The organism is Rhodococcus sp. LMD, assembly GCF_056108245.1.
Genome location: NZ_CM148557.1, coordinates 857,507 through 915,177, shown reverse-complemented (window position 1 = coordinate 915,177; position 57,671 = coordinate 857,507). Strand labels below are relative to the sequence as shown.

Here is a 57,671-nt window from a genome sequence, read left to right as displayed (position 1 = left end):
AAGCCGGCCTGCTCCGCCATCTGCACGTCGCGGACGAGGTGGTCGGGCCGGGACTGTTCGCAGAGCATGGTGTAGCCGAAGTCGGTCACTGTTCGCTTCCTCCCATGGTCGGTGTCGGGCGCCGCGCCGGGGCCGGCGATCCGTCCCTGTCGAATACCCACCGGTCGTCTCGGTACACGACAGTCGGGCAGGAGCCGTGGCCGCGGCTCCACCGTCCCCCGATGAGTTCGTCCCGTCCGCGGAGTCTCAACTCTCGCATCACCGTCATCGCCGGCGCGGGTGCTTCGACTGCGGAAGGTTCGGAATATCGATGACACGCGCCCGCCGAGGCGCTCGTCCGAGCCCCGCGCCGGCTTCCTCGTCTCGCGTTGCGAGCTCGAGGATCACCTTGCCCACCGCGTGAAAGGGACCTGCTGTGAACGTGCAATCCGGGGTCGCGCCGACCTACGACGGCCTGGCCGACCTGCTCGCCTCCGTCCCCGCGGAGACCTGGGACGCGCCCTCGCTCTGCGAGAAATGGCAGGTGCGCCACGTGGTCGCGCACGCAACGATGCCGGCGCGGCTCACACCCGAACAGTTCGGAGCCGAGATGGCGGCGGCGGGCGGCGACTTCACCGTGCTGTCCGACACCGTGGCCGCCCGCGACGCGTTCCTTCCGGTCTCCGAACACCTGGCCCATCTCCGGTCGCCGCTGCTGCACGCGTGGCAGCCGCCGGGTGGCGGCGCGGCCGGCGCGCTCAGCCATGCAGTGATCCACTCCCTCGACGTCACGGTCGCGCTCGAGCGGCCGACGGTTGCCCCGGCCGAGGCCGTGGTAGCCGTCCTCGACCAGCTCACCGCCGCGAACGGCGCAGTGTTCGGGGTCGACCTGACCGAGGTCCGGCTCGAAGCCGACGACGCCGACTGGAGCTGGGGCAGCGGCGAGGTGGTGCGGGCCGACAGCGGCCGCCTGGTGGCACTGCTGAGCGGCCGCACCCTGCCCGACGGCCGCACCCTGCGCCGTGACTGACCGACGGGCCGACTCGAAGGCACCCGGGTCGCCGTCTCCTACAGCAGGGTGACGGAGCATCGGCCCCGGGTCGGATTTCGGGTTCGCCTCCGCCCGATCCGCGCCGCGGGCACACTCACTGCATGGACCGTTCGGCCACCCGACGAGGAACGACGCCGACCGGATGCGGATCGCCGCACCGGAGACGACCTCGACCCGGGGATCCCCGTTGACCGGAGCGTCACCCGCGCCGGAAGCCCGGCAACCCGGATTCGACGACCTCGAGATCGGTGATCTCGTCCGCCGCACCGGCGTCAAGTGGGCACGCGCCGTCCGCGCCGGGGCCCTGCCGGCCTGGGTCGCCGACATGGACTTCCCGATCGCCCCCTCGATCCGGGACGCGCTGTGCGACGCGGCCCGGTCGGGAGAGCTCGGCTACCCCGACTGGGCCGGCGGCACCCCGCTGCGCGCGGAGTTCGCCCGGCGGATGCAGTCCCGGTACGGATGGACGATCGACCCCGCCGACGTGCGGGAGCAGACCGATCTCATCCAGGCGCTGCAGCTGATCCTGCATGTGCACACCGAGCGCGGCGACGGTGTCGTCATCCAGACCCCGAACTACCCGCCGTTCCTGGCCACGATCGCGACCATGGGCCGCAGGACCGTCGAATTCCCGTTCGTCGACACCCCGGAGGGGTGGCGGCTCGACTTCGACGCGCTCCGGGCCTCGCTCGTCGCCGAACGCCCGAAAGTGCTCGTCCTGGTCGACCCGCACAACCCGACGGGACGGGTCCACACCCGTCCCGAACTCACCCGCATCGCCGAACTTGCCGCCGAGTTCGACCTGCTCGTCGTCAGCGACGAGATCCATGCGGAGCTGATCTACGCGCCCCACCGGCACATCCCGTTCGCGTCGATCGGTGCGGACGCGGCGGCGCGGACGATCACCCTCACCTCGGCCGGCAAGGCATTCAACATCGCCGGCCTGCGCTGTGCCGTCGCGCACTACGGGTCGAAGCAGTTGCTTGCCGTGCGGGACCGAGAACCGCCCGACCTGTACGGCACCGTCTCGACCCCTGCCGTGCTCGGCACCCTGGCCGCATGGCGACACGGCCAGGACTGGCAGGAGGCCCTGCTCCGCGTGCTCGACCGCAACCGCCGGCGGGTCGACACGGTCCTGCGTGAGCACCTGCCGGAAGCCCGCCACCATCGCCCGGAGGGCACCTACCTCAGCTGGGTCGATGTCTCGGCTCTGGCCGTCGACGATCCGGTCCGCCGGATCCGGGACCTCGGCCGGGTGCTGGTCGACGGCGGCCGACCCTTCGGACGTTCGGCAGAAGCGTTCGTGCGCATCAACTTCGCCACGTCGGGGGCCGTCCTCGAGCACATCCTCGACGGTGTCTCGGCGGCGCTGCGCGGCCGGCGAGCCGACTCACCGCTGACCGATCTCCTCGGCACCTGAGCAGTCCCGGTCGCGCGGCACCTCCCGCTCGAGTTCGTCGAGCCAGATGCGCGCGGACGCATCCGAGGGCGCGCGCCAGTCCCCGCGCGGTGAGAGCGAGCCACCGGCAGCCACTTTCGGACCGTTCGGCATCGCGGACCGCTTGAACTGACTGAAGGCGAAGAACCGCTGGACGAACACGCCCAGCCACCGCCGGATCTCGGGCAGGTCGTACGCGCGGCGGGCATGCTCGGGATGGCCGGCCGGCCAGTCCCCGGCACCGGTCTCGTGCCAGGCCTGCCACGCCAGGTAGGCGATCTTCGACGGCCGGAACCCGAAGCGCAGCACCTGGAACAGGAAGAAGTCGTGCAGGTCGTACGGACCGATCGCGGCCTGGGTGCTCTGCGGTGTCTCCCCCTCCCCGACCGGGACCAGCTCGGGACTGATCTCGGTACCCAGGACGGCCTCGAGAACGGTGCCGACCTCGGCGTGGAACTGCCCGGACGAGACGACCCAGCGGATCAGATGCTGGATCAACGTCTTCGGCACCCCGGCGTTGACGTTGTAGTGCGACATCTGGTCCCCGACGCCGTACGTCGACCAGCCCAGTGCGATCTCCGACAGGTCCCCCGTCCCGAGCACCAGCCCACCGCGCTGGTTCGCGGCCCGGAACAGGTAGTCGGTGCGCAGCCCGGCCTGGATGTTCTCGAACGTGATGTCGTAGACCCGCTCCCCGCGCGCGAACGGGTGACCCAGGTCCTCGAGCATCACGCGGGCGGCACGGGTGATGTCGATTTCCTCGAGCGTCACCCCGAGCGCGCGGCACAGCCGGCGGGCGTTCTCCCGGGTCCGGTCGCTCGTCGCGAACCCCGGGAGGGTGAAGGCGAGCACGTCCTCACGCGGACGGCCGAGCCGGTCCATCGCCTTGACCGCCACGATGAGCGCGTGGGTGGAATCGAGTCCGCCCGACACCCCGATGACGACCTTCGGCCCGCCCGCCGTCGGACCACTCAGCGCACGCAGGCGCTGTTCGAGCCCCGCGACCTGGATGTTGTAGGCCTCGTAACAGTCGTGCTCGAGGCGGGCCGGGTCGGCGGGCACGAAGGGGTAGCGCTCGACCCGGCGTCGCAGGCCGATGTCGGTGAGCGGGGGTGCGAGGGTGAACGTGATGCGGCGGAACGCGTCGAGACGGGCGGCGTGACGACGCCGGTTGTCGTCGAAGGTGCCCATGCGGGTGCGCTCGTTGCGCAGCAGCTCGAGGTCGACGTCGGCCACCGCGTGCTGTTCGCCGCGCGGGAACCGCTCGGTCTCGGCGAGCAGCATCCCGTTCTCGTACACCATTGCCTGCCCGTCCCAGGACAGATCGGTGGTGGACTCCCCCGCTCCCGCCGCGCAGTACACGTAGGCGGCCAGGCACCGCGACGACGCCGAACGAGCCAGCAGATGCCGGTCCTCGGCGCGGCCGACGGTGATCGGACTGCCGGACAGGTTCGCCAGCACCGTGGCGCCGGCCAGAGCGGCCTCCGCGCTGGGTGGGATCGGCACCCACATGTCCTCGCAGATCTCCACGTGCAGCACCAGACCGGGAACATCCGTGGCCTCGAACAGCAGGTCGGGACCGAACGGAACCTCGTGACCGGCGAGGCGAACCGTGCCGCGCACGTCGTCGCCCGGTGCGAGCTGCCGGCGCTCGTAGAACTCCCGATACGTCGGCAGATACGACTTGGGTGCGACCCCCAGGATCCGCCCGCGGTGCACGACCGCCACCACGTTGTAGATCCGGTGCCGGTGCCGCAACGGCAGCCCCACCAGCAGGACGGGCAGGAGGCCCGCCGAGCCGGCGACGACCTCCGCCAGTGCCCGCTCGGCCGCCTCCAGCACCGTGTCCTGCATCGACAGGTCCTCGATCGAGTACCCGGTCAGCGTCAGCTCGGGAAACACCGCGAGCCCGACCCCGTCGTCGTGGCAGACCCGTGCGGCCCGCAGCACCGTCGCCGCGTTGGCCGCCGGGTCGACGATCGCCGTCGGCGTCGCGCAGGCCGCGACCCGCAGGAAGCCGTGGCGGTAGCTGGACCGGAACTCGGCTCTCGCCTCGGTGTCGGGGACGTCCCGAGGGCCGGCTTCCTCGTTCATCGCACAGCCTCCTTGCTCGCGCCCGCGGCGCCCGGATCGCGTGATCGAATCCTAGGGATCCGGCCGCTCGGCGCCACCCGGGGCCGTGGAGCGGTCCGGATCCGGACTTTCGCGGCATCATCTCGGCGTTTCGGGGAACACTTGCAGTACGGAAGAATCGGGATACGTCCTGGCGGCCCAGGGGGTGGTGATGGCCTACCGGCACGAGGAGTTCGTCGCTGCGCTGTCGAAGTTCGCGCAGCGCCTGCTGACCCCGTACGAGGTCGACGCCGCTCTCGACGCAGTCGTGGGCAAGGTGACCTCCGTGCTCGAACTGACAGGAGCGGGAGTGACTCTGCACGTCGACGGCCGGCTCCGGTTCGTCACCGCCGCCGGCGAACAGGTCGACGCGATGGAGCGGTGCCAGGAACGATTCGACGCCGGACCGTGCGCGCACGCCTTCACCCACGGCGAGACCATCGCCGTCGCCGATGTCCGCGGCCGCGACGACCTGTGGCCGGAGTTCGCCGCCGAGGCGCGGCGGCTCGGGATCGCCGCCGTCGCCGGTGTCCCGATGCAACTCGGCGAGGTCAAGGTCGGCGCCCTGGACCTCTACTGCCGCGAACCCCGGGAATGGGCCGACGACGAGCTCGCCGCCGCGCAGGTGTTCGCCGACATGGCCACCGGCTACATCGTCAACTCCGACAAGATGCGCCAGCAGGAACAACTCTCGGCGCAGCTGCAGACCGCGCTCGCCACCCGCATCGTCGTCGAGCAGGCCAAGGGCATCACCGCGCAGGCCCGCGGCGTCACCCCGGCTGCGGCATTCGAGCTGATCCGCTCCTACGCGCGCCGCCGTCAGGCGCCGGTGCGCGCCGTCGCCCAGGCGATCGTCGAGGTCGGTCTGCGCGTCTGAGCGCGTCAGAGCTCCGCATCGATCTCCCGCACGAGGGCGACCAGATTCCGGTGGTGCGAGCCCGCCCAGTAGATCCGGCCGCAGTCCGTGCAGCGGGAGAATTCGTCGTAGAAGCGGCGGGTGAGCGGCTCGAGCTGATCGAGCACCTCCTCCTTGGACACGGCGACGAGCCTGCCGTTGCAGCGCAGGCATCGGGTGAACGGAGTGAACCGTGCCCCGAGATCGAGCCGGCGCACGACCTCGACGATCTGTTCGAGCGGACGGTCGGCGTGCACGAACAGCCCGTGGGTGATCTCCCGGCGCTCGAGCAGTCCCCGGTCGCGGGTCAGCAGGATCCGCTGATGGGCACTCCCGATCCGCGCCAGTTCCGCGTCGTCCATGTCCGACGTCCAGATCACGTCGAACCCGAGCAGCCGGAGCAGGCGTGCGAGCCGGCCCAGGTTCACGTCGACCACGAACCGGGGCTCCCGCAGCGGAACCGGGCGCAGCCGGGTGATCGGTTCGATGTCGAGCGCCTCGAACAACGGATAGACCGCGATGCGGGCACCCGGCCGCGGGCGGTACGCGAAGTCCACCGGCTCCCCGTCGACCACGATCAGGTCGATCTCCGTGTGCGGGATGCCCATCGCCTCGACGACGTCCTTGACCGTCTGGTGGCTCCGGAACGGCCGTCGCACCGTGACGCCCCGCGACTCGGGCGCGACGAAGTCGTTCAACTCGGCGTACGCCCGGACCTCGACATGGCCAGTCATCGAACGATGGTCGCGCGGAGCGGGCATCGGCACAACCTCCCGGAGGCGCGCGGTCAACGCGGAACGTGGCCCCGCGTCGCAGGCATGCGCCGGACGACGTGGATCGAAGTCGAGCAGGGCTGAATACACTGACCGGAGATCGGTTCACTGCGCTGCCGGACAGAGAACCGGAGAGGGGTTCGGATCGCCCACCCTTCGGCGGGGCGATCCTGGCACTGCGGGCCGCCCGGGCTCGCGACCGGCTCGCGGCGTGGCAGCACGCCACCCGGCTCCGCCTGCCTGACGATCACCACCGCAGGAGTACCCGATGACCTCTCGCACCGGACCGCACCGGATCGCCCCCGGCGTCCACCTCCTCCGGGCCGGGCGGACTGCCGCCGCCCCCAACGTCTACCTGCTCGGGTCGGCAGCGAGGTGGGTGCTGGTGGACGCGGCCTGGTCCGGCAGCGCCGAGATCGTCACCGCGGCAGCAGAGTCGTTGTTCGGCCGGGGCACGAAACCGGCGGCGATCGTGCTGACCCACATCCATCCGGACCACTGCGGGGCGGCCGGGGCGCTGGCCCGGACCTGGCGGGTGCCGGTGTACGTGCACCCCGCCGAGCTGCCGATGGCGGCGGGCCGCTACCTGCCGGAGTTCACGATGCCGCTGGACCGGTGGGTGGTGGCCCCACTGATGCGACTGCTGCCCCGGCGAACTCGGGCACGGATCGAGCACGCAGGCGACATCACCGACGTCGTGCGCCCGCTGGAGCCGGGCGGCGCGGTGCCGGGGCTGCCGGACTGGCAATGGGTGCACACCCCCGGGCACACCCCTGGGCACGTGGCCTACCTGCGGCGCAGCGACGGCGTGCTGATCACCGGGGACGCCACCGTGACCGTGGACCTGAACTCGGTCACCGGGGTGCTGACGGGCCGGCAGCGGCTGGCCGGGCCACCCCGGTACACCACCTGGAGCCGGCCGGCGGCAGTGCGGTCCGTCGCTGCCCTGGCGGCGCTGCAGCCGCAGATGCTCGCCCCCGGGCACGGGCTGCCGCTGACGACCGGGACGGCCGGGGCGCTGCACCACCTGGCCCGGCAACTCGACCGCCCCCGGACCGGTCGGTTGCGCAGGCTCCGGAGCGCCGTGGCCGCGCCCCGTTACGGCGGAGCGGGCCGGTATCGGCCCCCACCGCCGGTGTACGCGCGGCTGCAGTGGCTCGGCCACGCACTGACCCGGCTGCGGCTCAGCCCGCGGAATGTCGTGACGCTGGAGGTCCCCGGCCGTCGCTCCGGTGTCGTGCGCCGGACCAATCTGCTGCTGCTGGACCACGACGGCGAGCAGTACCTGCTGTCGCTGGCCGGCCAGTCCCAGTGGGCCCGCAACGTGCGGGCTGCCGCCGGGCGCGCACTGCTGGTCCGCGGTCGCCGACGTCGGGCGGTCACCCTGGTCGAGGTACCGGTCCCCGGCCGCGCCGACATCCTCCGCGCCTACCTGCTGCGGGGCGGACGGGAACCCGGCCACCGGAAGATCGCTCGGGAGGCGGACATGTACTTCGGCCTGGCCGGTGCACCCACCCGGGCGGAACTCGCGGCCGTGGCCTCGCGCTACCCGGTGTTCCGCGTCACCGACACCGCCTCGCAGCAGTCGTGATATCGGTCACGTCTCGACGCGCGTGCCCCTGCGCCTGGACGGCGGTTCGGTCGCCCAACTGGGGTTTCGCCGCGCCGATCGGATCGATAGATGCAGACTATCAATCGAATGCAGTCGATCGATTGGCCCTGCCTATCGAAACTCGTTAGTGTTTGAAAGGTCAGAATCCCTATCGACCGAACAGAGGTTCAACGTGGCCCTGATCAACAAGCAGATCAAGCCCTTCTCCGCGACCGCCTACCAGGAGGGTGGTTTCATCTCCGTCTCCGACGAGGACATCAAGGGCAAGTGGGCGATCTTCTTCTTCTACCCGGCCGACTTCACCTTCGTCTGCCCGACGGAGCTCGGTGACCTTGCCGACCACTACGAGGAGCTGCAGAAGCTCGGCGTCGAGGTCTTCTCGGTCTCCACCGACACCCACTTCACGCACAAGGCGTGGCACGACTCCTCCGAGACCATCGGCAAGATCAAGTACGCCATGATCGGCGACCCGACCCTGCAAATCAGCACCGACTTCGAGGTGCTGCGCGAGAACGAGGGCCTGGCCGACCGCGGCACCTTCCTCGTCGACCCCGACGGCATCGTCCAGTTCATGGAGGTCACCGCCGAGGGCATCGGCCGCAACGCCGCCGAGCTCGTCCGCAAGGTCAAGGCCGCTCAGTACGTCCGGTCGCACCCGGGCGAGGTCTGCCCGGCCAAGTGGGAAGAGGGCGCCGAGACCCTCGCCCCGTCGCTGGACCTCGTCGGCAAGATCTGACACCTCCGGATCCGACCTTCCTGCGGCGCGGGGCCCGGCCCACATCGGGCCCCGCGCTCCCGGAGCGCCGAGCCACCCGGCGCCGTGCCGAATTCCGATCACCGTTCCCCACCCGTCGATGGAGTAGATACCCATGCTCGAAGCCTCGCTCGCCGGCCAACTGAAGTCCCTCCTCGAGCGGCTGACCCTGCCGATCGAGCTCGTGTCCTCCCTCGACGACGGACCCAAGTCCGCCGAACTCGCCGCCCTTCTCGACGAGATCGCGGCGATGTCGGACAAGATCACCCACGAGCGCCGCGACGACGACGCACGACGCCCCTCGTTCGCCATCCACCGGGTCGGCACCGATATCGAGGTCCGCTTCGCCGGCATCCCGCTCGGTCACGAGTTCACCTCCCTCGCACTCGCTCTCCTCCAGGTCGGCGGTTACCCGTCGAAGGAGCCGGAGGAACTGCAGCAGCAGGTCCGCGACCTGGACGGCGAACTGCACTTCGAGACCTACTTCTCGCTCTCCTGCCAGAACTGCCCGGACGTCGTGCAGGCCCTGAACCTGATGTGCGTGCTCAATCCGCGCATCACGCACGTCGCCATCGACGGCGCCCTGTTCCAGGACGAGGTCGACGGACGCCAGGTGATGGCCGTACCGACGGTGTATCTCAACGGGGAACTGTTCGACTCGGGCCGCATGAGCCTCGAGCAGATCGTCGGCAAGCTCGACACCGGCGCCGCAGACCGCGCGGCCGCCGCGATCGCCGAGAAGGACCCGTTCGACGTACTCGTCGTCGGCGGCGGACCGGCCGGCGCCGCAGCCTCGATCTACGCCGCCCGCAAGGGAATTCGCACCGGACTCGCTGCCGAGCGCTTCGGCGGCCAGGTGCTCGACACGATGGCGATCGAGAACTTCGTCTCCGTGCCCTACACCGAAGGTCCCCAGCTCGGCGCCGCGCTCGAGAATCACGTCCGTCAGTACGACGTCGACGTCATGAACCTGCAGCGGGCCGCGAAGCTCGTGCCGGCGACCGTCGAGGGTGGCCTCGTCGAGGTCGAACTGGACAGCGGCGCCTCCCTCCTCGCCCGTACCGTGATCCTGTCCACCGGCGCGCGGTGGCGCTCGATGAACGTGCCCGGCGAGACCGAGTACCGCAACAAGGGCGTGACCTACTGCCCGCACTGCGACGGACCGCTGTTCAAGGGCAAGCGCGTCGCCGTGATCGGCGGCGGCAACTCCGGTGTGGAGGCCGCCATCGACCTCGCCGGCGTCGTCGCGCACGTCACGCTCATCGAATTCGACTCGGTGCTGCGCGCCGACGAGGTGCTGCAGCGCAAGCTGCGCAGCCTGCCGAACGTGGACATCGTCGTCAGCGCACTGACCACCGAGGTCCTCGGCGACGGCACCAAGGTCACCGGCCTGACCTATCAGGACCGCACCACCGAGACGTCGCACACGCTCGAGCTCGAGGGCGTCTTCGTCCAGATCGGTCTGCTGCCCAACACCGAGTGGCTCGCCGGGACGGTCGAGCTGTCGCCGCGCGGCGAGATCGTGATCGACGACCGTGGCCAGACCTCGGTGCCGGGTGTGTTCGCGGCCGGTGACTGCACCACGGTGCCGTACAAGCAGATCGTCATCGCCGCCGGTGCCGGCGCGACCGCGGCGCTCGGCGCGTTCGACCACCTCATCCGCACCAGCGCCCCGGCCGAGGACTCGGTCGCCGCGACCGTCCGGTAGTTCGTCCGTCGTGAACCTGCGTGATCTCGAGTACCTGGCCGCGGTGGCGCACCATCGCCACTTCGGCCGGGCGGCGGAGGCCTGCTTCGTCAGTCAGCCCACGCTGTCGACCCAGCTCCGCAAGCTCGAACAGGAACTCGGCGTCGAACTCGTCGAGCGGAGCCCGCGTCAGATCACCCTGACCGGCGCGGGCACGCAGATCGTGGAGCGGGCCCGGATCATTCTGAGCGAGACCGCGAACATCCGCGAGATCGCCCGGCAGTTCTCCGACCCGGAGTCGGGCACGCTCCGCATCGGCCTGTTCCCGACCCTCGCCCCGTACCTGCTCCCGCACGTCGTGCCGTCGGTACGGGCGAGGTTTCCCGATCTCGAACTGCTGTTGATCGAGGAGAAGACCGAGGACCTGCTCGAACGGCTCCGCCGCGGCGACCTCGACGTCTGCGTGCTCGCACTGCCGATCGACGACGACCACCTGCACCAGGAGTACCTGTTCTCCGAGGACTTCGTGCTCGCCGTCCCGGCCTCCCATCCGCTGGCCGGCACACCCGAACCTGCCCCCGTGTCGGTGATCGCGGACGAGAGCCTGCTGCTGCTCGAGGACGGTCACTGCCTGCGGGACCAGGCCCTCGAGGTGTGCCGACTGACCGGAGCCGCCGAACGCAACGGCTTCCGGGCGACGAGCCTCGAGACCCTGCGGCAGATGGTGATCGCCGGGGTGGGGGTGACCCTGCTGCCGCGCCTGGCCGTCACCACCCCGGTCGCCCAGCCCCCGGAGATCCGGCTGCTGCGGTTCGCCGAGCCCGTCCCGCGTCGCCACATCGGCATGTTCTGGCGCAAGACCAGCGGCTTCCGCGACTTCCTGCCGCAGCTTGCCGAGATGTTCCGCCGGCTCCCCGAGGGTCTGGTCGACCCGACACCACCCTCCTGAGCGGGAGTCCGCGGCACCGGCCGTGCCGGGCCGCGGGCACGTGCTGCAGGATGGGCGGGTGCCCGAACCCATCCGCCTCGTCGCCGACGTCGACACCGGCATCGACGATGCTCTCGCCCTGCTCTACCTGCTGGCGAGTCCGGAAGCGGAGATCGCCGCGGTGCTCTCCACCGCCGGGAACGTGCCCGTCCCGCAGGTGACCGCGAACAACCTGGCGTGGCTGCAGGTGTGCGGCAGACCGGACATCGAGGTCGCCGTCGGATCGGAGGCCCCACTCGTCGCGCCGCTGATGACCACCGAGGACACGCACGGCCCACTCGGCGTCGGTTACGCCGACCTGCCCGCCCCCGGTCACGGCCCGTCGGGCCGCAGCGCCGCCGAGGCGTGGGTGGAGCTGACCCGCGCCCACCCCGGCGAACTCGTCGGCCTCGTCACCGGTCCGCTCACCAACCTGGCGCTGGCCGTCCGGCTCGATCCGCAACTCCCCCACCGGCTGCGCCGCCTGGTCGTGATGGGCGGGGCGTTCAACTATCCGGGCAACACCACACCCACCTCGGAATGGAACGTCGCGGTGGATCCGGAGGCCGCGAAGGCGGTGTTCGACGCATTCTCCGCCGTGGCACCCGGCCGCCGGCCGATCGTGTGCTCCCTCGATACCACCGAGTCGATCGCGATGCGGCCCGATCACCTGCGACGTCTGGCCGAGGCCGCGGGAAGCGTCCCGGCCGAGCTCCTCTCGCCGGACGATCCGCGCGGTCTGCGCTCGCGGGCGTCCAACCCGATCGTGCGGCACCTGGCCGATGCGCTGCGCTTCTACATGGAGTTCCACCGCGACCAGGGTCAGGGCTTCCTGGCCCACGTCCACGATCCGTTCGCGGCGGCGGTCGCCCTCGGAACGGTGCCTTTCACCACCCGCCCGGCGACCGTCGACGTCGAACTCGACGGCCGGCTCACCCGCGGCACCACCGTCGCCGACTGGTCCGGCATGTGGGGCCGGCCGCCGAACGCCGAGATCGTCGTCGCCACGGACCCGCAGGTCTTCTTCGATCACCTCGTCGAACGGGTCGGCGCCCACGTCGCGGCCCGGTTCCGTCCGGCCTGACCCGCACTCGCGCGTGCGTGTGGCCGAATGTCACACCGGTTCGATCTGATCGACCCGGTGTGACATTCGGCCACAGTGGATTCCGCGAGCGGTACCGCGTCAGGCGCGCGCCAGGACCTTCGCCTCCTCGACCACGACGGCAGGTTTCGCGTCGGCCGGGCCGTGGCCGTCGTCGACCATCGTCTCCTCGTCGAACGGGATACGGCCGGCGAGGACGTCGCGGACGCGACCGCGGTCGACGGTTCCGGTCCACGTTCCCACCAGCAGGGTGGCGACGGCGTTGCCGGAGAAGTTGGTGACCGCGCGCGCCTCGGACATGAACCGGTCGATGCCGACGATGAGGCCGACGCCGTCGAGCAGCTCCGGACGGTGGCTCTGCAGGCCGCCGGCGAGCGTGGCCAGGCCCGCCCCGCTCACCCCGGCCGCGCCCTTCGACGCGACGATCATGAACACCAGCAGGGAGAGCTGCTCGGCCAGCGACAGCGGCGAACCGAGCGCGTCGGCGATGAACAGCGAGGCCATCGTCAGGTAGATGGCGGTGCCGTCCAGGTTGAACGAGTAGCCGGTGGGCACGACGACACCGACGGTCGTGCGCTCGACCCCGACATGCTCCATCTTCGCGATGAGCCGCGGCAGCGCGGACTCGGACGAGGACGTCGCGAAGATCAGCAGGTACTCGCGGGCCAGGTACTTGACCAGCTTGAAGATCGACACCCCGGCCACCATCCGCAGCAGGGAGCCGAGCACACCGAACACGAACAGCACGCACGTGAGGTAGAACCCGATCATCAGGGTGCCGAGCTGGACGACCGCGCCGAGACCGGTCTGCCCGACCACGTTGGCGATGGCGCCGAAGGCACCGATCGGAGCGAGCCACAGGATCATCGACAGGATCTTGAACACGAGCTTCTGCACGTAGCCGATGCCGCGCAGGACCGGCTCGCCGGACTTGCCGAGTGCCTGCAGCGCGAAGCCGACCAGCAGCGCGACGAACAGGGTCTGCAGCACACTACCCTCGGTCAGCGCCGACAGCAGCGACGTGGGGATGATCGACGCGACGAAGTCCATGGTCCCGCCCGCGGCATGGGCTTTGTCGGCCAGCGCGGCGCCGGCGCCGGCGGCCTCCGGGGACAGGTTGAGGCCGCTGCCCGGATCGAGCAGGTTGCCCACCCCCAGGCCGATGCCCAGCGCGACGGTGGACATGCCGAGGAAGTACACCATCGCCAGGCCGCCGACCTTGCCGACGCTGGCAGCGGCCCGCACCGAGCCGATGCCGAGGACGATCGTGCAGAAGATGACCGGGCTGATCATCATCTTGATGAGGTCGACGAACATCGTGCCGAGGACGCCGAACGACTTGCCGACGTCCGGGGCGAGCCAGCCGACGAGGACGCCGGCCACCACTGCCACGATGACACCGACGTAGAGCCAGTGCGTGCGGTCTCTGCGCTGGGCCGGTGGCGTGGCGCCGGGTGCCCGGGAGTCTGGTGACGTGCTCATGGCGGATCCTCTCGGATGGGCGGTTCGGGGGCTTCGTGATCGCGGTCACGTTCCTGATAGAAATGGTGGTGTCGCAGCCTCACCCGGTGAAGGTTGCGTTCATTTCGTTCAGGTGATGTCGCGCTCACGAGGCGGACCCACCGGCATCCGGAAGGAGTACGCCCGTGCCGCCGACCGCGCACCGGCCGTCGATGAGCGTGGCGCGTCAGCTGCTGGTGCTGCAGCTGGCGGTGCTCGCCCTGGTCATCGCCGCAGGCACCGTCCTCGTCGGGATCGACGAACGCCGCGACAGCGACGACGCCACCCGCCGCACCGTCCTCGGCATCGCCGAGGCTCTCGCGGGCTCCGATTCGACGGCCGCGGCGTTGCGGACGCCGGATCCGACGGCGGTGCTGCAGCCGCGCACCGAACGGATCCGCGAGGCGACCGGTACCGATTTCATCGTCGTGATGGCGCCGGACCGCACCCGGTACACCCACACCGATCCCGCCATGATCGGTCTGCCGTTCAGCGGCAACATCGACGCTGCGCTCGACGGCACGGCGTTCACCGAGACCTACGCCGGTTCGCTCGGCCCGTCCATCCGGGCCGTGGCGCCGATCCTCGACGGCGGGCAGGTCGTCGGTCTCGTCTCCGTCGGCGTCACCCGCGCGCGGGTCGCCGACCAGTTCGCCCGCGGGCTGCCCGCCCTACTCGGTCTGTCGGCCGCGGCCCTGGCCGTCGCCGCGGCCGGCGCCGTGCTCGTCAGCCGGCGCCTGCGCCGCCAGACCCTCGGACTCGCGCCGGACGAACTGCGCCGGCTCTACGAGCACCACGACGCGGTCCTCCACGCGATCGGGGAGGGCCTGATCGTGATCGGCACCGACGACCCCGCCCGCGTGGAGGTCGTCAACGACGAGGCGCGGCGCCTCCTCGGTCTCGGCGACGGCCCGGTCACGACGGACGATCTGCCCGAGGCGCTGCGGGTGGCCGGCCCGGACGCGGACGCCCGCGGTGACGTACTTCTCACCGAGGACCGCGTCCTGGTCGTCGACCGCAGCCCGGTGCAGTGGGAGGGCCGGCGGATCGCCACGGTGACGACGTTGCGGGATCGCACCGAGCTACGTACGGTGCTGGGCGAACTGGACTCGGTCCGCGGTTTCGCCGACGCGCTGCGCGCACAGGCACACGAGTCGGCGAACCGGCTGCACACCATCGTCACGATGGTCGAACTGGGACGTCCCGAGGAGGCGGTCGCGTTCGCGACGGAGGAACTGCGCCTGTCGCAGCAGCTCATCGACCGGCTCACCGCGTCGGTGCAGGAACCCGCACTCGTCGCCCTGCTGCTGGGGAAGATCAACGACGCCGCCGAACGCGGCGTCGAACTGACCGTCACCGACGACACCGCGCTGGGCCCGACCCCCCTCGGCACCCGCGACCTGGTGACACTCGTCGGCAATCTGGTGGACAACGCCATCGACGCCGCCCGGGCCGTCGACGAACCGTGGGTGGAAGTGACGATACGACAGGATGATTCGAACATGATCGTCGAAGTGGCGGACAGCGGACCGGGGATGTCGCCGGAAACCCTCGCCCGCGCCATGACGCGGGGCTACTCCACGAAGGCAGACCACCACGGCCTGGGGCTGGCCCTCGTCGCGCAGGTGGTGACGCGGCACCGCGGCACCCTGCGTACCGAGCCGTCGCTGGGGTCGATGGTCGTCGCCGAGATCCCCCTGCAGGCCGAGCACGCAGGCGGCGCACCGTGATTCGCGTCCTCGTCGTGGAGGACGAGCCTCGCATCGCCGACGCCCACCGCGCGTACGTCGATCGACTGCCGCAGTTCACGGTCGTCGCCGTCGCCGGCACCGGCCGGAACGCGCTGCGTGCCGTCGCGGAGGCCGCGAAGGCCGGTGAGCCGGTGGATCTGGTGCTGCTGGACATCGGGCTGCCCGACATGAGCGGCCTCGACGTCGCGGCGGCGCTGAGCGGGATCCGGCCGAGCCCGGACATCATCGCCGTGACCTCCGCGCGCGACCTCGAGGTCGTTCGCACCGCCGTCGCCCGGGGTATCGTGCTCTACCTGCTCAAGCCCTTCACCTTCGCCGCCCTGAGCGACAAGCTCGACCACTACCTGGCCTACCGCGAGGCGCTCGGCGCGTCCGGCGCGGCCGCCGGCCAGCACGACATCGACCGGGCGATGGCGGCGCTGCGGACCTCCGATCCGCGTGCGTCGTCCCCGAAGGGCGTCGCGCCCCACACTCTCGATGCGGTCGCCCGGTGTCTGCGGGAGGCGTCGGGCCCGCTGACGGCCGCCGAGGTGGGCAGCGCAGTGGGCGTGTCGCGGGTGACGGCGTGGCGGTACCTCGAACGCCTGGCCGACGACGGCGTCGCCGCCCGGCACACCGAGTACGGTCGCGCCGGCCGTCCGCAGATCCGCTACGCCCCGCGCTGAACGAGGGGCCGCCCCGGGGAGCCGCCCGTGGACCGAATGTCACATTGCGTCGATGACATCGACGCAATGTGACATTCGGCCACCAGGCATTCGGCCACCAGGGCGTTGGGCCACCAGGGCGTTGGGCCACAACAACGTTCAGGGACGATATGCGCCCGACGTCTCGAGGACCCACGCGAACTCGAAGGCGACCTCGCGCCACTTCTCGTACCGGCCGGACACGCCCCCGTGGCCGGCGCTCATCTCCGTCTTGAGCAGCAGCGGCGCGTCGCCGGTCTTCGTCGCGCGCAGCTTGGCCACCCACTTGGCCGGTTCGACGTAGAGCACCCGCGTGTCGTTGAGGCTGGTGATCGCGAGGATCGCCGGGTAGTCCTTCGCCTCGACGTTCTCGTACGGGCTGTACGAGCGCATGTACTCGTACACCTCGGGGTTGTCGAGGGGGTTGCCCCACTCGTCCCACTCGATCACCGTGAGCGGCAGCGACGGGTCCAGGATCGAGGTGAGCGGGTCGACGAACGGCACGTTCGCGAGGATCCCGGCGAACAACTCCGGCGCGAGGTTCGCCACCGCACCCATGAGCAGTCCGCCCGCACTGCCGCCGTCGGCGACGAGGCGGTCGGGCCGGGTGACGCCGGTGTCGATCAGATGCCGGGCGCAGGCGACGAAATCGGTGAAGGTGTTCTTCTTCGCCAGCGTCTTGCCGTTCTCGTACCAGTGCCGGCCCATCTCGCCGCCGCCCCGCACGTGGGCCACCGCGAAGACCATCCCCCGGTCGAGGAGCGACAGCCGCGCCACCGAGAAGCCGGGGTCGATGCTGGCCTCGTACGACCCGTACCCGTAGAGCAGCACCGGCGCATTCGCGGGCGCACCCTTGCGGGCCACGATCGACAGCGGGATGCGCGTGCCGTCCTCTGCCACCGCCCAGTCCCGGCGCTGCTCGTAGTCCGACGGATCGAAGTCACCGAGCACCGGCTGGGCCTTGCGCAGCAACAGTTCTCCGGAGTCGACGACGTAGTCGTAGACGCGGCTGGGGGTGATGAACGACGTGAACCCGAGCCGCAGCATCGGCTGGTGCCATTCCGGGTTCGCACCCGGACCGACGGCGAACAGTTCCTCGTCGAACTCGAGTTCGGTCAGCTCGCCGTAGCCGTCGGCGGTCAGCGGCCACACCGCGAGCCGGGTCAGCGCCTCCCGCCGGTAACCGAGCACGAGATGCCCGGCGAACGCGTCGACGTCCTCGAGGCGCACGTCGTGCCGGTGCCCGATCAGAGTGCGCAGAGCAGACGGATCGTCCACGGGTGCCTCGGCGAGAACGAAGTTCTCCGCCTTCTCGCGCGTGATCTCACCCGTCGCGTCGTCCACCACCTCGACGACGTCGTTGTGCATGACCAGGAACCGGTCCTCGCCGCCGACGACGGCATGCTCGGCGCCGTACTCGACCCCCTCGCGCCGCGGCAGCAGCACCCGGAACTCGCCGGTGGGGTCGGCGGATTCGAGGACCCACCCCTCGGTCGTGATCTTGGATCCCACCCAGATCATCAGGTACTTCTCGCTGCGGGTGGTGCCCACGGACACCCAGAACCGCTCGTCGGGCTCGTGGAAGACCCGGACGTCCTCGGTGTGGGACGTACCCAGACGGTGGCGCCACACGGTGTCCGGTCGCCAGGACTCGTCCACGGTGAGATAGAAGATGTGGCTGTGGTCGATCGCCCACGTCGCGCCGGGTGCGGTCCCGGGGATTTCGTCGGCGAGCAGCTCACCGGTGCCGAGGTTCTTGAACCGCAGCGTGTAGCGCTCGTCGCCGACGACGTCGACCGAGTAGGCGAGCAGCGTCCCGTCGTGGCTGATCGAGAACGCACCGAGGGAGAAGAACTCGTGCCCGGCGGCCTCGACGTTGCCGTCGAGCAGCACCTGCTCCCCGGGCAGTTCCACACCCGGTGCCAGCTCCGGCGGATTCCAGTCGTCGGGGTCGGAGATCGGGCAGCGGCACTGGATGCTGTACTGCTTGCCCTCGGCGGTCCGGGCGTAGTACCACCAGTCCCCCATGCGGGTGGGCACCGACATGTCGGTTTCCTGCGTGCGGGACTTGATCTCCTCGAAGATCTTCTCCCGCAAGGGCGCCAGGTGCGCGGTCTGCTTCTCGGTCCACGCGTTCTCGGCCTCGAGGTGGGCGATGACCTCGGGGTTCTCCTTGTCGCGGAGCCACTCGTACTCGTCGACGAACGTGTGCCCGTGATGCACCCGCTCGGACGGCACCCGCTTGGCGATCGGCGCGGTCATGCGCTCGGCTCCAGCCAGTCGGAGAACGACAGACCCGAGATCCGTTCGTAGGCTTCGATATACCTCTCACGGGTGGCGTCGACGATGTGCTGCGGCAGGGGCGGCGGCGGGGTGTCGGAGGTGCGGTCCCATCCGGACTCGGGACTCGTCAGCCAATCGCGCACGAACTGCTTGTCGAAGCTGGGCTGCACCTTGCCCGGCTCGTACCCCTCGGCGGGCCAGTAGCGCGACGAATCCGGGGTGAGCACCTCGTCGGCGAGGACGAGGTGCCCGGCGCCGTCGAGTCCGAACTCGAACTTCGTGTCGGCCAGCAGGATGCCCTTGTCCGCCGCGTACATCGCGGCGCGGCCGTAGATGTCGAGGGTGTCCTCGCGCAGCTTCACGGCGAGATCCTGGCCGACCTTGTCGACGACCTCGTCGAAGGTGATGTTCTCGTCGTGGTCGCCGAGTTCGGCCTTGCTCGCGGGAGTGAAGATCGGATCGGGCAGCCGGCTGGCCTCCACGAGGCCGTCGGGCAACGGGACGCCGCACACCCCACCGGTCCTCCGGTAGTCGATCAGGCCCGATCCGGTGAGGTAGCCGCGGGCGACGCACTCGATCGGCACCATCTTCAGCCGTTTGACGACGAGGGCGCGGCCGAGGACCTCGGCGGGGATGCGGTCGTCGTCGGGCTCACCGGCGAGGTGATGGTTCACCTCGAGCAGGTTGAAGAAGAACACGCTCATCGCGGTGAGCACCCGGCCCTTGTCGGGAATCGGGGTGTCGAGCACGTGATCGTATGCCGAGATCCGGTCGCTGGCCACGAGGAGCAGGTGCTCGTCGTCTATGACATACAGGTCCCGGACCTTGCCGCCGGCGAGGTGGGGGTAGGACTCGAGTGATGGACGCACGGTGCCACCCTAGTGCGCCGCCCGGACCTGCACGGCACCCCCGCCCGATCCCGGGATCGTTCACGACGACAATGATCGTGACCGGAACCCCACCCCGAACAGGAGCGTGATGTCGGCGGCACCCCGGATCGACGTGGGTCTGCGCTCGGAACGCGGACCGATTCTCGCGGCCCTGATGCTCGCCACCGCGCTCGTCGCACTCGAGAGCACCGTCCTGGCCACCGCCGTTCCGACCGTCGTCGCGGACCTCGGTGGCTTCACGCAGTTCCCGTGGCTGTTCTCGAGTTACCTGCTCACCCAGGCCGTGCTCGTGCCGGTGTACGGCAAGTTGTCGGACGTGTACGGGCGCAGACCCGTGCTGGTGTTCGGGATCGCGCTGTTCGCCCTGGGCTCGGCGCTGTGCGCGCTGGCATGGAGCATGCCGGCCCTGATCGCGTTCCGCGCGGTACAGGGACTGGGCGCGGGGGCCGTGCTGCCGATGGCGCAGACCATCGCCGGCGACATCTACACCGTCGCCGAACGCGCGAAGGCCCAGGGCTACCTCGCGAGCGTGTGGGGCATGTCGGCGATCGTCGGCCCCGCCGTGGGCGGGGTCTTCTCCGACTTCGTGTCGTGGCGGTGGATCTTCTGGATCAACCTGCCGCTGTGCGCGCTGGCCGTGGCGGTGCTGCTGAGGGCGTTCACCGAGTCACGGCCCTCCGGGCCGCGGCGGCCGGTGGACCGGGCCGGTGCCGCGACGCTCGCGGCGGGCTCCGGACTGCTGATCCTGGGTCTGCTCGAGGGTGGGCAGGCCTGGGCGTGGGCGTCGGCGCCGAGCGTCGGGGTGTTCGCGGCCGCCGCGACGCTGCTGCTGCTGTTCGTGTGGGTGGAGCGACGCGCGGCGGAGCCGATCCTGCCGCCGTGGGTTTTCGCCCGCCGCGTCGTGCTCACCAGCAGCGCGGTCGCTGCTCTCGTCGGCGCCGTGGTGCTGGGCCTGACCTCCTACGTGCCGGCGTTCGTGCAGGGGTCGCTGGGCACCACGGCGCTGGTGGCGGGATTCACCCTGTCGACGATGACGATCGGCTGGCCGCTCGCGGCGGCGCGCTCCGGCTGGTTCTACCTGCGGATCGGGTTCCGCAACACCGCGATGATCGGCTCCGTCCCGGTGCTGGCCGGCACCGGTCTGCTGACGCTGCTCGACGAGCGGTCACCGGTGTGGCAGGTCGCGGGGTGCTGCGTACTCGTCGGTCTCGGGATGGGCCTGATCGCGAGCCCGGCGCTGATCTCGGCGCAGTCGAGCGTGACGTGGGCCGAGCGTGGGGTGGTGACGGGGGCGTACTCGTTCGCCCGCTCGATCGGCAGCGCCGTCGGGGTCGCGGTCTTCGGGGCACTGGCGAATGCGGCCGCGCACGACGTCGCCGGCTCGGGACCGCTCGCGCCGGAGCAGCTCGCCGACGCGGTGGCGCCGGTGTTCGTCGCCCTTCTCGTGACCGCGGTGGCCCTGGCCGTGACGGCCGCCACGATGCCGAACCGGCCTGCGGAACAACCCGACCCCACCTAGATTGGAAAGGCTCACCTAAGGTGTGGGGTATGTCGAACGAAGACGGGCTGCTGCCCAGCGTCATCGAAGTCGCGAAGGTCGAGGACATCACCCCCCGCATGCGCCGCGTCACGTTCGCCGGACGCGGCGTCGAGGTCTACGCGAGCGACCCGACCCGGGTGCCCAACATCAAGCTGATCTTCCCGCGCGCGAACGGTGACCTCGACCTGCCCGTCAACACCGGCGGCCGGCGCCTCGAGTGGCCCGACCCCACGCTCAAGGCGCAGGTCCGCACCTACACCGTGCGGCGACTCGACCCCGCGGCCGCCGAGATGGACGTCGACTTCGTCCGGCACGGCGACGAGGGCCTGGCCAGTGCCTGGGCGGAGCGGGCCCGTCCCGGCGATCGCCTCGCGGCGGCCGGCGGCGGCGGGATCGTCGCGCCCCCGGCCGACTGGTACCTGATCGTCGGCGACGAGACGGCGCTGCCCGCGATCGGCCGCATGCTCGAACGCCTCCCCGAGGGCGCCCGGGGCACCGCCGTCGTCGAGGTCGCCGACGAGGGCGAACACCAGGACCTGCGCTCCCCCGCCGACATCGAGATCCGCTGGGTGCACCGCGACGGCGCCCCCGCGGGCACCACCACGCACCTGACCGACGCGGCGACCGCCGTGCCGATCCCCGACGGCGAACTGAAGCGATTCGCGTGGGTGTCGGCCGAATCGAAGACCGTGCTGCGGATGCGCAGCTACCTGCGCCACGAGGCCGGCTTCGACCGCCGGTCCACCCTCGTCATCGGCTACTGGCGGCACGGCATGACCGAGACCGGGTACGGCCGCACCACCGACCACGACCGGGACTTCACCGAGCACGACGCCTGAGCCGGGCCGAGCGACTCGGGCCGAGCGGATGTATCGTCCCCCTCCTCAGCGCCGGCGGGCGATACATTCGCTCGGCCGCAGGCCGCTCAGGGCGACGAGTCGGGCCCGTGCACCTGGTCGTGCAGGGCCTCCATCCGGACGTCGAGGTCGCGGGCGGTCGCGGCCGCCGCGCGCAGTTCGTCGAGCAGTTCGACGGGCACCGCCTTGTCGTACTTGTAGAAGATCTTGTGTTCGAGGCTGGCCCAGAAGTCCATCGCGACGGTGCGGATCTGCAGTTCGACGAACACCGGCTGCACGCGGTCGGACATGAAGACGGGGACCTCGACGATCGCGTGCAGGCTCCGGTATCCGTTGGGCTTCGGGCACGCGATGTAGTCCTTGACCTGGACGACCCGGATGTCGTGCTGCCCGGTGATCAGGTCGAAGATCCGGTAGACGTCGGAGACGAAGCTGCAGGTGATGCGGATGCCCGCGATGTCGTAGATGTTGTCGCGGATCGCGTCGAGGGTGAGCGGCAGGTTCTTGCGGACGGCCTTCTCGACGACCGATTCGGGGGTCTTCAGCCGCGACTTGACGTGCTCGATCGGGTTGTGGTCGTGGGCGAAGCCGAACTCCTCCCGCAGGATGTTGATCTTGGTCATCATCTCGTCGATGCCGAACTTGTAGACCATCAGGACGCGGCGGAACTCCCGCTGGAGCGCGATCTGCGGCGGGTCCAGGTGGAGCTGCGCGGGCTCGAGTCGTGGTTGCCTCAGCTGCACGTCGTCAGCGCCGTCCACCGTTTCTGTCACCGTCTGTCTCCTCGTCGCCTTCCCGATCGAGTCTGCCAGGTCGGCCGAGGGTGGGGCCCGGCGACGACTCGGAGCCGCGGCGACGAGCGTGGGCGCGAGGCGCAGCGACCGCGCCGGAACGGCACGGTCGCTGCGCGCCCTCACGCGGGCACCGTCGTCACCACGGCAGCGGCACCCACCGGTCGAACAGCCAGAACCCGTGCCCCTGCGACCCGGGCTGCTGATGCTGCGGGGCCGGCCGCTGCGGGGCCGGCTGCGGCTGTTGCTGCTGGTGCTGCATCGGGGACGCCTCGGCGCTCGCGGCGCCGGCGCCCACCGCCGCCAACGCGATCGTCCCGGTCGCCGCGACCTTGCCCAGCTTCGTGTTCAGAACCTTCACGACTTCGCAGTCCTCTCGTCAGGGGCGAGGCGGTTCCCCGCCCGTCGGACGACTCGACACCGACTCGCGCAGCCGGCAGCAGGCTCGGGAAACCCTGACGTTCGGCTCCGAATTCGCGATGCCCGCCCGCGGTGGCCGCCGCGGACGCCCTGACCGTCCGTCCCGACGAATCGGATCCGGTACGGCTCAGCATGTCGTATCCCCCTCCGGCACAGCGAGATCGACGAGGTAGCGTGCGACGGGCAGGTCGATGCACCACTGGCCGCTCAGCACCACCCCGTGCTGGGTTCCGCGGTACGTGACGAGCACCGCGTCCAGTTGCTTCGCCAGGTCCACCCCCGCCTGGTACGGCGTCGCCGGATCCTCGGTGGTGGAGACGACGACGATCGGGGGCAGGCCGTCGACCTCCACGGCGTGCCGATCTCCCGTCGGCGGCACGGGCCAGAAGGCGCACGCACCGAGCGGCGCGTTGCCGGTGCCGCGGCCGTCGTCGAGGAACGGTGCCGCTGCACGGGACCGGGTGTCGAGTTCACCGGCCACCGCCGGGTCGGTCACGGCGGCGTCGTCGACGCACCGCACAGCCGCCATCGCCTCGCCGGAGTTCGAGTACGAGCCGTCGGCGAACCGGCCCTCGTACATGTCGGCCAGCAGCAGCAGCGTGTCGCCCCGGCCCTGCTCCAGCTCGGTGAGTCCGGTCCGCAGGTACTCCCAGCCCTGCGGCGAGTACAGGGTGGCGACGACACCGCTGATCGCGTTCGGATAGCTCAGTCCCCGCGGATCGTCCGTGGCCGCGGGACGGTCGATGAGGGGATCGACCAGCGAGCGGAACCGCGCGACCGCGGCCGCGGGATCGGCGCCGAGGGGGCAGTCCTCGCGGGTCGCGCAGTTCGCGGCGAACGCGTCGAATGCCTGCTGGAAGCCGGCGGCCTGCCGCACCGCCTCCTCGACGGGGTCCTGCTGTGGATCGAGCGCCCCGTCGAGCACCATCGCGCGTACGTTGCCGGGGAACGCCTCCGCATAGGCCGAGCCGAGCCGGGTCCCGTACGAGTATCCGAGGTAGTTCAATCCCGCGTCGCCGAGCGCGGCCCGGATGACGTCCATGTCCCGCACCACGTCGCGGGTGCCCACGTGTGCGAGCACGTCGGTGCCGGTGCGTTCGGCGCAGCGCGCCGCGTACTCCCGGCTCTTCTGCTCGGCCCGGGCAATGCCCTCGGCGGTCATGTCCACCACGGGATCCTGCCGCCACGCGTCGGTCTCCTCGGATGTCAGGCAGTCGATCCGCGGCGTCGACGCCCCGATTCCGCGCGGATCGAATCCGACGACGTCGAACCGCTCGGCGAGTTCGGTGCCGTCGGCGACGACGGCCGTCCCGAGCCCGGAGGCTCCCGGTCCGCCCGGGTTGACGAGCAGTGATCCGATCTTCTCTCCCGTCGCCCGCGAACGGGACAGGGCGACCTGCGCCGTATCGCCCTCGGGGCTCTCGTAGTCGATCGGCACGGTCACCCGCGCGCACTCGAGCCCGGCCCCGACCAGGTCCGACCCGTCGGTGCTGTAGCCGTCGCACGACTCCCACCGGACCTGCTGGGTGTAGAACGGTTCGAGGCCGGGCGGGATCTCACCGGTCGTGGAGGCGAAGCCGGTGGCGACGACCGGAGACGAGAACCCGCCCACGATCAGGGCCGTCGCCGCTCCCGTTGTGGTCACCAACTGCAGGACCCGTTGCCGGATCCCGCGTTCGCCGTTCGACGCCATGAATCGACCTGCCCTCCAGTGGTACTCGACCGGAGGAAGCAGATCCCTCCGCGGACCACTACAGGGTCGGCGCCGACGGCGCTCGGTACCACCACCCCGAGGGTGCCGATGGGCACCCCCTCGACGGCACCGCGCGGCCCGCTCGTGCGGTCAGCCGGGTCGCTCGGCGATGCGCTTGATCGCCTCGAGGCGACGGTCCCACTGCCGTCCGATCGAGTCCAGCTCGCCGGCCAGTTCGCCGAGCCGGGTTCCGATTGCCCGGTAGCGGATCTCCCGCCCGATCCGGAACGACTCCACGAGCCCGGCGTCGGCGAGGACGGTCAGGTGCTTCGCGATCGCCTGACGGCTGACCGGCAGCCGCTCCGCGAGCGCACTCGCGGACAGGTCCTCGGCGCCGATCGCGGTGAGGATGTTCCAGCGGGTTTCGTCGGCCAGTACCGCGAGCACCGCCGGAACTCCCTTCGCCACATCGTTCACCGGGATTCCAGGAACTCCACCAGATCGCCGAGTTCGGCGCGCCAGCCGTCGACGTTGCCGTCGTGGGCCGCCTGCGGGTCGACGAGCTCCTCGAAGCCGGTTTCCACCAGGGTCAGCCGGGTGCCGCCGTCGATCTCCGCGAGGTCGAACCGCACCACCGTGGAGTTACCCGGCACCGGGTCCACGTTCGCGTCGCGGGCCCAGCGGTAGACGAGCGTCTTCGGCTCGTCCACATGCTCGACCAGGACGCGGAAGGGACCGTGGTCGTGTCCCGTCCAGCCGAACGCGCCCGCGCCTCCGGGCGATGCGTCGAATTCGATTCTGTCGCCGAACCATTGCGCGATCAGTTCGGGTTCGGTCAGTGCGGCCCATACCTTGGTGGCCGGGGCCGCGATGTCGATGGTGCGGGTGATGTCGAGCGGGGCCATGATCGCCTCCAGTCCGGGGATACGATTTGTGCAACTCCAGGGTTGCATCTCTCTCCCCAAACCGCAACCCCGAAGTTGCACTAATTCGGGTCTTCGCGGCGCCGGGCCGTCTCTCAGAGCTCCCGGTCGACGACGAGCATCTGGACGGCCCCGAACCAGGGGACGATCCGGCCCGGCAGGGCGGCAATCGGCTCGAGTCGATGCCCGAACCGCGCCGCGGTGAACAACCGGCCCCGCACCTGGGCCCGGCCGTGTCGACCGCCCAGGCGGCGCAGCTCTCGCCGAGAAACGTAGCGTGCGGCCGAGTACGGCGCTCGTCGGGTGGGCCGATCGATCCACCCCCACGGGCTGGTGGGGTTGAGGGTGAGCGCGACGATGCGCCCGCCCGGGCGAGTGATACGGGCCATCTCGACCAGCACCGCCGCGGCGTCGGTGAATTCGAGGGTCGCGATCGTGACGGCGGCGTCGGCAACGGCATCCGGCACGGGCAGGCGAGTGGCGTCGGCGCGCACGAGCCGGGCGGGTGCCCGGTCGGTCGCGACGGAGAGCATGCCCGCCGCGAGGTCCACACCGAGCATTCGGGCACCGCGGTGGGCGAGATGGCTCACGAGCCGGCCGGTCCCGCAGCCGACCTCGACCACGGTCCGGCCGGCCACGTCGGGCAGGACCTCGTCGACCGCGTCGCGCTCCACCGCCCAGGCGTGGGCACCCCACGGGGTGTCGAACCAGGTGTCGTAGTCCCGCGCCCGCGCAGCGCCGGTCGTCATCCGTCGCTGCGCGGGGGCGTGGGGGTGCGGAACGTGGACATGCCGTCGGGTTCCCCGCATCCGAGCCCCGAAACAACGGCTCGCGCCGGACCTCGGCTGCGGGTACGCCGTCAGTCGAAGTCCGGAACGGCGACGGTGTCGGAGACCACGCTGTAGACGAGCAGCAGGACGCCGTTGTCGAGGACCTTGCAGTCGCGGAGGTCGAGGGTCGCCTGCGCCTCGACGGAGTCGAACAGGCGCCGGCCCGAGCCGACCAGCACGGGGTAGACGGCGAGCCGGTACTCGTCGACGAGTCCCTGACTGCGCAGGAACTCGACGAGGCTGCCGCTCCCCATGACCAGCAGGTTCTTCTCGGCCTTGAGGGCGCGGATCCCCTCCGCGACGTCGCCCTCGATGCGGGTCGCGTTCCACTCGAGTTCGGTGAGCGTGGTCGTGGCGACGTGTTTGGGAATGTCGTTCATCTGCGCCTTGGACGCGTCGTCCTCGCCGGGATGATCGGGCCAGACCGCGGCAAACTCCTGGTAGGTGGTGCGGCCGAGGAGCAACGCGTCCGCCTCGTTCAATTCGCCGTCCTTGAACGCGGCGATCGTGTCGTTCCAGTACGGGAACGTCCACGCGGGGTTCTCCATGACGCCGTCCGCAGAGACGAACTCGGTGACCGTGACCTTGCCCATGACATCCACTCCTCTTCGGCTTGCCCCGTCCGCGCGGACGGGCGTGCTGTCTCGGATACAGACCGGCCGGCTCCGCCGAACTCATCGCGGCACGGACCGGACGGACTCAGACGACGCGCTCGAGGCTAGTGCCCTCGTCGAGCCGGCGCAGCGTCCGTAGGCCCGCCCACAGCAGCGCGGTGACCACCAGCCCGACGGCGCCGTACGCGGGCAGCGCCGCGGAGATCGGCACCAGCGTCGCCACACCGCCCGCGACCACCGCGCCGACGGAGGCGCCGGCGGTGACCTGCGCCGCCCACACCGCGGCGATACGCCCGCGGTACTCGTCGGGAGTGTGCTTCTGCACCGTCGCATACCGGACGATATCGGTGAGCGCGTCGCCGAAACCGTGCGCGGCCAGACCGATCAGCGCCACCGCGACGGTCGCGGTGAGGCCCGCCCCGACGAGCCCCGCGGCGGAGACGGCCATGAGCACGAAGATCGCCTGTCCGGACCGGCGGAGACGACCGGTCCAGCCGCTGGTGAGGGAGCCGATCACCGCGCCGACCGCCGGGGCGGTATAGAGCAGTCCGACCACCGACGGTCCCGCGCCGAGCACCTCCGTCGCGTACTCGGGGACGAGCACCGACCAGCCGGCGAGCAGCATCGTCACGAACCCGCACACGAGCACGCCGCCGATGACGCGGTTTCCCGCCGCGTAGCGGAAGCCGCTCGCCACCGAACGCAGCGGCGACTCGTCGGCGACGTGGGCCGGCGGCAGCGCCGGCAGCCGGGTGATGCAGAAGGTCGTGATCGCGGTGGTGAACGCGGCCAGCGCGTAGGCCACCCCGACTCCCCCGGTCGCGATGACGACGCCGCCGAGCGCCGGCCCGATCATCGCGCCCAGGTCGCCGGTCAGCGCCATGAGGGCGCCGGCGGCGGCCATCTTCTCCCGCGGCAGCAGGCTCGGTGTGACGGCCATCAGCGCCGTTGCGGAGATGCCACCGCACACACCGTCGATCACCGCCGCCACGTAGACGACCCACATCCTCGGATCGGGCAGGAACGCGTTCACCGCGAGCACCGCGAACGCCACACCCGCCGTGCCGCGCGCGAGCGCGATGACCCGGCGCCGGTCGTAGCGGTCGGCGAGCACCCCGCCGGCAAAGGTGGCGGCGAACGTGGTCACGCCGAGCACCGCCGAGACCGCGGCGACCTGCGCGGTGGATCCGGTGAGCCGATACACCTGCAGGGGCACGGCGACGACGAGGAAGCCGAGGCCGAACAGCGACACGACCCGGGCGGTGAAGATGTAGCGGAATTCGCGGCTGGTGCGCAGCGGGTCGAGGTCGAGGACCAGCCTGTCGATCAGGGCCACGGCCGGGTCACCGCGCGGTGAGCAGGTCGTACCACGCCTCGAGCTGCGGTTCGGTGGCCAGGGAGACGAAGTCGACGTCCGCGCCGGCGTCGCGCCACCGCTCCACGAGCGCCATCAGGCGCACCGAGTCGAGGCCCTGGTCGACGAGGCTGACCGCGGGGTCGAGTTCGTCGGCCTCGATCTCGAGAAGCCGCGCGACGTCGGTGCGGATCGTCTCGCGGTCCACGGTGCCGGACTGTGCTGACATGTGATCACTCCTTTTCGGGTGCAACGGGTTCGGGGATGCGCGCGGCCGCGGCGAGGGCCTGGACCCAGCGCCGGGCCACGAGGTCGACGGTGTGCTCGTCGAGCACCTCGGCGGGCGCGGCGAATTCGCAGTCGAGTACGGGACCCTCCGCGGTGTCCTCGACGACGGCGTCGACATGCAGGACGTGGTCGAGCGGCGTGGCCGGGTCGACGGAACCGCCGAGCGCGACGGCCTCGGGTGCGCCGGACCACGGGGCACCGGTGTCCTCCCCCAGCGTCATCCGGCCGAGGTAGTTGAACACCACCTGCGGTCGCCGATAGCGGTCGAAGGCCGGGTCCGGGGCGAGTCGGTGCAGCAGTCCGAACCCGATACCGTTGTCGGGCACAGCCTTCAAGGCTTCCGTGACGCGCGTGCGGACCGCGTGTGCGGCAGCCGCTTCGGCCAGGGCCTCCCCGGGGTCGATGCCGGACAGGTTCAACGCGACCGGGAACATCGAGGTGAACCATCCGACGGTGCGCGCGACGTCGGACCCGGGCACGATCTGCTCCTCGCGTCCGTGGCCCTCGAGTTCGACGCGCACGACGTCGCCGCCGCGGACCGAGGCCACCGCCACGGCGAGCGCCGCGAGCAGGGCGTCGTTCACGGCCCCGGAGGCGAGAACGTCCTCGGTGACCGGCACGGGGACCCGCACGTGCGTCGAGCGCAGCGCCGCGACCGTGTCGCGGACCGGGTCCAGCGGCCGCGCGCCGAGCGGTGGTTCGACCGCGGGTTGCCATGCGGGCAGCGAGATCCTGACCCGCTCGGAGCGCGCGGCCTCGGCGAGGCCGGTCGCCCACGCCCGGAACGACGTGCCCGGCGGCGTCAGCGCCACGGTCTCGCCGCGTCCGGCCTGTTCGACGGCATCGGCGAGATCCGGGACGAGGATCCGCCACGACACGCCGTCGATCACCAGGTGGTGCACGGCGACGAACACGCGGCCGGGGCGGTCCGGCCCGAAGTCGAACCAGATCACCTGCACCATCACTCCGGATTCCGGATCGAGTGCGCCGTAGGCGATTTCACGTTCAGCGGCGAATCGGTCCGCCCACCGCTCGGCGTCGACCTCGCCGACCTCGACGCGGCGCACCAGTGTCTCGATGTCCGGTGCGTCCTCGGGGACGGTCCAGCGTGGCCCGCCGTCGGTGACGACGAACCGGGACCGCAGCATCGGATGGGTGTCGAGCAGCGCCGCGACGGCCGTTCCGAGCACGTCCACGGTGAGGCCGACGGGTGCGACGAGCAGCCGGGCCTGCGAGAACCGCGCGAGGTCGCCACCCCACGCGAGGGCCTCCCACACGATCGGGGTGATCGGCACGTCGCCCGTCGCGGCGACCGCGGGCACCGCCGCCGGGGCCGTGTCCGACTCGTCGACCGCGGCCAGCGCCGCGACGGTGCGCAGCTCGAACACCTGCCGGGCCGTGAGCCGGAGCCCGGCGGCCCGAGCGCGGGAGACGAACTGGATCGAGACGATCGAGTCGCCGCCGAGGGCGAAGAAGTCGTCGTCGATCCCGACGCGGTCGAGGCCGAGCACCTCGGCGGCCACCTCCGCCAGCGCGGCCTCCCGCGCGGTGCGCGGCTCCCCCGAACCGGCCAGCGCCCCGAAGTCCGGCTCCGGCAGCGCCTTCCGGTCCACCTTGCCGTTGGCGGTGACGGGGAATGCGGCCAGCACGAGCACCGCGGCCGGCACCAGGTAGTCGGGGACTCGCTCGGCGAGCACGGCCCGCACGACGGCGGGGTCCACGTCGCCGTCGGGGACGACGTAGCCGACGAGGCGGCACACCCCGCGGTCGTCGGTGTGGGCGACGGCGACGGCGTCGCGCACCCCGCGCACCGCGGTCAGCGCCGCCTCGACCTCGCCGAGCTCGACCCGGAATCCGCGGATCTTGACCTGGTCGTCGCCGCGGCCGAGGAATTCGAGGGTGACCCGGCCGTCGCCCGCCGGGACGCGGCGCACGACGTCGCCGGTGCGGTACATACGGGCGCCGGGCGGACCGAACGGGTCGGGCAGGAAGCGGGTGCCGGTCAGGTCGGGTCGGCCGAGGTAGCCCCGGGCGACGCCGGATCCGGCGACGTACAGCTCCCCCGCGACGCCGACCGGCACGGGGCGCAGCATCCGGTCGAGGACGTAGGCGGCGGCGCCGTGTACGGCCCGGCCCAGGCACGGGGCGTCGGCGTCGGTGACCTGTCCGACGAGCGAGTCGACGGTGCATTCGGTCGGTCCGTAGAGGTTGAACGCACGTCCGTCGGTCAGCTCCCGCAGCCGCCGCCACAGCGCCGGGTTGACGGCCTCACCGCCGAATCCGACCGTGGCGGGGCGGTGCTCGCCGTCGAACAGCCCGGCCGCGACCATGCGGTCGAGGAACGACGGGGTGACCTCGAGGAAGTCGAGGGCGTGCGCGGCGACGTAACCGACCATCGCCTCGGGGTCGCGCATGGCGTCCTCGTCGAACACGTGCACGGCGTGGCCGTCGAGCAGCCACAGCATCGGCTGCCACGAGGCGTCGAACCCGAACGACCACGCGTGCCCGACACCCACGCTCGGCCGTCCCGCCGCCGCCACCGTGGGCACGTACAGGTCGGCGCGGTGGCTGTCGAACAGGCCGAGCAGGTTCGCGTGCGTGACCGCCACGCCCTTCGGCAGTCCGGTGGAGCCGGACGTGTAGATGACGTACACCGGATGCTCGGGCCGGAGCGGCGCGGTGCGCTCGCGGTCGGTGACGGGGACGGCCGGACGGACCGCGACGTCGGCACGAACCGACTCGTCGTCGAGGTCGAGCACCGGCACCGCACCGAGCACCGGTCGCAGCGTGTGCGCGACGCCGCCGCCGGTGACCACGACCCGCGGCCGCGAGTCGCCGGCCATGTGGGCGAGGCGCTCGGCCGGATACGACGGGTCCATCGGCACGTAGGCGCCGCCGGCGGCGTGCACGGCACAGATCGCGACCATCATCTCGGCCGAGCGCGGCAGGGCCAGGCCCACGAGCGCCTCGGGTCCGACGCCTTCGTCGATCAGCCGCCGTGCCAGCCGCGCCGAGGCGGCGCCGAGCTCGGCGAAGGTCAGGTGCTCGTCCCCGCACACGACGGCCGTCGCGTCCGGGGTGCGGGCGACCTGCGCCGCCAGGAGAGCGGGCACGGTGCCGTGCCCGCTCGACGGCGCCGGAGCGGTCGACGAGAGCTCGTGCCACCGTCCTCGCTCGGCCGGGCCGAGGACGTCGAGCTGCGCGACGCGCCGCGGCCGGTCGCCGGCGAACTGCTCGAGGAGGTGCACGAGCCGGCGGCCGATCTCGTCGGCGTCGCCGGCGGTGAACAGCGCCCGCTGATACTCGAGGGTGAGGGCGAGCTCGTCGTCGAGCCCGGCGACGAGCACCAGGGGGAAGTTGGTGGCGTCGTGGCCGCGGACGTCGGTGACGTCGAGGCCGCCGGAACGCTGCGCGCGGGCGAGGGCGTCGGTGTCGATCGGGTAGCTCTCGAACACGATGAGGGTGTCGAAGAGCTCTCCGACGCCGACGGCGCGCTGGATGTCGGCGAGTCCGACGTACTGGTGATCGAGGAGCCGGTTCTGCTCGCCTTGGACGCGGCGGAGCAGGTCGTCGGTGGGCTCGCCGGGGCGCAGCGCGACGCGCACGGGCACGGTGTTGATGAACAGACCGATCATCGTCTCGATGCCGGGCACGTCCGGGACGCGGCCGGAGACGACAGCACCGAAGGTCACGTCCGTGCGGTCGAGCCGGGCGCCGAGAAGGACCGCCCATGCGGTCTGCACCGCGGTGTTCACGGTGACGCCGAGGTCGCGGCAGCGGCGCTGCAGCCGCGCGGCCAGACCGGCCGGAACCGGCACGGGAAGTTCGGCGGGCAGCGTGGCGTCGAGCGACGAGCCGGCGGGGGCGAGCAGCGTGGGCTCCTCGACCCCGGTGAGTGCCTCGCTCCAGCGGCGCAGTCCGTCGTCGGTGTCGCGGTCGCCCAGCCAGGCGAGGTAGTCGGTGAACGGCCGGACCGCGGGCAGCGCAGCCGGATCGGCCCCCGCCCCGTACAGGGTGAACAGTTCCTGCACGAGCAGCGGCGACGACCACCCGTCGAGCAGCAGGTGGTGCGCGGCGACGATCAACCGGTGCCGGTCCGGCGCGAGGCACACGAGCGTGAACCGCACCAGCGGCGCGGCCGCGACGTCGAACCGGGTGGCGCGGTCCGCGGCGACGAGCTCGTCGCTGCGCTCCTCGACCGGCCGAATGTCACATTGCGTCGATCCAACCGACGCAATGTGACATTCGGCCACGGGGGCGGGGGTGGTCACGGGGGTGGGTGTGAGGGCGACGTCCGTCCACCGCAGGCCCGGGTCCCGGAGGACGACGCCGATCGGGTCGCCCGCCGCAGTGGTGCGGAACCCGGTGCGCAGATTCGCGTGCCGGTGCAGCAACGCGGCGGCGCTGCGCCGCAGGGTGTCCCGGTCGAGATCACCGCGCAGATCGAGGACGGTCTGCATCGAGTACACGTCGGTCCCGGTGCCGCCGTCGAGACCGGCGAGGAAGAACATCCCGCGCTGCAACGGCGTCAGCGGCACGACGTCGTCGATCGGGCCGAGTTCGGCGGTGAGCGAGTCCAGTTCCGTAATGGTCAGCCTGGGGTAGGTCAGATCCGACGGGGTGGGACCGCCGGCGCCGGGGGCGTCGGCGTGCCGGGCCAGCGCGGTCAGGGCCTCCACCCAGCGACGGGCGACGAGGGTGAGGGTTTCCTCGTCGAGGACCTCCGCCGCCGTGAATTCGCAGACGATCTCGGGTCCGGCGGGGCCGTCCTCGGTGACGGCGTTGACGTCCAGGACGTGGTCGAGCGGGGTGCCGGGATCGACGGCGCCGCCGAGCGCGCCCGCCTCCGGTGCGGTGGACCACTCCTGACCGGTGTTCTCCCCCAGCGTCATCCGGCCGAGGTAGTTGAACATCACGTCGGGAGAACGGTATCCGGGGAAGTTCCGCGTTCCCTCCGGGGCGAGCCGGCGCAGCAGCCCGAATCCGATGCCGTCGTCGGGCAGTGCCCGCAGCGACTCCTTGACCTGTGCGAGAGCGGTCCCGGTGGCGGCGGTTCCGGCGAGTGCCTCGTGCGGATCGATGCCGGACACGTCGAGCACGGCGGGGTACAGGGTGGTGAACCAGCCGACGGTGCGGGACAGGTCGGCGCCCGGCACGACGTGCTCGGCGCGGCCGTGGCCCTCGAGGTGCACGCGCAGCCCGTCGCCGCCGCGTACCGACGTCACGGCCAGCGCAAGGGCGGTGAGCAGCACATCCGCGACGCCCGCCCGGTACGCGGCGGGCACGGTGGTGAGCACCTTCTCGGCGACCGCCACGGGGACCCGCACCTCGCGCGACCGGGTGGTGGCGACGGTGTCGCGCGCCGGATCCAGCGGGCGGGCACCGAGCCGCGGTTCCGCGGTTCCGGCGATCTGCTGCCAGCGCGGCAGGGACTGCGCGATGCGGTCGGACGCGGCGGCTGCCGTGAGCCCGAGCGCCCAGTCCCGGAAGGAGGTGCCGGCCGGCTCGAGGTCCGGCGCGGTGCCCCGCCGCGCCTGATCGACGGCGGCCGCGAGGTCGGGAACCAGGATCCGCCACGACACACCGTCGACGACGAGGTGGTGCACGACGACGAACACCCGGCCCGCGGCGCCGGGGCCGGCGTCGAGGAACAGCACGCGGATCATCCGTCCGGCCGCGGGGTCGAGCTCCGCCAGGGCGCGAGCACGTTCGGTCTCGAACAGCGCCCGCCACCGCGGGCCGTCGAGGCCTGCCGCATCGACGCGGCGCACCACGCTCTCGGGGTCCGGAACATCTTCGGGGACTATCCATTCCGCATTGTCGCCGGCCACGGTGAGCCGTGAGCGCAGCATGGGGTGGGTGCGCAGCAGCGCGGCGACGGCGGCGGCGAGGTGCGCTTCGGTGAGCCCGGCCGGGGCGACGAGCAGGCGGGACTGCGCGAAGCGCCGCAGATCCCCTCCGTGGTCGAGGGTTTCGCGCACGATCGGGGTGAGCGGGACCGGACCGGTGGCCGCGACGACGGGCCGCGCCGGCTGCTCGTCCCCGGTGTCGGCGTCGCAGGCCGCAGCGAGCGCGGCGACGGTGCGCAGTTCGAACACCTGACGCGCGGTGATCCGCACGTCGGCGGTGCGGGCGCGGGACACCAGCTGGATCGAGACGATGGAATCGCCGCCGAGGGTGAAGAAGTCGTCGTCGATGCCGACGCGGTCGAGACCGAGGACCTCCGCGAACGCGGAGCACAACGCCGCCTCCATGTCGGTGCGGGGCTCACCGGATCCGGCGAGGGCACCGAAGTCCGGCTCCGGCAGGGCCTTCCGGTCGACCTTGCCGTTCGCCGTGGTCGGCAGGACCGGCAGCGGCAGGATCACGGCGGGCACCAGGTAGTCGGGCAGCCGGGCGGCGACCGCGGCGCGCACGGCCCCGGGATCCGCCGTTCCGGTGACGTAGCCGACCAGGCGACGCACGGCGCGGGCGTCGGTGTGGGCGACGACGACCGCGGCATCCACCCCCGGCACGGCACCCAGCGCGGCCTCGACCTCGCCGAGTTCGACGCGGAAACCACGGATCTTGACCTGGTCGTCGGCGCGGCCCACGTATTCGAGGGCGCCCCGCTCGGTGTCGACCGGGTCGGGTGACCACCGCACGGTGTCGACCGGGTCCGGCAGCCACCGCACGGTGCCGACCGGGTCCGGTAGCCACCGCACGGTGTCGATTGGGTCCGGTAGCCACCGCACGGTGTCGATTGGGTCCGGTAGCCACCGCACGATGTCACCGGTGCGGTACATCCGGTCCCCGGTGAACGGGTCGGCGACGAACCGCTCCCCCGTCCGGCCGGGCTGTCCCAGGTAGCCGCGGGCGAGACCGCCGCCGGCGACGTAGAGTTCCCCGGCCACACCGGGTGGCGCCGGTCGCAGCCACCGGTCCAGCACGTACAGCCGGGTGCCGGGGGTCGGACCGCCGATGGTGACGGTGTCGCCGCCGATCCGGGTGTATGCGGCGTCGACGGTGCATTCGGTGGGGCCGTAGCAGTTGTAGGCCTCGACGTCGTCCGCGGCGCGCAGTCGCTGCCACAGCGCCGACCCGACGGCCTCGCCGCCGACGGTGACCGTGGCGGGCCGGTGGCGGTCCCCGTCGAGCAGACCGGCGTCGAGCAGACCACTCATCAGCACGGGCACGCAGTCGACGTGGTCGATGCGGTGGGTGCGCACGTAGTCGACGACGAATGCGGTGTCGCTGCGGTGCTCGTCGGGCAGCACGTGCAGGGTGTGCCCGGACAGCAGCCAGGTCAGGGCGGCGACGGCCGAGTCGAAGGCGAACGGGTAGGTGAGCAGCACCCGCCGTGTGCCCGATGCCGACGGCATGATCGTCTCTCTCTGTGCGGCAAGGAAATCGGCGAGATTGGCGTGGGTGACGACGACGCCCTTGGGGAGACCGGTGGAGCCGGAGGTGTAGACGACGTACGCGGTGTGGCCGGGGCGGAGCGGCCGGCGACGGTCGGCGTCGGTCACCGCGGCGGCGGGCAGTGCGGTGAGCCGGGCCTGCACGTCCGGATCGTCCAGCACGACGACGTGCGCACCACCGCCGGGGAGGGTCGCTCCGAGTTCCGCGGCGACGGCGCCGGTGGTGAGCACGACGCCGGGACGGGCGTCGGCGACCATGTGGGCGAGCCGGTCCGCCGGGTACGACGGGTCGAGCGGAAGGTAGGCACCGCCTGCGGCGAGCACCGCGAGGATGGCCTCGACGGTCGCGGCGGAGCGCGGCAGGGCCAGGCCCACGAGCACGTCGGGTCCGACACCGAGCTCGATCAGCAGCCGCGCGAGCCGCGCCGAGTTCGCTCCCAGTTCCGCGAAGGTGCGCTCCTCGGCGCCGCACACCACCGCGAGGGTGCCGGGCTCCCCCGGGGCGGGCAGCGCCGCGACGGTGCCATCCGCGGGAGCGGCCGGTGCGACGGACCACGTGCCGAGGACGCGACCGCGCTCGGCGCCGGTGAGCAGGTCCAGCCCGGCGGCCGGGCGGTCCGGCGCGGCGGCGAGAGTGTCGAGGATGTGGACGAGGCGGTCGGCGAGGGCGGCGGCGTCGTCCGCGGTGAACACACCGGGCCGGTAGTCGAGGGTCATGACGAGGGTCTCGGCGACACCCGCGGTGAGCACGAGCGGATAGTTGGTGGCGTCGCGGCCCTCGACGGCGGCGATCGTGACCCCGCCCGCGCGCTCGGCGCGGTCGAGCGCGTCCCGGTCCACGGGGTAGCTCTCGAAGACGGTGAGGGTGTCGAACAGCTCCCCGAGCCCGGTCTCCCGCTGGACCTCGGCGAGGCCGAGGTACTGATGGTCGACGGTGCGGGACTGCGCCAGCTGCACCTGTCGCAGCAACTCGGTGACGGTGGCGCGGGGATCCAGGCGCACCCGCACGGGCACGGTGTTGATGAACAGCCCGACCATGGATTCGACGCCGGTCAGTTCCGGCGGTCGCCCGGAGACGGTGGCGCCGAAGACGATGTCGTCGCGGCCGAGGAGTCCGGACAGCAGCAGCGCCCAGCCGGTCTGCAGGACGGTGTTGAGGGTGACGCCGGCGTCGCGGGCGAGGCCGGTGAGCCGGTCGTTCAGCTCGACCGGCACGTCGACGGCGAGTGCGACGGTGGGTGTGGTGGCGCGGGTGGCGCCGGGCGGGGCGACGAGGCTCGGTTCGGTGAGCCCGTCGAGGGATTCGCGCCACAGCGCGCGAGCGGCGTCGTGGTCCTGCCGGTCGAGCCAGCTGAGGTAGTCGCGGAAGGGCCGCACCGGGGCCAGCCCGGCGGCGGTGCCGCCGGCGGCGTAGATCTCGAGGAGTTCGCGCACCAGGATCGGGGTGGACCAGCCGTCGACGACGATGTGGTGGGCGGTGAGCACCAACCGCACGTCGTCGGGCCCGAATCGCACGAACAGCCAGCGGATCAGCGGTGGCCGCGCGAGGTCGAACCAGTCGCGCAGATCCTCGTCGAGCAGATCCGCGAGACGTCGCTCGGACTCGTCGACCGCGAAACCGGTGAGATCGACACTGCGCCAAAGCGCCTCGACACCGCGCACGACGAGCCCGGCGGTGCGGCCGTCCTTGCGGGGACGGAAACACGTGCGCAGGGCAGGGTGCCGGTCCAGCAGCGCCTGCGCGGAGGCTCGCAGGGTGTCCTCGTCCACCCGCCCGGTCAGGCGCAGCACGGACTGCACGGTGTAGGCGTCCGGTTCGACGGCTCCGGCGGCACGGGCGGCGTCGTCGGGCGCGGCGACGGTGCTGAGGTAGAGCAGGCCCTGCTGCAGCGGCGAGAGGGGAACGATGTCTTCGAGCGCGGAGGTGCGGGTCATGGCTGCCTATCGGAGCGGGTGTGCGACGAACACGGCCCCCGGGTCGCCGGACGCGGGGGCCGTGGGTGCCGGGAGGGCTACTGCTGCTGGTTCGCGGGCAGCGCGGCGAGCGCCTGATCGATGGAATCGAGTGCGAGCAGCGCGGTCTCGTAGGTCGCGGCGTGGGAGTGCCGGACCGGGACCAGGTTTCCAGCCTGCACGGCGGGCAGGGCCTGCCACAGCGGGGAGGCCATCAGCTCCTGCAGCTCGGGCGAGACGGACCCGTCGCCCTCGACGCCGTAGACGATGACGTCGACGTCCCCGAGGTTCCGGCCGATCTCCTCGACGGAGAGGTACTCGCCGTGCACGGCCTCGGGATCGGCGGGCTGACCGGGGAATTGCAGGTCGAGGTCCTGGAAGAGGTTGGTGGTGTACGAGGAGGCGTACTCGCGGTAGAACTCACCCGGCTCGGTGCCGCACACATTGCAGACCCCGGCGAAGGTCAGGTTCCCGAGGGTGCCGCGGTACTTGTCGGCGATCTCGGCGGCACGCGCCTCGTACTGTTCCTTGTACTCGCCGTACTCCTCGGAGACGCCGGCGGCGTCGGCGTACTGCTCGCCGAGCATGCGCCAGTCACCGGGGTCGGTCAGGCCGAGGAAGACCACCGGAGCGAGCGCCTCGAGCTTGGCCGTGTCGAGCTGCGACTGCACGCGCGCGGGCACGCCCATGATGATCAGGTCGGGTGCGGCGGCGGCCACGGCCTCGTAGTCGAGTTCGCTCACGGCTCCGTCCGGCGCCACCTTGGGCAGGGCCTCGTACGCCGTTTTGGTCTCGGCGTCCATGTTGTCGAGCTCGCGGGTCCACTCGCAGGCCGCAGCCAGGTTCGCCTCGGCCTGGAGCAGCGGCAGGACCGCGTAGCCGCAGGCGACGATGCGCTGCGGATCGGCCGGGATCTCGATCGACCCGTTCTGCGCCTCGAACGTGCGCGTGGTGCTCGCGCCGGACTCCTCACCGGTGCCGCTGTCGCTGCCGCATCCCGCGAGGCCGATCGCCAGCATCGCCGCCGCGCCGATCGCCGCCGCGCGGCGCACCCGGCCCAGTCCCTCAACCCGCATCGCTCACTCCCACATGTCTGTTCGCCGGGCACCTGCCCGAACTCAGTTGGTTAGGCTAACCGAACCTACTCTGCGCGCCAAGCGCTACGTCTCCGGACCACGGCGTCCCCTCACGCGTCGCGCCGGTCCGAGCCGCCGGCTCCCCCGCCACGGCGTCGCCACCACCGCAGCCGCACACGCACCGCCCCTCCGGTGCGGAGGCCGACCCTGCCGCAACCCCGACCTCGGCGAGGCAGGCAACACCGCCTCGGTGGACACCCTCGCCTCCTGAAGATGCTCCTCGCGCCGGCGCGGCCCGAGGTGGACGCCGTGCGGCACCCGACGGGTGGGCGACACCGCCCCGATCCTGGAGAAATGGCACGATGGCGCGGTGAGCATCGGTAGCTATCTGGCCCTGATGGGCGTCTGGCTGGCCGGGGTCGTCTCCCCCGGACCGGATGCTGTTGTGGTGCTGCGACAGTCGGTCCTGGGGTCCCGCCGCCTCGGGATCGCCACAGCCCTCGGGATCGCCACCGGAATCGCGGTCTGGGTCACCGTAGCGATGCTGGGTGTGGCGGCCGGACCACCGAAGGTGCTCGCCGCCGTCCAGATCCTCGGGGCGGCGCTGCTGCTGTACCTGGCCGTGGCGACCCTCCGGGCGCGGCCCCTCACCGACACCGCAACGGGCGCATCGCCGCAATCCCCGTCGACGTCCTTCGCGCTCGGTGTCGCCACCAACATCACCAACCCGAAAGCGGTGGTGTTCTTCATGGCCGTGTTCGCCACACTGATACCGCAGCACGCCTCCGGAGCAGACAAGCTCACCGTGGCCGTGTTGCTGATCGCCTCCGAAGCCGCGTGGTTCGGTGCCCTCGCCTGGTTCGCATCCGCGAAAGTCGTCGACCACTGGCTGCGGTCCCATGCCCGCGCGTTCGCCCGCACCACCTCCGCGGTCCTGACGATTCTCGCCGGGGTCGTGCTGTGGTCGGGCACAACAGAACTACTCGCCTGACCCCGGGCGACCTCGAGTCGGGCGCACCGGCCCGGCCACCCCCTCCACCCGAGCAATCGGAGGGTGCCACGCCCACGACCTTCGCGCACTGCTCCCGTGCAACCGCATCTGCGCGACGGGCTCACCGCAGGGCGCGTATCCCCAGATTCCCGCGACCCCTCATTTCGACGAGGCCGAGAGGATCACGTCACCCGTTGGCTGCTTGAACGACCCTGCTGTGCGCGGGTTCTCCGGCCTGTCGGAGGGGCTCACCGCCCAGGACGGGGGACATCGGCGGAAGTCAGAGGGCCGGTATGCCTACGGTTCGGGTCGGGGCACCCTCGGGAGAGGCGGCGTTCAGCTGCTGGACGTCGGCGCTGTGGGCGCGCAGCGCTGCGCGGACTTCGACGCCGGCCCGGCGTCGGCACTGTCGCCGTCCCGGTCGTGGACGACCACAATCAGCACGGCCCGTGACGGCGACACCGATCGGACGCGATGGGGGGTATTCGCGTCGAAGTAGAGGCTGTCCCCCTCGTCCAGGGTGATCACCTGATCGGGGATGCTCACCTCGACAGTCCCCTCCTTGACAAGGATGAACTCTTCACCCGGGTGCTCCATGTAGTCGGATCCGGGTTGCGTCGTCGGGTGAACAATGAACGGCTGCATGGATTTACCGATCATGCGGGTGGCGACGGCGTCGTAGACCGCACTCCCGTCGCGCTCGTCGACCTGCGCGCGCTCACCTCGCCGCTCGACCGTCATCATGCTGTTGTCGGGGCTGTCGGAGAACAGCTGACTGACATCGGCGTCCAGGGCCCGCGCGATCTTCAGCGCCACCGCGATCGACGGTGTACTGATCCCTCGCTCGACCTTCGACAGGTAGCTCTTGGTCAGCCCGGTGCCCTCGGCGAGGGCCTCCAAGGTCAACCCCGCCCGGCGTCGATGCGACCGCAGTAGCGCCGCCATCGTGTCCACACCTCCCTCTCGGTTGCGCCCGCGAAGACAGGCGTCCCCGCACACGCCCACCCTACCGACCACGTCACCCGGTTGCACTATAGGACACTTTGTGTCCTATAGTGCTCTACGTGTCATCGACTTGTCCGTGGTGAAAGGAGCCCCGAGGATGGCGACAACGATGAATCTCGGCAAAGCCGAGTTGATGGAGACCGCCAAGAAGACCATGCTCACCGAGGTCGCGGCGGCCGAGTGGACGGACCGCCAGAAGATCGCCCTGACCTGCCGGGCCCTGTTCGATGCCGGACACGACTCCGGTCTGGCGGGCCAGATCTCCGCGCGCGGCACGGCACCGGGAACCTTCCTCACGCAGCGGCTCGGTCTCGGCTTCGACGAGATCACCGAAAGCAACCTGCTCCTCGTCGACGAGGACCTTCAGGTTCTCGAAGGCAGCGGCATGGCGAACCCGGCCAACAGGTTCCACAGCTGGATCTACCGGGCACGGCCGGATGTGAACTGCATCGTCCACACGCATCCGCTGCACGCGGCGGCATTGTCCATGCTCGAGATCCCCCTGCAGGTCTCGCAGATGGACGTCGCCCCGCTCTACGACGACTGTGCGTTCCTGCCGGACTGGCCGGGAGTTCCCGTCGGCAACGAGGAGGGCGAGATCATCTCTGCCGCGCTCGGTGACAAGCGCGCGATCCTGCTCGCCCACCACGGGCAACTCGTCGTCGGATCGACCATCGAAGAGGCGTGCTCGCTGGCGCACCTGATCGAACGGGCGGCCCGCCTGCAACTGCTCGCGATGGCGGCCGGCGAGATCAAGCCTCTTCCCCCACGGCTGGCGCGTGAGGCCCACGACTGGACCCTCACCCCACGCCGCAGCGAAGCCAACTTCGGCTACTACGCACGCAAGGCCCTGCGCTCCCACCCGGACGCGATCGACTGCCACTGACCCCGGCCACCCACCATCCGAATTCTCTTGGAGTGCACCTTGACCACAATCAGCGGAATCGTTGCATACCCCGTCACACCGTTCGACAGCCGAGACCCCGAGACGATCGACGTGGACATCCTGCACCTGCTGCTGGACCGCATGATCGATGCAGGCGTCGATGCGATCGCCCCCCTCGGCAGCACCGGGGAGAGCGCCTACCTCGACCACAACGAGTGGATCACCGTCGCAACCGAAACCATCGAGCACACCGACGGCCGGGTGCCGACGGTCGTCGGAGTCTCGGACCTGACCACTGCCGGCACGATCCGTCGCGCGCAGATCGCCGAGCGCCTCGGCGCCACGGCGGTGATGGCGCTGCCCACCTCGTACTGGCGCCTCACCGAGGAAGAGGTCCGGTTGCACTTCACCACCCTCGCCGAATCGATCGGAATCCCGGTGATGGTCTACAACAACCCAGCTACCACCGGCATCGACATGACGGCGGAGTTCCTGTTCGACCTCGTCGCCACGGTCGAGAACATCACGATGGTCAAGGAATCCACCGGTGACATTGCGCGCATGCACCGCCTGAACGAACTCAGCGGCAACACACTTGCGTTCTTCAACGGCAGCAACCCGCTGGCGCAGAGGGCCTTTCAGGCGGGTGCCGCAGGCTGGTGCACCGCGGCGCCGTGCCTGATCCCGCACCGGATCGTCGAGTTCCACCGCGCGATCACCACGGGCCGGGAGGACGAGGCGGCCGAACTCTTCGATCGGCTCCGTCCGCTCCTCGACATGATCGTCAGCCGCGGGCTTCCGGCCACGATCAAGGCGGGCCTGCGCAGCGTCGGCGTCGAGGCGGGAACCCCGCGCCGGCCCCTGCTTCCCCTCGATGAACCCGAAACCGCCCGACTCGAGGAGCTCATCGCCGCCTGCCGGTGACGGAACACCACCACCGCTCGTATTTCACACGCAGCACTGGCCGAACGCTGCCGCCTGCCGAGCGCAGCGCATCCCGCATCGAACTTCGCAGACGCAGAGCCCGCGGACACTACGCACTGGCACCGCTCCACCCGAGACCTTCGAAAACCCACAGGAGCAACCGAATTGACAACGACCACCACTCCGACGGTCCGACCGCTCGCCCCCACCGACGAGACCCGCTGGCGCGTCCTCTTCCGTGAGTACCGCACGTTCTACAAGCTGCCCGAGTCCGAGGACATCGTCTCCCGTGCATGGGGATGGTTCATGGATCCCCGACACGAATGCAAGGCGCTCGTCGCGGAGGCGCACGGCGAGATCCTCGGGTTCGCACACCACCGTCGTTTCTCCTCGCCCTACACCGGTACCACCGGTCTCTTCCTCGACGATCTGTTCACCGACCCCGCGGCCCGGGGCCGGGGGGTCGGACGTGCACTGATCGAGCGTCTCACCGAGATGGCCGCCGCCGAGGGCCGCGCCGTGGTGCAGTGGGTGACCGCCGAGGACAACCATCGAGCCCAGGCGCTCTACAACACCCTCGCCACACGAACGAACTGGGTCACCTACGAAGCCGAGCCCTCGGCGAGGTGATCACTGCACCATGAGCGTGTTCCTTCCAGGAGTCCTGCGGTAGGACTTCGTCCGGTCAGGATGCAGTGATGGCCGGCCGGGCAGGTACCGACCCGACGGTCGAGTGCGCGTCGCAGTTCGCGCACGACGGCGTAGGGGTCGGTCCTGCCCGGCTGTGTCGGGGTCGGTCGACCGCAGCATCGTGAGGAACAGGTGCGCAGGGCCGGCCAGGGGTGGCCTGCGGGCGCGCCTGCCGGCCCAGCGCACAGACACTCACCCGAACTCCAGGGCGAACTCGTCGATCTCGGACTGGTCCAGACCACTCAGCGTCAGATCGGAGGGCGTGAAGCCGCCCGCGTCGTCGCGCGCGGCGTGGTCGGCGAGCGCACGCAGCGCCGCGACCCAGCCGTGTGCCAGCTCGGCGACGACGGTCGCCGTGACGACGCCGGTGGCGTACCCCCACGTCGCGCGGAGCACCGGCCCGGCCGGCGTCTCCTCGGTGACGGCACCGACCTCGATCGCGTGGCTCACCGGCATCGCCTCGTCGGTGGCGCCACCGAGCACGCCGGCTTCCGGAGCCGCCGTCCACGGCGCGCCGGTCCCGTCGCCGAGGGTCAGCCGGCCGAGGTAGTTGAACCCGATCTCCGGTGCCGGTCCGGCCCCGAGCTCGGCCGCGGAGTCGGGGTCGAGGTGACGGAGCATGCCGAATCCGATTCCGCTGTCCGGGATCTCCCGCAGTTGCTCCTTGACGAGCTTGAGCGCCGCACCGGCGGCGGCCCCACCGGCGAAGGCCTCGGCGAGGTCCACCGCCGACACGTCGAGACGGACCGGATACAGGGTGGTGAACCAGCCGACGGTGCGGGACAGGTCGGCGCCGGGCACCACCTGCTCCTCACGTCCGTGCCCCTCCCGGTCCACCGGGACCGGCCCGCCGCCGCACGCCCGGCGCACGGTCAGCGCCAACGCGGTCAGCAGCACGTCGTCGACACCCGCGCGGAACCGCTCCGGCACGGTGGTCAGCAGCGCCTCGGTCACCGACGCCGGGACCTCCACCTGCACCCGCGCGACCGTGGCCAGCGTGTCACGCACCGGGTCCACGTCCCGCCCGGCAATTCGCACGCACCCGGCGGGTTCGAGGACGCGGCGCCACAACGCCAGTTCGCCGCGCCGCGCGGGGACCTGCTCCAGCAGTCCCCGCGCCCATGCCCGCAGCGGTGTTCCCCCGCCGTCCGGTTCGACGCCCTCGCAGGCGGCGGCCAGGTCCGGGACCAGGATCCGCCACGAGACCCCGTCGACCACCAGGTGGTGTATCACCACCAGGATCCGGCCCGGGCGGTCCGGCCCGGTGTCGAAGAAGACCAGCCGCATCATCGCGCCGGCCTCGGGATCGAGGGCGGCGCACGCGACGTCGGTCTCCTCGGACAGCACCGACGAGCGCGCCCGCTCGTCGAGTCCCCGGACGTCCACCCGTCTGACAAGCGCGGCCGGATCTACGACGTCCGCGGCACGGACGTCGAAGGTCCGTGCGACCGGATCGAAGACGGCACGCAGCGCGTCGTGCCCCGCGAGCACCCGGCCCACCGCGCCGGCCAGGGTGGCGAGGTCGAGGCCGGGGGGTGCGATCAGCAGCCGGGACTGGGCGAATCTCCGGTAGGGGCCGCCACGGTCGAGGAGGTCGTGCACGATCGGGGTCGCGGGGACGAGACCCAGGGCCGCGGTCCGATCCGTCGCCTCCGATACCGGATCGACCTGCACGATCCGGGCCAGGCCCGCCGGGGTGCGGTGTTCGAAGACGTCGCGCGCGGCGAACCGCAGTCCCGCCGCGCGAGCACGCGACACGAGCTGGATCGAGACGATGGAATCGCCGCCGAGGGAGAAGAAGTCGTCGTCCGGCCCGACCACGTCCAGGTGCAGCACCTCCGCCACCACCACGCACAGGCGCCGCTCGAGGTCGTTCGCCGGGGCGCGCGGCGCACCGGCGGGCGCGAAGACCGGAGCGGGCAGCGCCCGCCGATCGACCTTGCCGTTCGGGGTGGTCGGGAACTCGTCGAGCACCACGACCGCGGCCGGCACCATGTGCTCGGGCAGGCGACGGGACATATGCTGCCGCAACACCTCCGGGTCGGTCGCATCGCCGACGACGTAGCCGACGAGCCGGCGCCGGCCCGGTTCGTCCTCGCGTGCCACGACCACACAGCCCGCGACCGACGGATGCGCCGACAGCACGGTCTCGATCTCGCCGAGCTCGATACGGAACCCGCGGATCTTGACCTGATCGTCGCTGCGGCCGAGATATTCGAGGACCGGACGGTCGCCGCCCGCGTCGAGCCACCGCACCCGATCGCCGGTGCGGTAGAGCCGGGTTCCGGAGGCACCGAACGGATCGGCCACGTACCGGGTGGAGCTGTGGCCGGGCCGGTTCAGGTAGCCGCGGGTCACGCCGGGCCCGCCGACGTACAGTTCCCCGGCCACGCCCGTCGGTACGAGGCGCAGGCGGTCGTCGAGCACGTACACCCGGGCACCGTCGATCGGCGTCCCGATGTGCGGGCGCACTCCGCGGATCTCGGCAATGGTGGCGTCGACCGTGCATTCGGTGGGGCCGTACATGTTCAGCGCCCGCACCCCGTCGATCGACCCGAGCGTCGACCACAGGTCCGCGGACACGGCCTCGCCGCCCACGGCGAGCAGGCGCGGGCGGTGCGGCGCCGCAGGCTCGACCAGCCCGGCGGCGAGCAGTTCGGTCATGAGCAACGGTACGCAGTCGACGGCGTCGATGCGGTGGGTGCGCACGTAGTCCACGGTGGCGGCGGCGTCGGCGAGCAGATCGGCGTCCGGCAGGTACAGCGTGTGTCCGGCCAGCATGGACAGCAACGGATCGATCGAGGAATCGAAGGACAGCGCGTAGGTGAGCAGCACCCGCAGCGGCCGATCCTCCGCGCGGCCGACGGTCCGGCGGCGCTGCGTCGCGACCAGGTTCACCACACCCCGGTGCGGCACCACGACGCCCTTGGGGAGGCCGGTCGAACCGGAGGTGTAGACGATGTACGCGGCGCCGTCGCCGGAGACCGCGCCGAGACGCTCGCCCGGCTCGAGCGGGGTGTCCGGCAGCGCGGGGTCCACCGCGGCGAGCGCGGCCTCGTCGAGGACGAGCACGGGCCGGGAGTCGGCGAGCATGTGCTCGACGCGCTCGACCGGGTACCCGGGATCGACCGGCACGTAGGCGCCGCCGGCCTGCCACACCGCGAGGGCCGCGACGATCGCGTCCGTGCCGCGCGGCAGCATCAGCGCGACCACGGTCTCCGGTCCCACGCCGCGGCCGATCAGGTAGCGGGCCAGACGGCCGGCGCGGGCGTGCACTTGCCCGAAGGTCAGCGTCTCGGTGCCGGTGACGAGCGCGGTCGCCTCCGGGGTGCGCTGCGCCTGGCGGGTGAACAGGTCGCCGAGGGTGCCCGCCCCGACGTCCTCGATCTCGTCCATACATACGTACGGGCTGCCGGAGCGGAGGCGGTCGCGTTCGTCGTCGGAGAGCAGGTCGAGCGCGGACAGGCGGGTCTGCGGATCCGTCCCGAGGGCGTCGAAGGCGCGCACCACGCGCCCCGCCAGCGCGTCGGCCGTGGTCGGGTCGAACAGGTCCCGCGCGTACTCCACCCGCACCCGTAGGCCACCGTCCACGTCCTCGATCACGTCGAAGGTCAGGTCGAACAGGGCGGCGCCGGTGTCGACGGTGGACACGCGCGGTTCCAGACCGGCGAAGGCGTCGACGACGGGCGGGGTGCGATGCTGCACGAGCACCTGGAACAGCGGATGCCGGCCGGCGCTGCGAGCCGGCTCGAGGGCCTCGACGAGACGGTCGAACGGCAGGTCCTGATGCGCGTAGGCGTCGAGATCGGTGCTGCGGACCCGGGCGAGCAGGTCGGCGAGCGTGGGGTCACCCGACAGGTCCGTCCGCAGCACCACCATGTTGACGAAGAACCCGACGAGGCCGTCCAGCTCGGCCGCGGGCCGGCCCGCGGTGGGCGAGCCGATCGGGAGGTCCTCCCCCGCGCCGCTGCGTGCGAGTGCGACGGCGACGGCGGTGTGCACGAGCATGAACATCGTGACGTTCGCCGCGCGCGCGACGGCGCGCAGTGCGTCGGCGACGTGCGGGGACACCGGCTGCTCGACCGTGCCGCCCACGAACGAGGCGGTCACCCCACGCGGCCGGTCGGTGGGCAGGGCGAGCTCCTCGGGCATCCCGTCCAGCCGGGCGCGCCAGTAGTCCAGCTGCCGGTCCGCGAGTCCGTCTGCGCCGCCGAGGATCTCGCGGTGCCATACCGCGAAGTCGGCGTACTGCACCGGGAGCGGCGCCGGCGTCCAGGAGCGTCCGGCGGCCGCGGCGGCATACGCGGCGCCGAGCTCGCGCAGCAGGATGGGGGCGGACAGCTCGTCGGCGGCGATGTGGTGCACGAGCACCAGCAGCACGGTCTCCGCGCCTCCGTCGTCGAAGAGCGCCACCCGGATCGGGATCTCGCGTTCGAGGTCGAATGCGTGCCGCGCCTCGGCCGCCGCCGCCGCGTCCAGGCCGGACGCCGGGACGGTGCGGGCGGTGAACGGCACCTCGGGTGCGGCGAGCGCGCGCTGCATGCCGACGCCGTCGTGGTCCTCGAGCACGGTGCGCAGGACCTCGTGCCGGTCGAGGACCGCGCGCACCGCGTCGCGCAGCGCCGCCGGATCGGGGACACCGCGCAGGCGCAGCGTCAGCGGCACGTTGTAGGTCGGGCTCGGCCCCTCGAGGCGGAACTGGAACCACAGCCGCTGCTGCCCCGCCGACAGCGGTGCCCGGTCGCCGCGCTCGACCGGTCGCAGCGGGATCCGCAGCGCTGCAGCACCGTCCGGGCACTGCGCGGCGAGCGCCTCGACGGTCGGGTGGTCGAAGACGGTGCGGATCGGCAGTTCCACGCCGAGCGTGTCGCGGACCGTCGCGATCAGCTTGGCCGCCGCGAGGGAATGACCGCCGAGGAGGAAGAAGTCGTCGTCGACGCCGACGGTGTCGAGGCCGAGGACGTCCGCGAACGCGGCGCACAGCACGCGTTCGCGTTCGGTGGCGGCCGCGCGCCCGCCGACAAGAGTCCCGAAGTCCGGTTCCGGCAGCGACGTGCGGTCCACCTTGCCGTTCGAGGTGAGCGGCAGCACGTCGAGGAACACGAACGCCGACGGCACCATGTGCGCCGGCAGCCGCCGCGCCACGTGCTCGCGGGCCGCCGCCGGGTCGCCGTCGCCGCCGACCAGGTAGGCGACGAGCCGCGCGGTGCCGGTCGCGTCGGGACGCGCCCCGGCGACGGCCCGCGTGACGCCGGGCAACTCCTGCAGCGCCGCCTCGACCTCGCCGAGTTCGACGCGGAAGCCGCGGATCTTGACCTGGTCGTCCCGGCGGCCGCGGTAGGCGAGGCGGCCGCCCGCGGTCCACCGCACCACGTCGCCGGTGCGGTACATGCGGGTTTCGCTGTCGCCGAACGGGTTCGCCACGAACCGCGCCGCCGTCGCGCCGGGCGCGCCGAGGTAGCCGCGCACCACGCCGGGACCGGCGACATACAGTTCGCCGTCCACCCCCTCGGGGACGGGCTCGAGCGCGGCGTCGAGCACGTAGGCACGCAGGTTCGCCACCGGCCGGCCGATCACGGGTTCCGCCGCGTCCCCCACCTCGGCGACGAGGACGTCGACGGTGCCCTCCGTGGGGCCGTAGAAGTTGAACGCGGCGCCGTCCCGGTCGCGCAGGCGTCGCCACAGGGTGTCGGTGACGGCGTCGCCGCCGAACCCGAGGGTCGGCACGTCGCGCAGCAGGTCGGCCTCGACGATCTGCTCGAGTTGCGCGGGCGACAGTTCGACGAAGTGCCACCCCTCGCTGCGGGCGAGTTCGGCGAGCCGGTGCGGGTCGCGCTGCGTGGTCTCGTCGACGATGCTCAGCTCGTGCCCGTCGAGCAGCCACAGGTGCGGGCCCCACGAGGCGTCGAACGCGAACGACCAGACGTGCCCGACCCGCAGGCGGTCGCGGCCGGCCTCGGCGCGGGCCCGGGAGAAGACGCGCGCGCGGTGGCTGTGGAACAGGTTGACGGCCCCGCGGTGCGGGACCTCCACGCCCTTGGGCCGGCCGGTCGACCCGGAGGTGTGGATGAGGTAGGCCACGTCGAGCTCGTGCAGCGGTCGGCCGCGTTCGGCGCGGGTCAGCGGCTCGTCGGCGTAACCGGACAGGTCCAGCTCGTCGAGGTCCACCGGATCGGGCAGGCCCGCGGCGCAGGCGATCTCGGCGATACGTGCGGCCACGTCGCCGCCGGTGAGCACGACACCGGGCGCGGTCTCGGCGAGCACGTGCGCGAGTCGCTCGGCCGGATGGTCGGGGTCCAGCGGGACGCACGTCGCGCCGGCCTCGAGGACGGCGAACAGCGCGACGAGCGTGTCGGTGCGGCGCGGCAGCGCGACGGCGACGCGCCGCTGCGGGCCCAGCCCGGCGCTCAGGAGGTGCCGGGCGAGTCGGCGCGAACGCGCGGCCAGTTCGCCGAAGGTCAGTGCGGTGGCGGCATCGCGCACCGCGGGTGCGTCCGGGTCGCGGGCCACCTGGGCGGCCAGCAGGTCCGGCAGCGTGAGGCCCGCAGGCACCGGCAGGTCGTCGCCGCTGCGCTCACCGAGGAGGCGGCGGCGCTCGTCGGCGTCGAGGATCTGCAGCCGGGCCAGCGGCCGGTGCGGGTCGGTGAGCGCGGCGACCCGGGTGAGGAGGAGTTCGAGCCGGCGGGCGTGCCGCTCGAGGTCGTCGGCGGTGTAGGCGTCGGCGTCGGCGTCCACCCAGATCTCGAGGCCGCCGGTGTGGTCGAGCGGCCGCACGGTGACCATGAAGTCCTGCAGCGGGCCCCGGGCCACGGAATGCACCGCGGCGTGCAGGTCCGCGAAACGCAGCCGGTCGCCGAACGGTTTGACGTTGACGGACGGCCCCACGACACCGCGCGAGCCGGCGGGCAGGCGCAGGTCGTTCTGGATGTCCTCCCCGCGGTAGCGGTGGTGCGGACGGCAGTTCGCCACCGCGGCGCGCACGTCGCCGACGAGGTCGGCGAGGGTGCGGGCGGGTTCGGGGCGCAGGCGCAGCGGTACGACGTTGACCGCGGACATCGGCACGGTCGTCGCGGCGCTGCCCAGCCGGTTCATCACCGGGAATCCCACGATCACGTCGCCGCGTCCGGTCGCGGCCCGCAGGTACGCGGCGACGGCGGCGGTGACGACGTCGCCCCAGCTCGCTCCGGTGGCCTTGCCGAGCCGCGAGAGTCCCTGCTGTTGTTCGGCGGTCAGGGTCAGGCGCACGCCGCGGCAGCGGACGGCGATGCCGCCGGGACCGTCGGCGAGGGCCACGGCGTCCTCGGCGCCGTCGAGGTAGCCGGCCCAGAAGTCCCGGTCGGCGGCGAAGTCCGCGGACGCGCGATAGGCGGCCTCCTCGGCGACGACGGGGGCGAGCGGGGCGAACCTCGCCGGCGGCACCGGGCGCCCGAGCACGTCGGCGGTGTAGCGCTCGGCGATGCGCCGGGTGAGCAGGCCGAAGCCGTAGGCGTCGATCACCAGGTGATGGATGCACAGGTAGAGAACCGTGTGCCGGTCGTCGAGCCGGAGCACGGCGGCGCGCAGGCAGAGTTCCCGTGCGGGGTCGAGCACGCGCGTATGGTCCTCGCGCATCCAGTGCTGCGCGGCCGCTTCCGGGTCGGGCTCGCGGCGCAGATCGACGACGGCAGGCTCCGGCGCCGCGTGTGCACCGGGACGGATGACGACCGATCCGTCGGCCTGCACGGCGAAGGCCGCGGTCGGCACCTCGGCTTCGGCGACGGTCTCCCGGACCGCGCGCAGCAGGGCGGCGACGTCGACCTCGCCGCGGAGTTCGACGCATTCCGCGGTGTTGAAGACGGGGTTCGCGGGGTCGAGCTGCTGGGCGAACCACACGCCGGACTGGGCTCGCGTCAGCGGAAACTCCGAGGTCGACAGGCCGGACGTGGGCACGATCGATCCCCTTTCTACGGTCGAATTCGACTGTGCCGTATCGCATCACGAGCGGTGAAGCCGGTCCGGCGCGAAACGTGACGATACCAAAGGTTAGGCTAACCGTATATGTTCTGCTGGGTCGGGTGCACGGCACCACGACCGCCCCTGTCACCGCTACGAGAGGTCTGTGCACATGCAAGCACCGGTCGCCGCCCGCGGCACCGCCGCCTCGCGGCAAGTCGATACCGCCGCCCCGCGGCAGGCCGATACCGCCGCCCCGTTCGTGCTGTCGCGTCCGCACGGCACCGTCGTGGCGGAGGGCGTCGATGTCCGGTTCGACTCGGCCGGCGAGGCCGCGGCCGCGCTGCGCGCCGGCTCGGTGGCGGCCGTCGTCGGCGCGCTACCGTTCGCTCCCGATCACCGCGCCGCGCTCACGGCGCCCGTCGCGCTGCGGCACCAGCCGGACCCCGTCGGGGACGCCGCCGTCCCGCTCGCGCCGGTGCGGATCGCCGCGACACTGCCCGCCGAGGACGAACACCTCGACCGGGTGGCCACGGCGCTGCGGCAGCTCCGCGATCCGGCCGACGACCTGGCGAAGGTGGTGCTGGCCCGGGCGCTGCTCCTGCGGGCGGACGCACCCGTCGACCCGATGTCGCTGCTCGCCCGGCTGGCCGGAAACGATCCCACCGGAAACGGTTTCGCCGTCGATCTCACCGCCGCCGGCGGAGCGTGGACCGGCCGGCACCTCGTCGGCGCCAGCCCCGAGGTGCTCGTCCGGCGCCGCGGCGACCTCGTCACATGCCATCCGCTGGCCGGGTCCGCGCCCCGGCATCCGGATCCCGAGGTGGACGGGCGCACCGCACAACGCCTCGCCGCATCGGAGAAGAACCGCGCGGAGCACGCCCACGTCGTCGAGGCCCTGCGGACGAGCCTCGACCCGCTGTGCACCGACCTCGACATCCCCCGTACGCCGACGCTGGCGAGCACCCGGCAGCTCTGGCACCTGGGCACCCCGATCGCCGGCCGGTTGCGGGACCGGTCGGTCACCGCGCTCGACCTGGCTCTGGCCGTGCATCCGACCCCCGCGATCTGCGGCACGCCGACCGCCGCGGCCCGGGCACTGATCCGCGAACTGGAGGGCGACCGCGGCTTCTACGCCGGTGCCGTGGGCTGGGCCGACCGGGACGGTGACGGCGAATGGATGGTGACGATCCGCTGCGCCGTCCTCGACGCCGACGGCACCACGCTCACCACCCACGCCGGCGGCGGCATCGTCGCCGGTTCGGATCCACTCGACGAACTCGCCGAGACCACAACGAAGTTCGGCACGGTGCTCGACGCGCTCGAGGTGCGACGATGAGCCGGTCCGTCACCCTCGTCGTCGGCGCGGCCCACGGCATCGGCCGCGCCACCGCCCGCACCCTCGCGGGGGCCGGGCACCGCGTCGTCCTCGCCGATCGGGATCTCGACGGCCTGGCCGAGACCGCCGCGCTGCTCGACGTGCCCGCTCCCGTGCACGGTCTCGACGTGTGCGATGCGGCCGCCGTCGCCGAGGCGGTCGCCCGGGTGGAAGCCGAGCACGGGCCGGTCGACGCGCTGGCCCACGTCGCGGGTGTGTTCACCACCGGATCGGTGCTCGACTGCGATCCCGCCGAGTGGCGGAAGATGTTCGACGTCAACGTCACCGGCCTGGTCAACGTGCTGCGCGTCGTCGGCCGCGGAATGCGCGAACGTCGCCGCGGCGCGATCGTCACGGTCGGCTCCAACTCGGCGGGGGTGCCCCGCGTCGGGATGGGCGCCTACGGGGCGTCGAAGTCCGCCGCCCACATGATCGTCCGGGTGCTCGGTCTCGAGCTGGCCCGATTCGGGGTGCGCGCCAACGTCGTCGCGCCCGGTTCCACGGACACCGCGATGCAACGGTCCCTGTGGCCGGATCCGGGCGACGACGCGGGTGCCCGCACCGCGATCGACGGCGACGCGACCTCGTTCAAGGTGGGTATTCCGCTGGGCCGCATCGCCGAGCCCGCCGACATCGCGGACGCCGTCGCGTTCCTGCTCTCGGACCGCGCCCGCCACATCACCATGCAGACCCTGTACGTCGACGGCGGCGCCACGCTGCGCGCCTGACCCGAAAGGACCCCCGTGACGATCGCCGCCACCCGGACTCCCCTGGCCGCCACCGCCGGCTACCCGCGGGAGTTCGCGGAACTCTACCGCGCCGCGGGTTACTGGACGGACGAGACGTTCGTCCGGTTCCTGTCCGGCCGGGCCGACCGTCACGGCGAGCGCGTCGCGCTCGTCGGCCGCGACGCCCACGGCACCGAGCGACGGATCACCTACCGCGAGCTGTCCGACACGGCGGACCGGATCGCCGCGGGCCTCGCGGCGGCCGGGGTGCAGCGCGGCGACCGGGTCCTGGTGCAGCTACCCAACATCGTCGAGTACACCGAGGTGGTCTTCGCGGTGTTCCGTCTCGGTGCGCTGCCGGTGTTCGCGCTGCCCGCGCACCGCAGCGCCGAGATCGGGTACTTCTGCCGGTTCACCGACGCCGCCGCGTACGTGATCGCCGGCGAGCACGGCGGAATCGACTACCGGGCGCTGGCCCGGCAGGTGTGCGCGGCTCTCGACCGGCCCCCGGTCGTGATCGTCGCCGGCGACGCGCAGGAGTTCACCGCGCTCGACGCGCTGCGCGCACACGAGCCGGACGCGTGCGCCGACGTCGACCCGGAATCCGTGGCGTTCCTGCAGCTCTCGGGTGGGACGACCGGCACACCGAAGCTGATCCCGCGCACCCACACCGACTACCTGTACTCCGTGCGCGAGTCGGCCCGCATCTGCGGCGTCGACGCCGGCACCCGGATGCTCGTGGTTCTGCCGGCGGCACACAACTTCCCGATGAGCTCACCCGGGATCCTCGGCGTCCTGCACGCCGGAGGTACGGTCGTGCTGGCCCCGGACCCGAGCCCCGACACCGCCTTCGAGCTGATCGAGCGGGAGGGGATCACCATGGCCTCGCTCGTGCCCCCGCTCGCCCTGGCGTGGCTCGCGGCGCGGGCCCGCACCGAGCGGGACCTGTCGTCGCTGCGGGTCCTGCAGGTCGGCGGGGCGAAGTTCGGTGCCGAAGCGGCCGCGCGGGTGACGCCCGAACTCGGCTGCACCCTGCAGCAGGTGTTCGGGATGGCGGAGGGCCTGGTCAACTACACCCGGCTCGACGACCCCGACACCACCGTCGTCGGCACGCAGGGCCGTCCCATCAGCCCGCACGACGAGATCCGGATCGTCGACGACGAGGATCGGCCCGTCGCCCCCGGCGCGACGGGCCACCTGCTCACCCGCGGCCCGTACACGATCCGCGGCTACTACGCCGCGCCCGAGCACAACGCGACGGCGTTCACCCCCGACGGGTTCTACCGCACCGGCGATCTCGTGCGCCTGACCGAGGACGGCTACGTCGTCGTCGAGGGCCGCGCGAAGGATCAGATCAACCGGGGCGGCGAGAAGATCGCCGCCGAAGAGGTGGAGAACCACCTGCTCGCCCACCCCCACGTCCTGGACGCCGCGGTGGTCGCCGTGCCCGACGCCTACCTCGGGGAGCGCACGTGCGTGTTCGTCGTGGCCGACGGGACCACGCCGAAAGCCCCGGCGCTGAAGGCGTTCCTGCGGGAACGGGGCCTGGCCGCGTACAAGATCCCCGACAAGGTGGTCCTCGTCGACGCCTTCCCCGTCACCGGAGTGGGCAAGACCAGCCGCGCCGAGCTGCGCCGCGCGCTCGCCGCCACCCTGCAGCACTGATCCCCGACGACAGAAAGCGAATCCCGCCATGGCCCTGCCGAAGTCCGTCTCCTATCCGATGCCCACGGACCTGCCGGAGAACACCGTCGACTGGACGATCGATCCGCGGCGGGCGGTGCTGCTCGTGCACGACATGCAGGAGTACTTCGTCCGCGCGTTCGACCGCACGGCGGATCCGCTGGCCACGGTGGTGCCGAACATCGATACGATCCGGCAGTCGGCGTACGAGGCGGGCATTCCCGTCGTCTACACCGCCCAGCCGGGCGATCAGGATCCCGCCGAGCGCGCCCTGCTCACCGACTTCTGGGGTCCCGGCCTGGCCGACGACCCGGCTCTGACGTCCGTCGTCGCCGAACTCGCGCCGCGCGAGGACGACGTGCAGCTCACCAAGTGGCGCTACAGCGCATTCATCCGCACCGACCTGCGGGAGCGGATGCACGCGTGGGGCCGGGACCAGCTCGTCGTGACCGGCGTCTACGCCCACATCGGGTGCCTGAGCACCGCGCTGGACGGGTTCATGCGGGATGTGCAGGTCTTCGTCGTCGCGGACGGGGTCGCGGACTTCTCCCGGCGGGAGCACACCGAGGCGCTGCAGTACCTCGCGGCGCGATGCGCCGCCGTGGTGCCGGCGGCGGACGCGGTGCGGCGCCTGCGGACCGGCGCCCTTTCGGTGTCCGGCTGAGCGGCGGTCACACGCCGACTTCCTGTGGTTGTGTGCGGGCCGCGAGCGCGGCGTATCGGCCGTCGCGGGCGAGCAGTTCGTCGTGGCTGCCCTGCTCCACGATGCGGCCGCGGTCGAGGACGACGATGGTGTCGGCGTCGCGGACGGTCGAGAGGCGGTGCGCGACGGTGAGGGTCGTGCGATCGCGGCGGGCCGCGTCCAGCGCGGCCTGCACCGCGCGTTCGGTCTCGTTGTCGAGGGCGCTGGTCGCCTCGTCCAGCACCAGGATGCGCGGGTCGCGCAGCAGGGTGCGGGCGATGGCGAGGCGCTGCTTCTCGCCGCCGGAGAAGCGGTGCCCGCGCGCCCCGACGACGGTGTCGTAGCCGTCCGGCAGCGAGCACAGCAGGTCGTGGATGTGCGCGGCGCGCGCGGCCTGCTCGATCTCGGCGTCGGTCGCGTCGGGCTTGGCATGACGCAGGTTCTCCCGGACCGTGGCGTGCAGCAGGTACGTCTCCTGGGAGACCACACCGACCAGGCTCGCGACGTCGGCGAGCGGCAGGTCGCGCACGTCGACGCCGTCGATCGTCACCCGCCCCGACGTGGGGTCGTACAGTCGCGCGACGAGCGACCCGAGAGTTGTTTTTCCTGAACCGGTTTCGCCGACGAGCGCGACGTGCGAGCCCGCCGGCACGTCGAGGGTGATGCCGGCGAGCGCGTCCCGGTCGGCACCGTCGTAGCGGAAGCGGACGTCGTCGAACCGCACGGCGCCGGCGACGCGCTCGAGGTCGAGCCGCACCGGCTTCGCGGGTTCGCCGATCTCGACGGTCAGGTCGAGGTACTCGAAGATGCGGCTGAACAGCGCCAGCGACCCGGTGACCGACACGCCCACGTCGAGCAGGCTCATCAGCGGCCGGAACAGGGTGGCCTGCAGGCCGGTGAACGCGACGAGGGTGCCGATCGTCATCCCGCCCGACGTCGCGGGCAGGCCGGCGACGAGGTAGAGCAGGGCCGGGATGGCGGCGAAGACGATGTTCATCGTGGCCATGCGCCAGCGCCCGGACAACTGGGAGCGGACCTCGAGGTCGGCGAGTTCGGTGGAGGTGCGGGCGAAGCGCTCCGACATGGCGGGACCGGTGCCGAGGATCTTGCCGAGCAGGACGCCGCTGAGCGAGAGGCTCTCCTCGATCTGGGTCTGCATGTCGGCGAGCCGACGCTGGCGCACGGTGGTGATCTCGCGGCGCATCAGGGCGACCTTGCGGGTGAGCCAGATCGCCGGCGGCAGCACCAGCAGGGACAGCAGCGACAGCCGCCAGCTGAGCACCGCCATCGCGACGGCCGTGCCGACGACGGTGGTGACGTTGGAGGCGATCGAGGTCGCCGTGGAGGTGACGACGTTCTGCATGCCGCCGATGTCGTTGGTCAGCCGGGACTGGATCTCCCCGCCGCGGGTGCGGGTGAAGAAGCCGAGGGACTGCCGCTGCAGATGGTCGAACACGCGGGTGCGCAGGTCGTGCATGACGTGCTGGCCCACCGTGGTGGAGATCCACGTCTGCACCACGCCGAGGATCGAGGCGACGACGGTGACGGCGAGCATC

Annotated in this window: 40 protein-coding genes (2 of these 40 running past the window's edge); 20 read left to right on the top strand and 20 right to left on the bottom strand. The window is 71.7% G+C overall.

Features of this window, described 5'->3' with window-relative positions; all coding sequences use genetic code 11:
• Positions 1-89, bottom strand: the 5' end (the start) of a protein-coding gene (locus ACWPQI_RS04195) for an LLM class F420-dependent oxidoreductase (RefSeq protein ID WP_017680617.1). Its footprint begins 889 nt before the window's first position; 89 of the gene's 978 nt are visible here — the first part of the coding sequence; its start codon is at positions 87-89; its stop codon lies off the left edge, out of view.
• A 326-nt stretch (positions 90-415) separates the two neighbouring features.
• Here ACWPQI_RS04195 and ACWPQI_RS04190 point away from each other — a divergent pair, with 326 nt between their 5' ends.
• Positions 416-1,009, top strand: a complete 594-nt coding sequence (locus tag ACWPQI_RS04190; protein WP_474738667.1) for a maleylpyruvate isomerase family mycothiol-dependent enzyme — start codon at positions 416-418, stop codon at positions 1,007-1,009.
• Between the two features lie 163 nt (positions 1,010-1,172).
• Positions 1,173-2,450 (top strand): MalY/PatB family protein, encoded by a 1,278-nt coding sequence (locus tag ACWPQI_RS04185; protein WP_124258734.1) that lies wholly within the window; start codon positions 1,173-1,175, stop codon positions 2,448-2,450.
• Here ACWPQI_RS04185 and ACWPQI_RS04180 read toward each other — a convergent pair.
• Complete coding sequence (locus ACWPQI_RS04180) at positions 2,421-4,562, bottom strand: NAD(+) synthase (protein ID WP_474738666.1); 2,142 nt, start codon at positions 4,560-4,562, stop codon at positions 2,421-2,423. The genes ACWPQI_RS04185 and ACWPQI_RS04180 overlap by 30 nt on opposite strands.
• Before the next feature lie 190 nt (positions 4,563-4,752).
• Here ACWPQI_RS04180 and ACWPQI_RS04175 point away from each other — a divergent pair, with 190 nt between their 5' ends.
• Positions 4,753-5,457: an ANTAR domain-containing protein gene (locus ACWPQI_RS04175; RefSeq protein ID WP_474738665.1), complete on the top strand. Its 705-nt coding sequence runs from the start codon at positions 4,753-4,755 to the stop codon at positions 5,455-5,457.
• Positions 5,458-5,462: 5 nt separating this feature from the next.
• Here the strand turns inward: ACWPQI_RS04175 and ACWPQI_RS04170 are convergent, their stop codons facing one another.
• Entirely contained in the window at positions 5,463-6,209 is a 747-nt protein-coding gene (locus ACWPQI_RS04170; protein WP_474738664.1) for a Mut7-C RNAse domain-containing protein, read from the bottom strand.
• A 307-nt stretch (positions 6,210-6,516) separates the two neighbouring features.
• Here ACWPQI_RS04170 and ACWPQI_RS04165 point away from each other — a divergent pair, with 307 nt between their 5' ends.
• From ACWPQI_RS04165 to ACWPQI_RS04145, 5 genes are all read left to right on the top strand, one after another.
• A complete protein-coding gene (locus ACWPQI_RS04165) occupies positions 6,517-7,839 on the top strand; it encodes a nitroreductase/quinone reductase family protein (protein WP_017680613.1) in 1,323 nt (440 codons plus the stop codon).
• A 193-nt stretch (positions 7,840-8,032) separates the two neighbouring features.
• Positions 8,033-8,596 (top strand): alkyl hydroperoxide reductase subunit C, encoded by a 564-nt coding sequence (gene ahpC, locus ACWPQI_RS04160; protein WP_003936729.1) that lies wholly within the window; start codon positions 8,033-8,035, stop codon positions 8,594-8,596.
• Positions 8,597-8,729: 133 nt separating this feature from the next.
• Positions 8,730-10,322, top strand: a complete 1,593-nt coding sequence (gene ahpF / locus ACWPQI_RS04155) for an alkyl hydroperoxide reductase subunit F (protein ID WP_010593796.1) — start codon at positions 8,730-8,732, stop codon at positions 10,320-10,322.
• Between the two features lie 10 nt (positions 10,323-10,332).
• A complete protein-coding gene (locus ACWPQI_RS04150; protein WP_010593795.1) occupies positions 10,333-11,250 on the top strand; it encodes a LysR substrate-binding domain-containing protein in 918 nt (305 codons plus the stop codon).
• A gap of 58 nt (positions 11,251-11,308) precedes the next feature.
• On the top strand, positions 11,309-12,352 hold the full coding sequence (locus tag ACWPQI_RS04145; protein ID WP_102031020.1) for a nucleoside hydrolase: 1,044 nt from the start codon (positions 11,309-11,311) through the stop codon (positions 12,350-12,352).
• A gap of 99 nt (positions 12,353-12,451) precedes the next feature.
• Here the strand turns inward: ACWPQI_RS04145 and ACWPQI_RS04140 are convergent, their stop codons facing one another.
• On the bottom strand, positions 12,452-13,852 hold the full coding sequence (locus ACWPQI_RS04140; RefSeq protein ID WP_026137724.1) for a cation:dicarboxylate symporter family transporter: 1,401 nt from the start codon (positions 13,850-13,852) through the stop codon (positions 12,452-12,454).
• 191 nt (positions 13,853-14,043) lie between these two features.
• Here ACWPQI_RS04140 and ACWPQI_RS04135 point away from each other — a divergent pair, with 191 nt between their 5' ends.
• Both ACWPQI_RS04135 and ACWPQI_RS04130 read left to right on the top strand, forming a co-directional pair.
• The gene (locus ACWPQI_RS04135; protein ID WP_043822548.1) at positions 14,044-15,600 is read left to right on the top strand and encodes a sensor histidine kinase; all 1,557 of its coding nucleotides are present in this window, start codon (positions 14,044-14,046) and stop codon (positions 15,598-15,600) included.
• Positions 15,597-16,286 (top strand): response regulator, encoded by a 690-nt coding sequence (locus ACWPQI_RS04130; RefSeq protein ID WP_017680607.1) that lies wholly within the window; start codon positions 15,597-15,599, stop codon positions 16,284-16,286. The genes ACWPQI_RS04135 and ACWPQI_RS04130 overlap by 4 nt, the downstream gene beginning before the upstream one ends.
• Positions 16,287-16,424: 138 nt before the next feature.
• Here the strand turns inward: ACWPQI_RS04130 and ACWPQI_RS04125 are convergent, their stop codons facing one another.
• Positions 16,425-18,566 carry a S9 family peptidase gene (locus ACWPQI_RS04125; protein ID WP_017680606.1) on the bottom strand — a complete coding sequence of 714 codons (2,142 nt, stop codon included), beginning with the start codon at positions 18,564-18,566 and terminating at the stop codon, positions 16,425-16,427.
• Entirely contained in the window at positions 18,563-19,456 is an 894-nt protein-coding gene (locus ACWPQI_RS04120; protein ID WP_010593789.1) for a phosphoribosylaminoimidazolesuccinocarboxamide synthase, read from the bottom strand. The genes ACWPQI_RS04125 and ACWPQI_RS04120 overlap by 4 nt, the downstream gene beginning before the upstream one ends.
• A gap of 109 nt (positions 19,457-19,565) precedes the next feature.
• Here ACWPQI_RS04120 and ACWPQI_RS04115 point away from each other — a divergent pair, with 109 nt between their 5' ends.
• Both ACWPQI_RS04115 and ACWPQI_RS04110 read left to right on the top strand, forming a co-directional pair.
• Positions 19,566-20,996, top strand: coding sequence for an MDR family MFS transporter (locus ACWPQI_RS04115; RefSeq protein WP_010593788.1), 1,431 nt, complete (start codon positions 19,566-19,568; stop codon positions 20,994-20,996).
• A gap of 29 nt (positions 20,997-21,025) precedes the next feature.
• The gene (locus tag ACWPQI_RS04110) at positions 21,026-21,856 is read left to right on the top strand and encodes a siderophore-interacting protein (RefSeq protein ID WP_017680603.1); all 831 of its coding nucleotides are present in this window, start codon (positions 21,026-21,028) and stop codon (positions 21,854-21,856) included.
• An 86-nt stretch (positions 21,857-21,942) separates the two neighbouring features.
• On the opposite strand, the gene ACWPQI_RS04105 is transcribed toward ACWPQI_RS04110, so the two are convergent.
• From ACWPQI_RS04105 to ACWPQI_RS04055, 11 genes are all read right to left on the bottom strand, one after another.
• Complete coding sequence (locus ACWPQI_RS04105) at positions 21,943-22,611, bottom strand: GTP pyrophosphokinase (protein ID WP_371851025.1); 669 nt, start codon at positions 22,609-22,611, stop codon at positions 21,943-21,945.
• Positions 22,612-22,804: 193 nt separating this feature from the next.
• Positions 22,805-23,026, bottom strand: a complete 222-nt coding sequence (locus tag ACWPQI_RS04100) for a hypothetical protein (protein WP_017680602.1) — start codon at positions 23,024-23,026, stop codon at positions 22,805-22,807.
• A 186-nt stretch (positions 23,027-23,212) separates the two neighbouring features.
• Positions 23,213-24,778 carry an alpha/beta hydrolase gene (locus ACWPQI_RS04095; protein WP_040273982.1) on the bottom strand — a complete coding sequence of 522 codons (1,566 nt, stop codon included), beginning with the start codon at positions 24,776-24,778 and terminating at the stop codon, positions 23,213-23,215.
• A gap of 150 nt (positions 24,779-24,928) precedes the next feature.
• Entirely contained in the window at positions 24,929-25,255 is a 327-nt protein-coding gene (locus ACWPQI_RS04090) for an ArsR/SmtB family transcription factor (RefSeq protein WP_017680600.1), read from the bottom strand.
• Entirely contained in the window at positions 25,252-25,683 is a 432-nt protein-coding gene (locus ACWPQI_RS04085) for an SRPBCC family protein (RefSeq protein ID WP_010593782.1), read from the bottom strand. Before ACWPQI_RS04085 ends, ACWPQI_RS04090 begins: the two co-directional genes overlap by 4 nt.
• Positions 25,684-25,796: 113 nt before the next feature.
• Positions 25,797-26,450, bottom strand: a complete 654-nt coding sequence (locus ACWPQI_RS04080; protein WP_010593781.1) for a class I SAM-dependent methyltransferase — start codon at positions 26,448-26,450, stop codon at positions 25,797-25,799.
• A gap of 110 nt (positions 26,451-26,560) precedes the next feature.
• Positions 26,561-27,124 carry a dihydrofolate reductase family protein gene (locus tag ACWPQI_RS04075; protein ID WP_010593780.1) on the bottom strand — a complete coding sequence of 188 codons (564 nt, stop codon included), beginning with the start codon at positions 27,122-27,124 and terminating at the stop codon, positions 26,561-26,563.
• Positions 27,125-27,230: 106 nt separating this feature from the next.
• Positions 27,231-28,481, bottom strand: a complete 1,251-nt coding sequence (gene entS, locus ACWPQI_RS04070; RefSeq protein ID WP_040273976.1) for an enterobactin transporter EntS — start codon at positions 28,479-28,481, stop codon at positions 27,231-27,233.
• 7 nt (positions 28,482-28,488) lie between these two features.
• Entirely contained in the window at positions 28,489-28,728 is a 240-nt protein-coding gene (locus tag ACWPQI_RS04065) for a phosphopantetheine-binding protein (protein WP_010593778.1), read from the bottom strand.
• Between the two features lie 4 nt (positions 28,729-28,732).
• The gene (locus tag ACWPQI_RS04060; protein ID WP_474738663.1) at positions 28,733-38,122 is read right to left on the bottom strand and encodes an amino acid adenylation domain-containing protein; all 9,390 of its coding nucleotides are present in this window, start codon (positions 38,120-38,122) and stop codon (positions 28,733-28,735) included.
• Positions 38,123-38,199: 77 nt separating this feature from the next.
• A complete protein-coding gene (locus ACWPQI_RS04055) occupies positions 38,200-39,216 on the bottom strand; it encodes an ABC transporter substrate-binding protein (protein ID WP_474738662.1) in 1,017 nt (338 codons plus the stop codon).
• Positions 39,217-39,586: 370 nt separating this feature from the next.
• On the opposite strand from ACWPQI_RS04055, the gene ACWPQI_RS04050 reads away from it, so the two are divergent.
• Entirely contained in the window at positions 39,587-40,207 is a 621-nt protein-coding gene (locus ACWPQI_RS04050; protein WP_172603549.1) for a LysE family translocator, read from the top strand.
• A gap of 336 nt (positions 40,208-40,543) precedes the next feature.
• On the opposite strand, the gene ACWPQI_RS04045 is transcribed toward ACWPQI_RS04050, so the two are convergent.
• Positions 40,544-41,152 carry a helix-turn-helix domain-containing protein gene (locus tag ACWPQI_RS04045; RefSeq protein ID WP_048772684.1) on the bottom strand — a complete coding sequence of 203 codons (609 nt, stop codon included), beginning with the start codon at positions 41,150-41,152 and terminating at the stop codon, positions 40,544-40,546.
• A 157-nt stretch (positions 41,153-41,309) separates the two neighbouring features.
• On the opposite strand from ACWPQI_RS04045, the gene ACWPQI_RS04040 reads away from it, so the two are divergent.
• From ACWPQI_RS04040 to ACWPQI_RS04030, 3 genes are all read left to right on the top strand, one after another.
• A complete protein-coding gene (locus ACWPQI_RS04040; protein ID WP_010593773.1) occupies positions 41,310-42,098 on the top strand; it encodes an aldolase in 789 nt (262 codons plus the stop codon).
• A gap of 39 nt (positions 42,099-42,137) precedes the next feature.
• Positions 42,138-43,022 (top strand): dihydrodipicolinate synthase family protein, encoded by an 885-nt coding sequence (locus ACWPQI_RS04035; RefSeq protein ID WP_010593772.1) that lies wholly within the window; start codon positions 42,138-42,140, stop codon positions 43,020-43,022.
• Positions 43,023-43,187: 165 nt separating this feature from the next.
• The gene (locus ACWPQI_RS04030; RefSeq protein WP_010593771.1) at positions 43,188-43,652 is read left to right on the top strand and encodes a GNAT family N-acetyltransferase; all 465 of its coding nucleotides are present in this window, start codon (positions 43,188-43,190) and stop codon (positions 43,650-43,652) included.
• 252 nt (positions 43,653-43,904) lie between these two features.
• On the opposite strand, the gene ACWPQI_RS04025 is transcribed toward ACWPQI_RS04030, so the two are convergent.
• Entirely contained in the window at positions 43,905-51,641 is a 7,737-nt protein-coding gene (locus ACWPQI_RS04025) for an amino acid adenylation domain-containing protein (protein ID WP_474738661.1), read from the bottom strand.
• Positions 51,642-51,816: 175 nt separating this feature from the next.
• Here ACWPQI_RS04025 and ACWPQI_RS04020 point away from each other — a divergent pair, with 175 nt between their 5' ends.
• From ACWPQI_RS04020 to ACWPQI_RS04005, 4 genes are read left to right on the top strand one after another with little or no spacing between them, the layout of a single operon-like run.
• On the top strand, positions 51,817-52,983 hold the full coding sequence (locus ACWPQI_RS04020) for an isochorismate synthase (RefSeq protein ID WP_474738660.1): 1,167 nt from the start codon (positions 51,817-51,819) through the stop codon (positions 52,981-52,983).
• Positions 52,980-53,750 carry a 2,3-dihydro-2,3-dihydroxybenzoate dehydrogenase gene (locus ACWPQI_RS04015; RefSeq protein WP_010593768.1) on the top strand — a complete coding sequence of 257 codons (771 nt, stop codon included), beginning with the start codon at positions 52,980-52,982 and terminating at the stop codon, positions 53,748-53,750. Before ACWPQI_RS04020 ends, ACWPQI_RS04015 begins: the two co-directional genes overlap by 4 nt.
• Positions 53,751-53,765: 15 nt before the next feature.
• The gene (locus ACWPQI_RS04010) at positions 53,766-55,415 is read left to right on the top strand and encodes a (2,3-dihydroxybenzoyl)adenylate synthase (protein ID WP_048772623.1); all 1,650 of its coding nucleotides are present in this window, start codon (positions 53,766-53,768) and stop codon (positions 55,413-55,415) included.
• A 28-nt stretch (positions 55,416-55,443) separates the two neighbouring features.
• Entirely contained in the window at positions 55,444-56,097 is a 654-nt protein-coding gene (locus ACWPQI_RS04005) for an isochorismatase family protein (RefSeq protein WP_017680591.1), read from the top strand.
• A 7-nt stretch (positions 56,098-56,104) separates the two neighbouring features.
• On the opposite strand, the gene ACWPQI_RS04000 is transcribed toward ACWPQI_RS04005, so the two are convergent.
• Positions 56,105-57,671: the 3' portion of an ABC transporter ATP-binding protein gene (locus ACWPQI_RS04000; RefSeq protein WP_040273961.1), read on the bottom strand. Its footprint extends 269 nt past the window's final position; 1,567 of the gene's 1,836 nt are visible here — the last part of the coding sequence; its start codon lies off the right edge, out of view — the gene reads right to left on this strand; it ends in the stop codon at positions 56,105-56,107.

Excerpts from the sequence above, each read along its gene's own strand:
- ACWPQI_RS04185 (WP_124258734.1), top strand. The coding sequence starts at position 1,173 with ATGCGGATCGCCGCACCGGAGACGACCTCGACCCGGGGATCCCCGTTG.
- ACWPQI_RS04180 (WP_474738666.1), bottom strand. The coding sequence starts at position 4,562 with ATGAACGAGGAAGCCGGCCCTCGGGACGTCCCCGACACCGAGGCGAGA.
- ACWPQI_RS04175 (WP_474738665.1), top strand. The coding sequence starts at position 4,753 with ATGGCCTACCGGCACGAGGAGTTCGTCGCTGCGCTGTCGAAGTTCGCG.
- ACWPQI_RS04170 (WP_474738664.1), bottom strand. The coding sequence starts at position 6,209 with ATGACTGGCCATGTCGAGGTCCGGGCGTACGCCGAGTTGAACGACTTC.
- ACWPQI_RS04165 (WP_017680613.1), top strand. The coding sequence starts at position 6,517 with ATGACCTCTCGCACCGGACCGCACCGGATCGCCCCCGGCGTCCACCTC.
- ahpF (WP_010593796.1), top strand. The coding sequence starts at position 8,730 with ATGCTCGAAGCCTCGCTCGCCGGCCAACTGAAGTCCCTCCTCGAGCGG.
- ACWPQI_RS04140 (WP_026137724.1), bottom strand. The coding sequence starts at position 13,852 with ATGAGCACGTCACCAGACTCCCGGGCACCCGGCGCCACGCCACCGGCC.
- ACWPQI_RS04135 (WP_043822548.1), top strand. The coding sequence starts at position 14,044 with ATGAGCGTGGCGCGTCAGCTGCTGGTGCTGCAGCTGGCGGTGCTCGCC.
- ACWPQI_RS04125 (WP_017680606.1), bottom strand. The coding sequence starts at position 18,566 with ATGACCGCGCCGATCGCCAAGCGGGTGCCGTCCGAGCGGGTGCATCAC.
- ACWPQI_RS04115 (WP_010593788.1), top strand. The coding sequence starts at position 19,566 with ATGTCGGCGGCACCCCGGATCGACGTGGGTCTGCGCTCGGAACGCGGA.
- ACWPQI_RS04110 (WP_017680603.1), top strand. The coding sequence starts at position 21,026 with ATGTCGAACGAAGACGGGCTGCTGCCCAGCGTCATCGAAGTCGCGAAG.
- ACWPQI_RS04095 (WP_040273982.1), bottom strand. The coding sequence starts at position 24,778 with ATGGCGTCGAACGGCGAACGCGGGATCCGGCAACGGGTCCTGCAGTTG.
- ACWPQI_RS04085 (WP_010593782.1), bottom strand. The coding sequence starts at position 25,683 with ATGGCCCCGCTCGACATCACCCGCACCATCGACATCGCGGCCCCGGCC.
- ACWPQI_RS04080 (WP_010593781.1), bottom strand. The coding sequence starts at position 26,450 with ATGACGACCGGCGCTGCGCGGGCGCGGGACTACGACACCTGGTTCGAC.
- ACWPQI_RS04075 (WP_010593780.1), bottom strand. The coding sequence starts at position 27,124 with ATGGGCAAGGTCACGGTCACCGAGTTCGTCTCTGCGGACGGCGTCATG.
- ACWPQI_RS04065 (WP_010593778.1), bottom strand. The coding sequence starts at position 28,728 with ATGTCAGCACAGTCCGGCACCGTGGACCGCGAGACGATCCGCACCGAC.
- ACWPQI_RS04060 (WP_474738663.1), bottom strand. The coding sequence starts at position 38,122 with ATGACCCGCACCTCCGCGCTCGAAGACATCGTTCCCCTCTCGCCGCTG.
- ACWPQI_RS04055 (WP_474738662.1), bottom strand. The coding sequence starts at position 39,216 with ATGCGGGTTGAGGGACTGGGCCGGGTGCGCCGCGCGGCGGCGATCGGC.
- ACWPQI_RS04045 (WP_048772684.1), bottom strand. The coding sequence starts at position 41,152 with ATGGCGGCGCTACTGCGGTCGCATCGACGCCGGGCGGGGTTGACCTTG.
- ACWPQI_RS04040 (WP_010593773.1), top strand. The coding sequence starts at position 41,310 with ATGGCGACAACGATGAATCTCGGCAAAGCCGAGTTGATGGAGACCGCC.
- ACWPQI_RS04020 (WP_474738660.1), top strand. The coding sequence starts at position 51,817 with ATGCAAGCACCGGTCGCCGCCCGCGGCACCGCCGCCTCGCGGCAAGTC.
- ACWPQI_RS04015 (WP_010593768.1), top strand. The coding sequence starts at position 52,980 with ATGAGCCGGTCCGTCACCCTCGTCGTCGGCGCGGCCCACGGCATCGGC.
- ACWPQI_RS04005 (WP_017680591.1), top strand. The coding sequence starts at position 55,444 with ATGGCCCTGCCGAAGTCCGTCTCCTATCCGATGCCCACGGACCTGCCG.